The sequence below is a fragment of the Nocardiopsis ganjiahuensis DSM 45031 genome (assembly GCF_000341085.1).
GTDB classification, from domain to species: Bacteria; Actinomycetota; Actinomycetes; order Streptosporangiales; family Streptosporangiaceae; genus Nocardiopsis; species Nocardiopsis ganjiahuensis.
On sequence record NZ_ANBA01000020.1, the window covers coordinates 56,410 to 114,080 of the forward strand.

Consider the following 57,671-nt stretch of genomic DNA (forward strand, 5'->3'; position numbering starts at 1 on the left):
TCCACCACGGTCGCGGCTGCCACGAGCCCGCCCGCGGTGACCGCCGCGACCCGGGTGAAGGGGGCGAGCAGGAAGGGGAGCACGTCCACCAGGGCCACCCGCCAGGGCGCGTTGCCCCTGCGGCGCGAGTCTGCCACGTGCGGCAGGCGGACGGTGTCGGCCACGGCGCCCGCCAGCAGTCCGCCGCCGAAGAGCGCTGTGGGCAGGGCCAGGGAGAGTACCGGCAGGACCAGCAGCTCAGGGGTCTGCCAGGGTGCGGAGCCGGGCGGCAGCAGGGAGACCGGCGGGACCAGGCCCAGGCCTCCGGAGAGCACGGCCGCCAGACCGCTGGCCACGACCACCGTGGGCAGGGCCGCGCCCCCGGTGAGGACGGAGGTCGGGCCCCCTCGCCCGCCGCGTGCGTTGCCCGCCCACCAGGCCAGGGCCAGGGCCAGGGGCAGGGAGACGAGGAGCGCGCCCGCGACCAGGCCGAGGGTCGCGGGGAGCCGTTGGGCGAGCGCGTCGGCCACGGGGCGCCCGTTGACCATGGAGGTGCCCGGGTCCCCGATGAGCAGGGCCCGGAGCCAGTCGGCGTAGCGCTGCCACGCGGGGGCGTCCAGCCCCAGGTCCTCGCGCAGCAGGCGCAGCTGCTCCTCGTCCGCCCCGGGGGACGCCCGGAGTTCGGCCGCGTCCCCCGGCAGGAGTTCGGTGGCGGTGAAGACCACCACCGACACCAGGGCCAGCAGCAGCACGCTCCTGGCCAGGGCACTCAGCAGTGACGGCCCCGCGGCCGCCCCCCGCCTGCGGGGGAGGACGGCCGCGGGGGCGGTCGCGGGAACGGACATCAGCCGGCGACCTCGACCCGTTCGACGAACAGGCGGTTGAAGCCGGGCCCGGTGGGCAGGCCGGTCACGCCCGAGGCGGTGAGGTCGAGGCCGTCGCCCACTCCCCAGACCACGTACCCGCCTTCCTCGGCGACGTGCTGCTGGACGTCGCCGAGCATCGAGTGGCGCCGCGCCTCGTCCTCGGTGGCCAGGGCCTCGGCGAGCTCCTCCTCCCACTCCGGGTCGTCCCACCCGGTCTCGTTGATGGGCCCGTCGGCGACCAGGGCCATCTGGGCGAAGTCGACGAACCCGTTGCCTCCCAGGCTGTTGAGGTAGAACGGTTCGACGTTCCACACCTCGCTCCAGTAGGTGTCGGGCGGTCCGACCTCGACCTCGACCTCGATGCCCGCCTCCGCGAGCTGTTCGGCCGCCAGGGTCGCGGTCTCCTCCATGCCGGGGTAGGCGTTGGTGGCGTGCAGGGTGAGGGACACCCCGTCACCGTGGCCCGACGACTCCAGCAGCTCCCGCGCCCGGTCCAGGTCGCGCTCGACCGGCTCGGCCTGCGGGGCGAAGGGTTCCTGCGGGTTGAGCAGGTCCGACCCCGGTTCCCCGTAGCCGAGGAAGACCGTGTCGACGAGCTGTTCGCGGTCCAGGGCGAGCTTGACGGCCTCACGCACGTCGGGGTCGTCGAAGGGCTCGGTGTCCGTGTTCATGACCAGCGGGTAGTTCACGCCCCCGGGCCGGGAGACCACCTGGACCTCCTCGCTCCCGTCGTGCTGCTGGGCGGCGGTGGGCGCCACGCTCCCCGCGACGTCCGCCTGTCCCGAGGCCACCGCGTCGGCGCGCGCGCCCGGGTCGGGCATGGCGCTGATCTGGAGTGTCCGGTAGTCGGAGGCCTCTCCCCACCAGTCGTCGTTGCGGGTCAGCACGGCGGTGGTGTCGTCGTGCTCCTCCAGGACGAAGGGCCCCGAGCCCACCACGGGTTCGGTGATGTCGTCACTGCCCTCGGGTACCACGAAGGTCAGCGAGGCCAGGGCGACGCCGACCTCGGCGTAGGGCTGCCGGGTGGCGAGTTCGAGGGTGTGCTCGTCCACCACGGAGGAGGATTCCAGGTCGAACACGGACAGGCGCCCGTTGTTCTCGGCGCCCTTGCCCTGGATCCGGTTCAGTGAGAACAGGACGTCGTCCGCGGTGACGGCCTCACCGTCGGAGAAGGCCGCGTCCTCCCGCAGGGTGACGGTCCACAGGTCGAGGTCCGCTGTCGCCGGTTCCCACGACTCGGCGAGGCGCGGCTGGACGGCGCCGTTCTCGTCGGTCACGGTCAGCACGTCGTAGAGCATGGCGAACCGCAGGTAGTCGGACTCGTTGCCGACACGGCCGTGCGGGTCGTGCGTGGTGGCCGCGGGGGCTCCCACGGCGGCGTAGCGCAACGTGGTGTCCTCGGCGGACGCCGCCTGCCCACCTTCCTCCCCGCCACAGGCGGTGGCCACCAGCAGCGCCGCGCAGGCGCTCACCGGTAGGAGTAGTCGTCTCATCGTCTGGCCTTTCTCAGGGGTCGGGGCCGTGCGGCGCACGGCCCCGGAACAGGTCTCCCGGCCGGGGTCAGGAGGGGTCGTGTGCGGTGACGGCGCCGGAGGGGCACCAGTCGGCCGCGGTGAGGGCGCGCTCACGGGCCTCGGGCGGCACGTGGGCGCGGAGCAGGACGACGAGTCCGTCGTCGTCCTGGTCGAAGAGGTCGGGGGCGGCGCGGACGCACTGTCCGGCCCCGGCGCAGGTGTCGGGGTCCGTCTCCAGGCGCAGCGCGGTGACGGGGCGGCTCACCACGAGACCGGGACCTCGTCCAGCCCGAAGATCGCCGAGGAGGAGCGGGCGGGCAGATCGGCCAGGGCCAGTTCGGACCGGAGCGTGGGGACCCGGTCGAACAGGGTGCGCAGGGCGATCTCGATCTCCAGCCGGCCCAGGTTCTGGCCCACGCACTGGTGGGTGCCGTAACCGAAGGCGACGTGGTTGCGCTGTGTGCGCCGCACGTCCAGGCGCCCGGGTTCGGGGAAGGCCCCGGGGTCGTGGTTGGCCGCTCCGAGCAGGGCGATGTAACCGTCGCCCGCGGGGATGGTGCCGGAGCTCAGTGGGATGTCCTCGGTGGCCACGCGCAGGGTGATCACGTCGGCCACGGAGAGGTAGCGCAGCAGTTCGTCCACCGCTCCCGGCCACAGCTGCGGGTCCTCGCGCAGGAGCTCCAGCTGCTCGGGGTGTTCGAGCAGGGCCAGGGCCGCCAGCGGGATCATGTTGCGGGAGGTCTCGTGCCCGGCGTTGAGGGTGATGCCGATCTGGGACAGCAGGGAGTGGCGGGTGATCTCGCCGCGTGCCAGGGGGCCGGTGGCCAGGCGGCTGATCAGGTCGTCCCGGGGGTCCTTCGCCTTGTCGTCGATGAGCCGGTCGATCAGGCCGAACAATTCGCCCAGGGCGGCGCCCACCTCCTCCTCGGTGCTGTCCCGGCTGCCGGAGATCGAGGTGATGCGCCGGAAGAACTCCAGGTCCTCCAGGGGGACGCCGAGCAGCCGGCAGATGACGGTGGTGGACACCCGGTTGGCGTAGTCGGCGACCAGGTCGGCCGGGGCCGGGCGGCTGAGGAGGTACTCGACCTGTTCGGCGCACACGGCCTCGATCGCCGGGCGCATGGCCCGCACCCGGCGCACGGTGAACTCCCCGACGAGCATGCGGCGGACGAGGGTGTGGTCGGGCGGGTCCATCCGGATGAAGGGGCGCAGTTCGGCGGCGACGACCTGCTCCCCGTCCCCGAGCGCGGGAAAGGCGGGGTTTCGGGCGTCGGAGCTGGCGGCCGGGTGGGACAGCGCGGCGCGCACGTCCTCGTGCCGGGTCACCAGCCACGGTCGTTTGCCGCTGGGGATCCGCGCGCGGGTCAGGTCCGCGCGCTCCCGCATCCCGGCGTAGTCGTCCGGAGGGGTGAAGGGGCAGGTCCGGGCCAGGGGGAAGGAGGTGTCGTCGCCGTCGGCAGCGGTGGGGCCGGGATCGGTGGCGGGATCGGTGGCGGGGTCAGGTGCGGGCCGGGTCATTCTCGTGGCCTTCCGTAGTGGTGGGGGTGGGAGGGGTCGTGGCGTCCGAGGCGGTCAGGCGCCAGCCGCGGGCGCGTTCGCGGGTGCGGACGAAGTCGGCGTACCGTCCGCCTCGGGCGAGGAGTTCGCCCGGGGCACCGGACTCCACGACCCGGCCCGCGTCCAGGAAGACGACCTGGTCGGCCGCGGCCACGGTGGCGGGCCGGTGGGCGATCACCAGCACGGTGCGCTCCCGGGCGAGTTCGAGGGCCGTACGCGTCACCAGCGCCTCGTTCTCGGTGTCCAGGGCGGAGGAGGCCTCGTCCAGGACGACGACGGGCGCGTCCTTGAGCAGTGCCCGTGCGATGGAGACGCGCTGTTTCTGACCGCCGGACAGCGCGGTCCCGCCCTCCCCGACCCTGGTGTCCCAGCCCTCGGGCAGGTCGTCCAGGACCGCGTCGAGCCCGGACAGCGCCGCCACCCGGTCGAGCTGTTCGCCGGTGGCGTCGGGCGCGGCCAGGCGCAGGTTCTCGGCGACGGTGGCGTCGAAGAGGTACACGTCCTGGAAGACCAGGGCCACGTGCCGGGACAGTTCCTCGCTGCCGATGTCACGGACGTCGGCACCGCCGAGGCGGACCTGGCCGCGATCGGCGTCGTGGAAGCGGGCCAGCAGGCGGGCCACCGTGGTCTTGCCGGATCCGGAGGGGCCGACCAGGGCGGTCAGCGTTCCGGGTTCGGCGCGCAGGGTGGCCCCGTCCAGGGCCGGGGCGTCGTCCCCGCGGGCGTAGGCGAAGGTGACGCCGTCGAACTCCACGGCCGCTCCCCGCGGCAGGACCGGTGACTCCGGTTCGGGCAGGGGCCTCGCGTCCAGGACGGCGTTGATCCGGTCGAGCTGGTTGGTGGCCATGCGCAGGGCCGCGCCCTGGTCGGCCGCCGTGGCCAGGGGATGGGTGAACCGGGCCGCCAGCACCAGGAGGGCCACGGCCAGGGCAGGGTCGAGTCCTCCGTCCAGGACGAGCAGGACCGCGCACACCATGAGCAGCGCGAACATCAGCCGAACCGCGAAGGAGTAGGCCAGCATCACGGGGACGATGCGCAGCAGCAGGCGGCGCGCCGCCCCGTGTTCGGCGTCGAGGGCCTTCTCCAGGCTCCGGCCGCCCTGTTCGGTGCGGCCGAAGGCCCGCAGCACCGGCTGGGACCTGGCGTACTCCAGGACCCGGGAGGCGGCCTCGTCCGAGACCAGGTCCCGGGCGGCGTCGTTGCGGCCCACCGCGTCGTTGGACAGGGTGAAGACCATCCACACCACGGGCAGGCACGCCGCGGCGGCCAGCGCGATCCGCCAGTCGTGGAGGAACAGCGCGGCCACCGCCACGACGGGGGTGACCACCGCGTCGGCCAGCGGCGGGTAGATGTGCACGGGCACGTTGGTGGTGCGGGACACCCCGTCGGTGACGACCCTGTTGAGTTCACCGACGCGGTTCCCGGTGAACCAGCCCAGGGGCAGCCGGACCAGGTGTTCCCCGATGCGGCGGTGCAGTCCCCGGGAGATCGCCCCGCCGACGCGGAAGTTGACGAAGAGGCTGAGGGTGCGCAGCAGGGCGTAGAACAGGGTGACCAGGGCCAGCGCCGCCACCCAGCCCAGGGCCGCCCGGGGACCCTCCCGCAGGAGTTCGGTCAGCACGGGGACCAGCAGGGCGAAGACCACCCCTTGCAGGGCCGAGACCGCGGTGGTCAGGGCCAGGCTCGCCTTCACGGGACCGGCCTGCTCCGGCCCCAGGGCGCTGAGGAAAGCACGGATCACTGGTCTGCTCCCGATTCGTCTCGTCGGTGTCCCTGGGCTCGCCAGAGTTCGGCGTAGCGGCCACCCCGGCTCAGGAGCTCGTCGTGGGTCCCGCTCTCCACCACCCGGCCCGAGTCCATGACCGCGATCCGGTCGGCACCGGTGACGGTGGTCAGGCGGTGGGCCACCACGAGGACCGTGCGGCCGCGGGCGAGCTCGCTGAGCGCGTCCTGGACGGCTGCTTCCGAGACCGGGTCCACCGCCGCGGTGGCCTCGTCCAGGACCAGGACCGGGGTGTCGGCGAGCAGGGCGCGAGCGATGCTGACGCGCTGGGCCTCACCGCCGGACAGGTCGGCGTCCTCCCCGACCACGGAGTCGTAGCCGCGGGGCAGTGCCTCGATCCGGTCGGCGATCTGTGCCGCGCGCGCGGCGGCCGCGATCTCCTCTCGGGTGGCTCCGGGGCGTCCCAGGGCGATGTTGTCGGCGACCGTCTCCCTGAGCAGGCGGACGTCCTGGAGAACGAAGCCGACGGTGCGGTAGAGGTCGGCGATCTCGCGGACGTCGGCCCCGCCGACGGTGATCGATCCGGCGTCGGCGTCGTGGAAGCGTGCGAGCAGGGCCGCCAGGGTGCTCTTGCCCGCCCCGGAGGGGCCGACGAGGGCGGTCACGGTGCCCGGTTCCAGGACCAGGTCCACCTCGGCCAGGGCCCGGCCCCGTTCCGCTGCCGTCCTGTCACCGGTGTGATCGGTGTAGGAGAAGGACACGCCGTCGAAGACCACGCGGGACTCCGGCGGGGGCGGTTCCTCCCCCTGGTGCAGGGTCGGGGTGTCGAGCAGAGCCGTCACCCGTCCGGCCGCGGCTCCGGCGGCCTGGGTCTGCTGCACCCGGGAACCGATCACGTTCATCGGTGCGCACAGGGCCGGGGCCAGCAGGGCGAAGGCCACGACCGAGGCCGGCTCGGTCCACCCGGCGAGCGAGAGCCCCACCCCCGCGACCACCGTGACGACGGTGACCGTCGGCGCTGACAGCAGCAGGAAGGAACCGACCGTCACCGGGGTGGTGCTGCGCGACCAGTTCACGAAGAAGTCCGCGAAGTCGTCGGCGGCGCGGGTGAAGCGTTCGTGTGCGCGCCGGTGGCCGCCGAAGTGCTTGACCACCTGGATGCCGTCCACGAACTCCACGGCGGAGGAGTTGATCCGGTTCATGGCCTCGGCGTACTGGGCCATCTTCGCCATGCTCCCGGCCATGGCCCGCGAGAACAGGAGGATCCCCGCCGCCACCAGCAGGACGGAGACCAGGGCCAGGCGCCAGTCCACGGCGAACAGGTAGACCAGGGCGACCAGCGGCACGGTCAGGACCGAGGCCAGGTCGGGCAGGGTGTGCGCCACCAGGGAGTGGACGTCCTCGATGTCGTCGTGCACGCCCTTCTTGACCCGGCCCGACCCGCGGCCGGTGAACCAGCCCAGGGGGACCCGGGACATGCGGTGGGCCAGGGCACGGCGGACCGACAGCTGCAGGTCGTTGTCGGCCAGGTGGCCGACCAGGGTGGAGGCCGTTCCCGCGGCCAGGGCGGCGACCGAGGCGCCCACGGCGACGCCGACGAGGAGCCACACCCGCGCGGTGTCGACCGCCTCTTCGGCCAGCAGCGTGCGGGCCAGTTCGACGAGGCAGATCAGCGGGACGAGCCCCAGCGCCGAGGCCGCTCCCTGGAGCACCACCGCGGTCCGGATCCGCCCCCTGATGGGGCGGAGCAGGGTCTTCAGCGGCGATGGCGGCTGCTCAGGGGGCTTCGGTCCGGCCCCGTCGGTCGTCGCGGTCCGTTCCCGGCTCATCTGACCAGCACCCCGATCTCCGGGGTGGCCTCGCGCCCGCTGCTGGGCAGGCGCCGGAAGGTCAGACCGGACTCCTCCGCCAACCGGTCGACCCCGAAGGTCTCCCAGTCGTACTCGTCGTCGACGGTGCGCACCAGCTCGCCGTCGCGGAAGACCCGCCACTGGGTGCGCCAGCGCATGGTCTCCGGGCCGACCGGTTCACCGGAGATCCACCACTCGTAGACCTGGTCGCCGAGGGGTTCACGGCACATGCGCACGAAGGGGATGGAGCGGGGCGTGTCCACGCCCATGAGCTCGACGAGCACGATTCCGCCGGGGGGCAGGCGGTCGGCCAGGCGGCGCCACAGTTCCCTGCGCTCCGTCCGCGGGATGTGACCGGCCACGCCGAAGACCACCGCCGCCGAGATGGAGTCGGGCAGCGGTATCTCCTGCGCCGGTTCGGGCAGGACGGTGACCCGTCGGCGCAGGTCGGGGTCGGAGAACACCCGGCTGGTGAGCACGGCCCGCATGTTCGGCGAGGGCTCGGCCGAGTGGATGCGCGCCGCGGGCAGGATCCCGGCGATGGCCGCGGTGACCAGGCCGGTGCCCGCGCCGATGTCGACCACGGGACCGTGGCCGGTGTCCAGGCCGGTCAGGACCGAGCGCAGCACGGGTGTGCTCGTGGCCATGTGGCGGTGGCCGACGAGGTCGAAGAACTCGGCGGCCGGTGAGTAGTAGTCGATGGCTGGAATCGTGTCCTCCAGGAGGGGGAAGGTGCGGGTTCGCGTACGCGGGGCCCGGGGCGGCTCGGTCCCCGTGCGCCGGGTCAGGGGGTGCCGGGTCAGGGGGTGCTGGGCCAGGTCCCGGGGCCGTGGGCCAGGGAGGGGTCGATCCGGTTGACCAGGGCCGAGACCACCTGCTCCCGTCGCGGGGCGAGGTAGAAGTGGTCTCCGGGGAAGACCCGCACGTCGACGCCTCCGGTCGTGGTCTCCGACCAGCGCCGGGCCAGGGCCGCGTCGACCTCGGGGTCGTCCCGGCCGAGGAAGACGCTGACCGGGCAGGTGAGGGGCGGTCCCGGGAACGGTCTGTACCGCTCGATGAGCCGGTAGTCGTTGCGCACGTAGGAGAGCACGGCCTCCCGCAGAGCGGGTTCGGCCAACACCTCGCGGTCGGTGCCGCCCAGGCGCAGGAGCTCCTCGACGAGGGCGTCGTCATCGGCCAGGTGGACCCGCCCGGGAGGTGCGTCGGCGGGCGCCCTGCGGCCCGAGGCGATCAGCCGCTCGGGCTCCGGGAGGCCCCGGTCGCGCAGTGCGCGTGCCAGTTCGTAGGCCACGGCGGACCCCATGCTGTGGCCGAAGAGGACGCAGGGGCGGTCCAGGAGCGGCGCGAGGTCCCCGGTCACGGCGTCGACCACCGCGGCCATGTCGTCGACCGGTTCCTCGCCGAAACGGTCCTCCCGGCCGGGGTACTGCACGCACACGAGGTCGACGGTGTGCGGCAGGACCGAGACCCAGGAGCGGTAGGCGTTGGCCCCGCCGCCCGCGTGGGGCAGGCACACCAGCCGGACACGGGCGGCGGGGCGGGGGCGGAATCGGCGCAGCCAGGATCGGGCAGTGCTCACGGGGTGTCCTCCAGGGTGGTGCGGCCCAGCTCGCCGGCTGCCAGCGGGCGGGGCGGGGCGGGGCGGACGATCTCCGGCCGCCCCAGCTGGGTGGTGGTCTCGTGCCACAGGCGGCACACGCCGAGGTCGAACTGGCCCCGTGCCAGCGGGTCGGTCCCGGCACGGACGTCCTCGGCGAACCCGGTCAGCGCCCGTTCCAGGGCGCGGGGCCACAGAAGGTCGAAGACCTCCCGGTAGGTGGGGGCCTCCGTACCCTCCAGGGGCGAGGTCGCCGGTTGGTCCAGGTGTCCGGTCCCCGGCCCGGTGGTTCTGAGCCGCCCGTGCTCGTCGCGGGGCGCGTACAGCCGGGGGTGCCACAGCACGGGGCCGTGGGTGTCGGCGAGGGTGAGGACGCCGTCCTCGGTGCCCAGGGCGAGGCGGTGCCAGAGCAGGGCGTGGTTGTCCCCGTCCGAGGGGTCCATCTGGTTCTGCACCCGCAGGGTGAGGGGGACGCCGGCCACGGTCCCCTGCAGGACCCGGTAGGGCTGGGCCCGTGCCGCCAGGGCCGTCACCTCGGGATCGGCCTGGAGCGGGCTTCCCAGGGCCCAGGGCCGGAGCCCGCCCAGGGCGCGGGCCAGGACGTCCAGGAGCGGGTGGAGCACCTGGATCGCGGAGGTGGCGTCGATGAACAGGAAGGGGCCGCGTCCGCGCAGGACGCCGGCGGCCTCCAGGAACCGGCGGACCGGCTCCACGTGGCGGTAGAAGGGGTTGAGGTGGTAGACCGCCCCGTTGCGCCGTGCCAGGCGCAGGGCACCGGCCAGCTCGTCGTGGTGGACCGGGTGTTCCTGGATGACGTGGACGCCGCGACGGAGGAGGGCGTGGGCGAGTTCGCCGCCCGCTCCCCCGGACACCGCCGATCCGACCACCACGCAGGCCGCGTCGATGTCGTCGGGGAGCTGATCGGGGTCGGTGTACAGGGGCACCCCCAGGTCCTCGGCGTAGCGGCGGGAGTACTCCCCTCCCCGGGTGAGCAGACCGCTCAGCTGGAAGGTGTCCCCCATCCCCAGCAGGGCCCGGACGTAGAAGCGCCCGAAACCGGTCCCGCAGACGACGACGCGCAGGGGCGGCCCGCTCACAGGGCCCCCTCTTCGAGGTCGGCGGCCGCGGCGCCCTGCCACAGGTGCAGCGCCGCGGTCCCGTCCCCTTCGAAGAGGGCCTCGACCGTGGCGCCGGGATCGAGCACGTCAGCCGCGTGGTGGACCCCCGTCGGTGTTTCACCCAGGGCCGCCGCGGCGGTCGCGGCGGCCCCGACGCGGCCCGTCATGCGGTAGCTGTCGGTGAAGCGGGCGAGGAGGGTGTGCGGCGCACCGGAACCGTCGACCAGCGAGTACACCATCTGGTAGTAGGGCGTGTTCCCGACCAGGTCCAGGTCGGCCGCGCGGCGCAGCCGCTCCGCCGTCTCCGGGCCGCTGTCGGCCCGGCCCACCGCCGAGGTGAGCACGGCCCTGGTCCGCGCGCCGGGGTGGACGTTGTACCAGTCCAGTCGGCGGAGTCCCATCGAGGCGGCCAGGCGCCGGGCCTCACCGGTCAGGAAGGGTTGGACGAAGACGGTCCCCGGGAAGTGCGGGGCCCGGGCCCCCTCCTGGGCACGCAGGGCGCCCTCGACGACCGCCCCTTCCCTCCAGGCCGCCAGCGGGTGCCCGAACGCCGCCGCCGGAATGCTCCCCCCGGGGAGGGAGAGCAGCAGGTCGTCGGCGGCGGCCCCGGTGCACCGCTCCAGGCCGCCGGCGTGGACGGCCGCCTCCCGGAGCCCGCGGCCCCGCGCGAACCAGCGGGGCAGCAGAGCGGACAGGCCCGGCAGGACCCCGGCCGAGAGCAGCACGCGGCGCCCCTCGGCCAGGGGCGATCCGGCCAGGCGGTCGTGGACGGGGCTGTCGCCGGTCACGTCCACGTAGTCCGCGCCGGCGGCCAGGGCGGCCACCGCCACCCGGTCCAGGATCCGGTAGGAGGGGCCCGCACAGTTGAGGACCACGTCGCAGCGGTGGCAGAACGCTTCGAGGGACTCGGCCGAGTCCACGTCCACGGAAACCGCCTCGACCGGGCCGCCGAGTTCGTCGGCGAGGGCGCGCAGGGGGCCGGCGCGGCGGGCTCCCAGCACCAGCCTTCCGCGGCTCAGGGAGCGCAGGGCGTGCGCGGCGTGACGGCCCACCGCACCGGAGGCGCCCACCACTCCGATCACGGCGTCTTCCAGGGCTCTCACCGGGCCACGTCCCCTCCGGTGACGGCCTCCAGGTGCTTGAGCACACCGGGGGCGTAGGGGGCTCCCAGGAGGCTGAAGTGGTCACCGGGGACCTCGACGACGTCCAGGTCGCCCAGCACGAGGCGCTCCCAGTAGGCGATGACGCTCTCCTTGTTCCCCGGGAAGGGGTAGGCGCCGCCGTGGCGCAGGAAGGTGACGTCGCCCGCGTAGGGCTCGGGCTCGTACCGGGAGATGGCGAAGACGCTCTGGCGGAAGATGTGGAACATCTCGGTGAGCGCTTCGGGCGTGTAGGTCCCGGCGGAGGGCGGTACCGCGGCGCACATCCGCTCGATGCGCACCTCGCGCGGTACCTGCGCCAGGGCCTGGAAGCAGGCCGCGACGTCGGCGTACTCCCCGGTCAGGCGCGCGATGGCGCCGTCGGGCAGCAGCCCGGGCGTGTCCGCCAGGAGCAGGTCGGAGGCGGCCGAGACCCGGTTCTCGTCGGCCGGGAAACCGACCGCGACCGGGTCGATGCCCATCATGACGGCGAAGGCGTACTCGGAGATGAGTTCGTCGTCCAGGCGGAACGGCGGCCGGTGGGTGCTGATCGCGGTCAGGGAGGCGACCTCGGCCCCGGCCTCGGTCAGGGTCCGGGCGACCTCCGTGGCGATGAGCCCGCCCAGGCAGTAGCCGACGACGTGGAAGCGGTCGCCGCCCCGGTCGAGCAGGGCGCGGGCGTAGTCGGCGGCCCATCCCTTGATGACGGTGGCGGGGTCAGCGGACAGGAAGGCGGGGATGTCGGGCAGCTCCAGCCCGACCAGGGTCGACTCCCCGTGCGAGCGGCGCCGGATCTCGGTGATCAGGGAGCGGTAGGGGATCAGTGTCCCGGTTCCGGCGTGGACCAGGGCGGTGACCACGCCCCCGCCGGGGCCGTTGAGGGGGACGTAGGGGTCGGCCCGGCCCGGTTCGGCGGCCGCGACCTGACCCGACAGGTCCCGCAGGTAGGAGGCCAGGCCGGCGACGGTGGGCGTGCGGAGCATGTGGCGCAGGACCACCTCCCACTCGATGTCGCCGACGTCGGGCACGGCCTCTCCGAGGCGGCCCACCATGCGCGCCACCAGCAGGGAGTCGCCGCCCAGGTCGAAGAAGTCGTCGTCGCGTCCCACCGCGGTGCGTTCGAGCAGGTCGGCCCAGAGGGCGCACAGTGCGCGTTCGAGGTCGTCCCGGGGTTCGGCGGTGACGGCCGCGGTGTCGGTACCGCTCTCCTCGTCGGGCAGCGAGCGCACCAGCGCGGCGCGGTCGACCTTGCCGTTGGCGGTCAGCGGCAGGGAGTCCGGCAGTCCCCACTGGCCGGGCACCATGTACTCCGGCAGGCGTTCGGCGGTGTGCCGGGCGAGTTCGTCCGCGGTGACGGGGACGCGGTCGGTCTTGAGCCTGGTCAGGTACAGGCTCTGCCCGGTCCCGGTGAGGCGGTCCCCGGCGGTGGGCAGGACCAGGGGCTCGGTGGCCCCCGCGGACTCCAGGGCCGTCGCCCACTGGTCGCGGGTGAGGAAGGTCTGGTCCCGCTCGGTCCGGGCGTCCCGGTGCCCGCCGTCCAGGCCTTCCAGGAACTCCATGGAGACCAGGAGGGCGGGGTCCCGTTCGAGGGTGGTCTCGATGAACAGCAGGTGCCCCGCGGGGGCGAGCACCTCGCGGATCCGGGCCAGGGCGGCGTCGGCGTCGACGGCGTTGTGCAGGACGTTGGCGGCGACGACCGCGTCGAAGGAGTTGGGGGCGTGCCCCTGGTCGGCGAGGGGACGGTTCAGGTCGAACAGCCCGAAGCGCACCCAGGGGAAGTCGGCGAAGCGCTCCCTGGCCTCGTTGACGAAGAACGGGGACACGTCGGTGAACAGGTACTCCACGTCGTGTCCGGCGAGCGCCCGGACGACCTCCTCCGTGGTTCCGCCGACACCGGCGCCGATCTCCAGGACCCGCAGGGGCCGGTCGGAGGTCCTCGTGGACGCGGCCTCGGCCAGGGCGGCGGCGGTCGCGGAGTTGAGGTGGCGGATGGCCAGGTTGTCCCGGTAGGCGCCGGCGGCCGTGTCCGTACCGCTGCCGGGGAAGAGCAGGCTGCGCACGTCCAGGTCACCGCGGAGGAGCTCGGGCAGGCGGTCGGAGCAGGTGCGCATGTACTCCAGGACCTCGGTCCCGTAGTCGACGGAGCGCTCCAGTTCGTTCAGGCGGGTCCAGGCCCGGCTCTGCTCCTGCGCGGAGACCGGGGTGAGGCCGTCGAACCGGTCGCCGTCGCGGCGCAGCCGTCCGGCCTCGCAGAGGGCGTCCAGCCACCGCCGCACCAGGCGGTGGTGGCGCCGGTCGGCGTCGAGTGCCGCGACGACCTCGTCGGCGGTGTGGCCTCCCCCGTGGAAGAGGCCGGCTTCGGTGAGAGTGCGCGTGAGGGCTCCCAGCGCCGTGGACCGCATCGCCTCCAGGAAGGACTCCAGCGCGTCCCGGTCCAGTTCCGCGGTGGCGGACTCGACCGCGCGCGCCGCGCTCCCGGCCATCCCCTCGTCGGTGGAGCCGTACTGCGCCAGGCTGTGGCGGGCCGGCTCGGCGAAGGCCACCAGCCTCCTCTCCTCCCTGCCGCCCACGGCGAGGACGGCGGCCGCGTCGACGGCCGGGTGGGACAGCAGGGCCGATTCGATCTCGGCGAGTTCGACGCGGTGTCCGCGGATCTTGACCTGGTCGTCCTCGCGGCCCAGGAACTCGATGTCGCCGTCGGGGTGGTAACGGCCGAGGTCACCGGTGCGGTACAGGCGCTCTCCCGTGTGCGGGTGGCGGACGAACCGTTCGGCGGTGCGGGCCTCGTCGCCCAGGTACCCCATCGCCACGCCCGCGCCCCCGATGTGCAGTTCCCCGGGGACCCAGTCGGGGCGGGCGCGCATGTGCCCGTCCAGGACGTGGAAGGTCTGGTTGGCGAGGGGGCGCCCGTAGGGGACGCTGGGCCAGGCGGGGTCGGGCTCCCCGATGGGGTGGTGGATGGACCAGATGGACCCCTCGGTCGCCCCGCCGAGGCTGAACAGGGAGAGGTCCGGCAGGTGGGAGCGCACCCGCTCGGGGAGGGTGAGCGGGATCCAGTCACCGGAGAGCATCGCCAGCCGCAGCGAGGCGGGTGCCGCCGAGGGTGCGGCGGTGAGGTAGTCGGCGAGCATCCCCATCTGGGCGGGAACGGAGTTCCACAGGGTCACCCCGTGTTCGGTGACCAGCTCCGCCCAGTGGGAGGGGTCTCCGCGCCTCTCGGGGGCGGGCAGGACCACCGCGCCGCCTTCGGCCAGGGGCCCGAACAGGTCGTAGACGGACAGGTCGAAGCCGAGCGCGGCCAGTCCCAGGACCCGGTCCCGGTCGGTGACCCCGAACCTGAGGTTGACGTCCTCGATGGTGTTCAGGGCGGATCTGTGGCTGATCATCACCCCCTTGGGGGTGCCGGTGGAGCCGGAGGTGTAGATGACGTAGGCCAGGTCGTCGGGGCTCACCGGCCGGGGCGGGACCCGGGGCGGGACGGCCTCGGCGGGGACGGTGTCCACCTCGACGGTCCGGACGTGTTCGTCCTGGTTGCCGGCCTGTCCCAGCCAGGACTGGGTGAGCACGTACCCCACCGCGGCGTCCCGCAGGACGGCCTCGCGCCGGGCGGCGGGCTGGGTGGTGTCCACCGGAACGTAGGCCGCGCCCAGCACCAGGGCCGCGTAGGCGGCGACGACCTGTTCGACGCCCTTGTCCATCACGATGGCGACCCGGTCCCCCGGCGCGCAGCCCTCGGAGCGCAGCGCACCGGCCACGCCCCACACGCGCGACCACAGGTCGCCGTGGGAGACCGTGCCGTCGGCGGAGATGACGGCGGGGGCCTCGGGGGCCCGCAGCGCCGCGGCGAGGGGGCGTTCGTACAGCAGTGCGTCGGGCAGGGGCGCCTCGGTGGCGTTGGCCCGGGCGCGGGTGCGCGCCTGGTGTTCGGGGAGCGCCACCGGGGCCTCCTCGTCCCAGGTCCCGCCGCTCAGGGCCAGCCGGGTCAGCAGCTCGGTGTAGGCGCCGAAGGCGTCGGGGGCCAGGCCCGGGGGCAGCACGCCCTCGCGTACGTCCCACCGCACCGCCAGGGAGTCACCCGCGCGGGAGACCTGGCAGTCCAGCCACACCTGGGGGGTCTGGGACAGCCCGTGCACCTCGCGGTCGGCCCAGGACCCGGCGGAGGCCTCCGCCTCGGTGCCGATCGCTCCGGTGAAGACCACCGGCATGAGCACGGCGTTCTCCCCGCGGCGGCGGGAGAGTTCGGCCAGCACCTCGTTGCCCGTGTACAGGACGTGTTCGAGGTCCTCCGCCATGCGGGCCTGCCGCGTGCGCGCCCTCTCGGCGAAGGTCCCGCCGTCCTCGGCGCGCACGGCCAGCAGCGTCAGGGAGGTGAAGTCGCCGACCAGACGGTCGGTGTCCGGGTGGAGCGGCAGACGCTGGGAGACGGGGAGGTTGAGGGTGAAGTCGGGCTTGCGGGACCACAGGGACAGGACCTCGGCGTAGGCGGCGAGGGCCACCGAGGAGGGGCTCAGCCCGTGCTCGGCGGCGCGTTCGCGCAGGGCGTCCCAGATCCGCGGGGGCAGGGTGGCCGACAGGCGGGTGAACCGGCCCGAGGTGTCGGTCGCGTTCTCCGCCCGGGGCAGTTCGGGGGCCGGGGGGAGGTCGTCGATCCGTCCCGCCCAGTAGGCGCGGTCCCGCAGGTAACTGGCTCCCCCGTGCAGGGACCGGCGGGCGACGACGTAGTCGCGGAAGGTCGCCTCCAGGGCGGGCAGGAGGTGCTCGGGGTCCTCGTACAGGGCCGCGAGCTCCTCCAGCAGGAGCCGGACGCTGGCGTAGTCGACGGCGAGCAGGTCGGCGGACAGGTGCAGCCGTGCGCCGCGGTTCCCACGGGTCAGGTGGAGGCGGACCAGCGGCCAGGACGAGGGGTCGGGCACCAGGTCGCGCATGCGTTCACGGGCGCGGGCCGCGTGCAGGCCGACGTCGGCGTCACCGATCTCGGTGACGGTCAGCGACTCCCCCGGCGCCTCGGGCAGGACCTTCTGGTGCCCCTCGGAGAGAACCACCGCCCGGAGCATGTCGTGCCGGTCGAGCAGGGCGGCCCAGGCCTGTCGCAGACGGTCGGGGTCGAGGTCGTCGAAGTCCATTTCCACATACGCGTGGCAGGCCACGCCGCCGTAGTCGTAGGCGGAGCCGCGGCCGATCAGGTAGGCGGTCTGCACGTCGGTCAGGGGGAAGGGCTCGTGGCGGGCGCCCGGGTCGGGGACCAGGCCCGGTTCGGACTCGGCCTCCAGGAGGGCGAGGACCTCGTCCCGGTGGTCCCGCAGCAGCGCGCGGTGTGCGTCGGTGAGGGCGTTCCGGGGCGCGCGGAAGTGGATGCGCCCCTCTGCCGACCAGAGCTGGACACCGCGGGAACGCAGCTCCTCGAGCAGTTCGGGCAGGGTGGCGGAGGTGGTGTGCACGGTGGGTTCTCCCGATGGGGTGCTGGGGCGTGCGTGGGTGGGGGTCGGAGCGGCAGCCCGGTGGGGACCGGAGAGGGCGTCAGATCACCCCGGTCCGGACGTCGTCGCCGGTGTGCGCGCGGACCTGGTCGGCCAGGGACGCGAGAGTGGGGTCGGCGAGGAACGAGCGGACCGACAGTCGGTCGTCCACCCGTTGGCGCAGGAGGGTCATCATGCGGACGGCCAGCAGGCTGGTCCCTCCCAGGACGAAGAAGTTGGCGTGCCGGTCGTCGACCGCCGCCTCGAGCAGGTCGCCCCACAGCTCCGCGAGCATCTTCTCGGCGGCGTCCGCGAGGGGCTCCCGGCCCTGTCCGTCCCGGTCGGCGGCCAGGGTTCCCAGCGCCGCGGTGTCGACTTTGCCGTTGGGGGTGAGGGGGAGCTCGTCCAGCACCGTCACGTGTCCGGGGACGGCGTGGCCGGGCAGGTGCCGGGCCAGGTGCCGGACGAGTTCGGCGGGGGTGGGGGCGTCCGTGCCGGAGGCGACGAAGGCCGCTGTCGTGCGGGCGCCCCGCTCACCGGGAGCCACCACGGCGGCACGGCTCACGTCCGGGTGCGCCTCCAGCGCGGCCTCGATCTCACCGAGTTCGAGCCGGTGCCCGCCGATCTTGACCTGGCGGTCGGTGCGGCCGAGGAACTCCAGGACCGTCCCGGGCCGGTAGCGTCCCCGGTCCCCGGTCCGGTACCAGCGTTCCCCCTCGTGGTCGACGAAGCGGTCCGCGGTGCGTTCGGGGTCCCCCCGGTAGCCGAGGGCCACCCCGGCGCCCCCGATCCACAGCTCACCCGGCACCCAGTCGGGGCAGTCCCGCCCGTGGGGGTCCACCACGCGGTAGCGCTGGTTGCGCAGCGGGTAGCCGTAGGGCACCGAGGTCCAGCCGAGGGGCACGTGCCCGCCGTCGAACGCGTTGGACCAGATCGCCGCCTCGGTGGCACCGCCCAGGGCCACCAGGTGTGTGCCGACAGCGGCCCGGTTCAGGGCGGAGGCCAGGTCGGTTCCGACCCAGTCACCGGAAACCAGGGCCAGCCGCAGGTCCGGAGGGAACCCGTCCTTCCGGGAGGCCAGGACCAGCATGTCCAGGAGTGCGGGGACGGTGTTCCACACGGTCACCCCGTGGTCGGCGCACAGGGAGCGCCAGCGCTCCGCGTCACGTCGTTCCTCCTCGTCCGGCAGGACGAGCGCGCCGCCCGCGCCCAGGAGCCCGAAGACGTCGTAGACCGACAGGTCGAAGTCCAGCGCGGACAGGGCCAGGACCCGGTCGCGGGGGCCGACGCGGTAGCGCTGGTTGATGTCCTCGACGGTGTTGAGGGCGGCGGTGTGGCTCACCTCGACGCCCTTGGGTTCACCGGTGGAGCCGGAGGTGAAGATCGTGTACGCCGCCTGTGCGGGGTCGGGGCGCACCGGGCTCTCGAGGGGCGCGGACTCCAGCAGGTCGGCCACGCTCGCCGACCGGGGGGCGCCGGTCCCGTCACCGATCGCGAGGACCGTGCCCGCCGCCCGGTGCACGCGTACGCGCCGTAGCTCGGGCTGGCCCGCCCCGACGGGCACGTACACCGCTCCGGCCGCCAGGACGCCCAGGACCGCGCAGACCTGTTCCGGCCCCTTGGGCAGGCAGACCGCGACCGCGTCGCCGGGACGCACGCCGCGCTCGACCAGGCCGGCGGCGATCCTCAGGGCCCGGTCGGCGGTCTGGCCGTGGGTGAGGGTCTCCTGGTCGGTGATGAGGGCGGGCGCGTCCGGGCGTCGGGGGGCGCCGCCGAAGAAGGCGTCCTGCAGCAGCCCTTCGGGCGGGTCTCCCCCGGGCCGGCCGGCGCTCGCCCTGGAGCGGCTCTGCCCCTGGGGCAGCAGGCGGGACACCGCACGTCCCCAGGCCTGTTCACCGTCACGGGCCAGGGTGCTCAGGAGTTCCAGGTAGGCGGCGAACATGGCGTCCAGCACGCCGGGGCGGAAGAGCTCCTCGACCGCGTCCCAGGAGACCTCCAGGCTCCCGCCGCTCTCCATGACCTGGTTGTCCAGGTGGACCTGCGGCGACTGCGACAGCCCCCAGACCCTGCGGGGGAACTCGGGGGACCGGTCCATGGACACGCCCGTGCCCACTCCCAGGGATCCGGTGAACACCACCGGGATCCCCGGTTGGGCGGTTCCGGTGCGCCGCGCGAGTTCGCGCAGGACCCATTCGGCCGAGGCCTCCCGGTGGTCCAGGTCCCGGCCCAGGAGGTGCTGGAGCGCGCGGGCCGCCTCGACCGGGTCCTCCCCGGGTTCGCGCCGGTAGGAGGCCAGCGAGAGGGAGGTGAAGTCCCCCAGGACCCGTTCGACGTGCGGATGCGCGTCCTGGCGGTTGAAGAGCGTGAGGGTCACGCTGAGGCCGGTCTGACCGCTCCAGGCGCTCAGCACCTCTCCGTAGCAGGCCAGGAGCAGGGCCGACGGGGTGATCCCCACCGTGCGCGCCAGCTCGGTGAGGGCGCTCCACTCCTGAGGCGCGAGGCGTCGCGAGCGCCGGGTGAAACGGGGCCGCTCGATCTCAGCGGGGTCCACGCGCAGAGGCAGGTCCGGCGCCGGAGGCAGCTCGGTGATCCGCTCCCGCCAGTAGTGGCGGGCACGCTCCTCCGCGCCGGGGTCGGTCCCGACCTGGGTGAGGTAGTCGCGGAACGTGACGTCCACGGGCTCCAGACGCGCGTCGGGTTCGCGGTAGAGCAGGTCCAGCTCGGTGTAGAGGGTCATGATGCTCAGCGCGTCCAGCACGAGGTAGTCCAGGCCCACTCCGAGCCGGACCCGTTCGACCCCCTCGCGGGTGTAGCGCAGGGCGCGGACGTCGAACAGGGGCCACCGGGTCGGGTCCAGGACCTGGTGGGCCATCGTGTCGCGGAAGGCCTCGAGCGCGGGCCCGGGGTCCCGCTGTTCGCGGGCGTCGGTCACAGGGATGCGCACGGGCGGGGCGCCGGGCAGGACCCGCTGGTTGCCGTCGCCGTCGAAGACGGCTCTGAGCATGTCGTGCCGAACCACGAGGCGGTCGAGCGCGTGTTCCACGCGCCGGAGGTCGACGTCCTCACCGTCGAACTCGGTGTAGTGGTAGGTGCCGACCCCGCCCAGGGTGAAGTCGGGGCTGCGGCCGGTCAGGTAGGCCCGCTGGACCCCGGTGGCGGGGAACGGGTCGTAACGGGTGTCGGCGTCGTGGCGGACGCGCTGGTCGACGGCGGTCTCGCCGCGTTCGGTCAGGGTGGCGGCGAAGTCCTGGAGGACCGGGTGGGCGAACAGTCGCGACACGCGTGCCCCGGGGTGGCCCGCGCGCCGGAGGGCGGCCACCGCGCGGGTGGCCAGGAGCGAGTCGCCGCCCAGGGTGAAGAAGGAGTCCGTGCGGGCCGGTTCCGGTGCTTCCAGCAGCTCGGACCAGACCCGGGCGACCAGCGCCTCGGTCTCTCCCCGCGGGGGCTCGTGCCGCCCGGTGCCCCCGGAGAGGTGGTCCCGCAGGTGCCGGGTGACGGCGGCGCGGTCGGGTTTGCCGTTCGGGCTCAGGGGGAGTTCGGGGAGCTCCAGCACCGGATCGGGGACCATGGCCTGGGGCAGCAGGGTGTGGGTGTGCTTGGCGGCGGCGTCGGCCGTACCGTTCCTGAGGGCCTCTCGCGGGACGACCACGGCGGCCAGCCGGGGCGCGGGGCTCTCGAGTACGACGGCCACCGCCGCGGACACGTCGGGGTGCGCGGTCAGGGCGGCCTCGACCTCGCCGGTCTCCACCCGCACACCGTTCACCTTCACCTGGTGGTCGTTCCGTCCCAGGAACTCCAGGGAACCGTCGGGGGTGTGGCGGGCCAGGTCCCCGGTGCGGTACCAGCGCTGACCGCGGCTGGTGACGAAGCGTTCGGCGGTCAGCTCGGGGGCGCCCCGGTACCCGCGTGCGAGTCCGGCGCCCGCGACCCACAGCTCTCCCGGGACCAGGTCGGGCCGGTCGCGTCCCAGGGCGTCCACCACACGGCAGGAGACGCCGGGCAGGGGGCGCCCCCAGGGCACGCAGGACCAGGAGGGGTCGGCCTCGTCCACCTCCAGCAGGGTGGAGTGGACGGCGGCCTCGGTCATGCCGCCCAGGGCGAGGAAACGGCACTCGGGCGCCTGGGCCCTGAGCCGCCCCGCGAGGGCGGGCGCGATCCGGTCGCCTCCCAGCAGCACGGCCCGCAGGGGCGGCATCGGCGCCGTACCGGATTCCACCGCTGACAGGAGCATGTCGAGGAAGGCGGGGACGCAGTTGAGCACGGTCACCGCGGTGTCCGAGGCGGTGCGGGCCCAGCGGTCCGCGTCACGGCGGTCGCCCGACTCGACCAGTACCGCCGCCCCGCCCACGGACAGGGGGGCGAACAGGTCGAACACGGACATGTCGAAGTCGTACTCGGCCAGGCAGAGCGTCCGGTCCGCTCCGCCCGCGCCCAGGGCGGTGGTGAGCACGTCGACGGTGTGGGCGGCGGAGCGGTGTTCGACCTCCACCCCCTTGGGGTCTCCGGTGGAACCGGAGGTGAACAGCACATAGGCCACGGAGTCCGGTGACGCGTTCCGCCCGGTGGCCGGGGCCAGGCCCCGGGTCTGTTCGACGGTGAGGACGCCCGCCTCGGAGCCGGGCCTCAGGTCCGGGGTGTCGGTGAGCACCAGTTCGGGTGCGCCGAGCGCCAGGATCCGCTCGCGCCGCGCCGCGGGTTGGGCCGGGCTCACCGGAAGGTAGGCGCAGCCGGCGGCGAGCACGCCCAGGATCGCGGCGACCTGGTCCGCGCCCCGCGGCAGGTGCACGGCGACGGTCGCTCCGGCCGGCACCCTGGCCTGGACGCCCGCGGCCACGCGCAGGGCGCGGTCGGCCAGGTCCCCGTAGGTGAGCGCCTCCCCGGCGGCCGGCACCAGGGCGATGTCCCCGGGGTGGGCGCGGGCGTGGGCGAAGAAGGAGGCGTGGAGCGGTCGCGGGGCGGGCTCGGGCAGATCGAGTGCGGTCGCGGCCCGGGCGCGCACCTGCGCGGCCGAGGGGACGGGCTCGAAGCGGCTCTCCCAGGCCCGCGGATCGTCCACCAGGCTTTCGACCAGGTTCCGGTAACAGTCGAAGGCCGCCTCCATGGTGCCGGGCTCGAAGGCCCGGGCGCGCAGGTCCCAGTTGAGCAGCAGGCCGTCGTCGAGCTCGGTGACCTGCGCGTCCAGCAGGACCTGGGGTCCCTGGGAGATGATCCAGGAGGGGCGGCCGAAGCACTCCTGGACGTTGTCGGTGAACAGGGGGCCCAGCCCGATGGCGCTGGTGTAGACCACGGGCGCGAGGACCGGGGTCCCGCCGTTGCGGCGGGTCAGGTCCCGGAGGACCTCCACTCCCCCGTAGGCGCCGTGGTCGACGGCGCGGTGCAGGTCGCCCTGGAGGGTGCGGGCGCGTTCGGCGAAGGGCACCGGGGTGGTGGTGTCCACGCCCAGCAGTACGGAGCTGCTGAAGTCGCCGACGAGCCGGTCGACCTGCGGGTGCAGCGGCGCGCGGTCGAAGAGCGGCAGGTTGAGGCTGAAACCCGGGTCGGCGTTCCAGGCGCCGAGCACCTCGGCGAAGGCCGTGGCCAGGGCGGCCGCGGGGGTGACCCCGAAGTCACGGGCCCGTCGCTCGAACGCTCGCGCGCGCTCCGGGGTGAGCCTGTGGTGCAGCCGGGTGGAACGGGTGACGGGGTCCGTGGGGCGGGCCGGTGCCTCGGCCTCCGGGCGGACGGGCAGGGCGGGCGGGGGCGGGATCTCCGCCAGGCGCGTCCGCCACCAGTCGCGGGCCCGCTCGCGTGGTCCGCTCCCGCGCTCCCGCCGGTCGGCGAGGTAGTCGGCGAAGCCGTACTCCAGGGGCGGGGCGTCCTCTCCGAGGTAGGCGCCGCGCAGGTCCTCCAGGAGCACGCGCAGGCTGAGCGCGTCCGCGACGATCATGTCCAGGTCCACGTGCAGGCGGGTGGCACCGCCGGGGAGCAGGCTCAGGGCGATGTCCAGGACCTCGCCGGCCGCGACGTCCATGCGCCGGTGGGTGGCCTCCTCCCTGATGGTCTCCAGGGCCTGTCCCACCTCGTCGGCGGTCGCCTCGCGCAGGTCCCGCACGGTGACCGCCGGCTGGGCTCCGGCGGGTTCGACGCGCTGGAGCCCGTCGTCGTCGAAGCGGGCCCTGAGCATGGGGTGGCGCTCCACCACGGCGCGCAGTGCCCGGGCCAGACGGTCGGGGTCGACCCCGGCGCCGTCGAACTCGGTGTAGAAGTGGGCCGCCACGGCACCGAGGGGCTGGTCGTCCTGTCGGCCGATCCAGTAGGCGTGCTGCATGGTCGCCAGGGGGAACGGCTCCCCTTCGGCCCGGTGCCGGACGGTCTCCGGTCCGGCGGCGAGGGGGACCGCGACCGCGTCGCGGAGCAGCGCGCTCCAGGCGGCGACCGTGGGCACGGCCGCCAGGTCCTCGAAGGTGACGTCGAAGCCCTTCTCCCTCCAGGCGCCTGAGAGCCGGATCATCCCGAGCGAGTCGAGTCCGTGCTCGAAGAGGTCGTCGGTGTCGGTGAAAGCCCTGGTCCCGAGTACCTCGGCCACCTGTTCGCGAACGGTCTCGATCATCGGTCCGGCTTCGTCTGTCACTGAGCCGCGCACCCCCTGTGGTCACATTGGACCCGACAAGCAATAATGAAAACCGTTTTCATTGCCGGTATGTCCATGTATAGCACCGGCGGGAGTACGGGGTCGACCCCGGATCCCGCAGAATCCGGAGGGATCGATGTCACAGGAATGGCCGCGGAGACCGGAGGATCTGGCCCGCCGCTACCGCGAGCAGGGCTTCTGGGAGGACGGGCTGCTGGACGGCCTGCTCAGGGAGCAGGCCGCCCGGCAGGCGGACCGTCCGGCACTGGTCTCGGGCGGCGACCGCCTGTCCTACGCGGAGCTGGACGCCCGCGTCGACCGGCTGGCCTCGGGGTTGGCGGGGCTCCCGATCCGCCGGGGCGAACGCGTCCTCGTGCAGCTGCCCAACCGCACCGAGTACGTGGTCACGGTCTTCGCCCTGTTCCGGATCGGGGCCGTGCCGATCCTGGCCCTGCCGGCGCTGGGTCCGGCGGACCTGGAATCGCTGGTGCGCACCGGCGGAGCCGCCGCCATGATCGTCGCCCCGGGGCGGGGGCCGGGTGCCTCATCAGCGGTCGCCGAGAGGATCGCCCGCACGGCCCCGTCCGTACGGCACCTGGTGGTGACCGGCGACCCCGGCGGCGGCGAAGCGCTGCCGTGGGACTCCCTCCTGTCCTCCTCAGCCGCACCGCCCACCGGGCCCGCCTCCCCGGAGCGCTCCCCCGACGACCTGGCGCTGCTCCTGCTGTCCGGGGGCACGACGGGCACCCCCAAGCTGATCCCGAGGACCCACGCCGACTACCGCTACAACGCACGGGCCTCGGCCGGGGCGAGCGGAGTGAACGGGGCCGCCGTCTACCTGGCCGTCCTGCCCGTCGCCCACAACTTCACGATGGTCTCCCCCGGCATCGTGGGCACCTTCGCGGTCGGGGGCACCGTGGTCCTCAGCCCGGACCCGAGCCCGACGACCGCGTTCGAACTGGTCGAACGGGAGGGGGTGACCATCAGCGCCCTCGTCCCGGCCCTGGTCGGCCCGTGGCTGGAGGAGGCCCGCAGGTCGGGGCGTGACCTGAGCTCGCTGAGGGTCCTCCAGGTGGGCGGGTCCCGACTGGACGAGGCCACCGCCCGGCGCGTGGGACCGGCACTGGGCTGTCGGCTGCAGCAGGTGTTCGGCATGGCGGAGGGGCTGAACAACTACACCGGCCTGGACGACCCCGAGGACCTGGTGTGCACCACCCAGGGCCGTCCGCTCTCCCCCGCCGACGAGGTCCTCGTGGTGGACGAACAGGGAGACCCGCTACCCGCGGGAGCGGTCGGGGAACTCCTCACCCGGGGCCCCTACACGCTCCGGGGCTACTACCGGGCACGGGAGCTGGACCCCCTGCGCTTCACCCCCGACGGCTTCTACCGCACCGGAGACCTCGTCACCCGCTCCGAGAACGGCGACCTCACGGTCGTGGGCCGGGTCAAGGACCAGATCAACCGGGCGGGTGAGAAGATCGCCGCCGTCGAGGTCGAGGAGATGCTCATGGCGCTGCCGGGGGTCCGGGGCGCCGCCGTGGTGGGCCTGCCCGACCCGGTGCTCGGTGAGCGCTCGGTGGCGCTCCTGGTCGTGCCGGGCCAGGAGTGCCCGACCAGGGACGAGGTGCGCGCGCAGATGTCGGAGCGCGGAGCCGCGGCCTTCAAGGTGCCCGACGAGGTACGCCGGGTGGGGCGGCTCCCGCTCACCGGCGTGGGCAAGGTGGACAAGAAGCGCCTACGCGAGGAGTTGATGCGGGAGGAGCTGACCCGCGGCTAGCCGGGCGGTGGCGGGCGGGGTGCCCCGCCCGCCACCGGTCAGGTCTCGAGCGCGGCCAGGGCCTCCTTGGTGGTCACCGTGCCGGCGCACCGGCGAGCGGCGTAGGAGAGGGCCATCTCGTGCTCGCGCGCGGAGAAGTCGGCGACCGCGTCTCCCACGACGAACACCTGGATGTCCCGCATGAAGGCGTCACAGGCGGTCATCAGGACACCGATGTGGGCGTACACACCGCACACGACCAGCTGGTCCCGCCCCAGAGCACGCAGCCGCTCCTCCAGGTCGGTGCGGACGAAGGCGCTGTAGCGCCACTTGGTCAGGACGACCTCGTCCGGGCCGGGGGCCAGCTCGTCGACGATCGCGCTGTGCGAGGGATCGTCCCTGAGCCCGTCCCCCCACAGGTCCCGCAGCAGACCCCGGTCCTGTTCGCTCTGGGATCCGGGTTGGGCGGTGAAGATCCGGGGCACCCCGTTCGACCGGCACCGGTCGAGCAGCGCGCCGGTGTTGGCCAGCAGCTCCGGGACCGGTTCGCTTCCCGGAGTGAAGGCGTCGAGGAAGTACCGCTGCATGTCGTGGACCAGCAGGGCACAGCGTGACGGGTCGATCTTCCAGTCCATCCGTGTGTCGGACGGGACTCCCGGCATGGGATAGGGGTCAATGGCGGGCAGCGCGGACACGGCTCTCCTTCGAGGCGCGGGGGCGGGAATCCAGGGGCAGGGGTGGTCGGTCACGGGAGCGGAAGAGGGGCCGGGGTCAGGCTCCGAGGCTGGCGCCGCCGTCCACCCGCAGGTCGTGCAGGGTGATGTGCCGGGCACGGGGAGAGAGGAGGAAGGCCACGGCGTCGGCGACGTCCTCGGGGTCGGCCACCCGCCCCAGGGGAACCCCCACCCGGAAGTCGGTGAGGTTCGGAGCGGGAGCGCCCCCGGAGGTGTCGTCGCCCCACAGCTGACGGCGCATGGGGGTGTCGGTGGAGCCGGGCGAGACCACGTTGCAGCGGATCCCGCTGGGCGCCGTCTCCAGCCCGAAGCACAGGGTGAACTGGGTGGCGGCGGCCTTGGACGCGGCGTAGGCGGCCATGGCCACCCGGGGGACCGAGGCCGCGTCGGATCCGACGGTGACGATGCTTCCGTGCCCTCGGGGGACCATCCGCGAGGAGACCGCCCGGCAGACGTTGAAGACCCCCAGGGCGTTGACCGCGAAGAGCTCGTGCCAGTGCTCGGGCGGGAACTCCGAGGTCAACCCGTGCCGGAGGACACCGGCGACGTTGGCCACGGCGGTGATCGGGCCGAGGTCCCGCTCCACGAGGGAGACCACTCGTTCCACGGCGTCCCCGTCGCTGACGTCCGCTCCGTGGTGGACGGCCCTGTGGCCGCCGCGTCCGAGTTCGGCCACCAGCTGTCGTGAGGGGGCCTCGCGGCGGTCGATCGCGGCGACGGCGTACCCCTCCGCGGCCATGCGCCGAACGACGGCGGCACCGATGCCGCCGGCGGCCCCGGTGACCAGGGCGACACCCTGATCGGATCTGTCGGGCTCTTCCGGTCGGTCGGGGTAAGGGGGCACAGTGCTCCTTTCACAGGGGTTCCGCGCCGCGCCGGGGTCTGCTCCGGACGGGGACACGGTGAGTCGTCACAGACAGCGCGGACAGACACCGGTCAGCTCGAAGGTGTGGTCGACCTCTTCGAAGGCGCTCGAGTTCCGGATCTTCTCCACGACCGCCGCGATCTCGGCGACCTGTGCGATCTCCTCCACCTCGCCGCAGATGCGGCAGAAGAGGTGGTGGTGGCGCACAGGGGTCCTGCACCGCCGGTACAGGCGTTCTCCCTCGGGTGACTGGATCGTGTCCAGCACGCCTTCCTGGGACATCCGGTGGACCGTGCGGTAGATGGTGGACAGGCTCGGCCGCCCGTGACCGGAGGAGCGGACGGAGTCCGACCGGTCCAGGTCCCGGAGGATCTCCCGACAGCTGCGGAACCGGGACCCGCGGCCCAGGACCCTGAGCACGGCCTCGTCGTACCTGGGTGTCTTGACCATGTCAGTCGACCGCCCGGCACGGGACCGTCGGAGGCAGGGGGCCGATCCGGCGTTGGTATCGCCCTACGTACACGAGGAGGACTCCTGGGGGGACACGACTCGAGCAGGTGAAAATGATTATCAATACCATAACACGCCCCAGCCCGGCCCGGCCGAACCACCCCTGCCCCCACCGGACGCCCCCGAGTCTGTGTAGAGTGTGGAAACGATTTTCATTTCCGATCTGGAACCGACGCCTTGGGGGGAGCATCCGATGCGCATCGCACTGGTTGCCGGCCTGCACGCGACCGCTCGACGCCGGGCCGTGAACGACCTGTTGGCCGCCGTCCCGCGTTCCATCGCCGTGCACCACGACATGCGGGACATCGGTGACGGCGCCGTGCACCGGGTGGTGAGCGACCGCTCGGGCCCCGCCGAGAACGAGCAGGTGGACCTCGACCACGCCTGCGCCTCCTGCACCCTGCGCGAGGACCTCATCCCCTTCCTCCTGCGCACCGCGGACGCCGACCGGCACGACCTGTGCGTGGTGGAGTCGTGGGACGGGGTGGACCCCCGGCTGATCGCCGAGAGCATCGCCGCGCAGGAGGAGCTCCGCCTCGCCACCGTCACCACCGCCGTGGACACCGCCCACCTGACCGCCGACCTGGGCTGCGACGAAGATCTGGCCGAGCGCGAACTGGACATCGCCCAGGACGACACCCGCACGGTCGCCGAAGTCCTCAACCGGCAGGTCGAGTACCCGAACGTGATCGTCCTGCACGGCGCGGGGCCCGACCGCCACGCGCGGTCCCTGCTCCGCCAGCTCAACCCCGATGCCGCGATCGTCCGCACGGGGGCGGACCTTCGGCGATTCCTCGACGGACGCTTCGACCCCGCATCAGCGCACGCCCGGACCAACCCGGCCTGGGCCCGGTACACGGACCACCCCGAGGAAGAGGGCGTGAGCACGGTGGCCTGGACCAGGACCCGGCCCCTGCACCCCGAGAGGTTCTCCGAGGCGCTGGAGGAGATCGTCGCCATGAGCCTGCGCGGCAGGGGCAGGTTCTGGCTGGCCAGCCAGCCCGACACCCTCCTGGTGTGGGACTCCCACCAGAACCTCCTCATGGTGGAGAACGGCGGCCCCTGGATGGCCGCGCTCCCCGAAGCGGCGCTGGAGCTGGTCTCACCGGCCCGGCGGTCCTCAGCCCTCCTGGACTGGGACGCGGCGGCGGGCGACCGCCGCCAGCACCTGTCCTTCACCGGGGTCGGCATGGACGCCGAAAGCCTGCTCTCCCTGCTCGATTCCTGCCTGGTCACCGAGACCGAAGAGGGCCGGACCTTCCACGACGACCCCTTCGCCGAGTTCTCGGAAAGGTGACCACGGCCCCGCTGCCGTATCCGTCCTCGAACGAACACGCTCGAGCACGCTCGACGACCCGAAAGGAAAGACCGTGTCCCGTATCTGCCAGGTGACCGGGAAGGCGCCCAGCTTCGGCAACGCGATCTCCCACTCCCACCGCCGCACCAAGCGCCGGTTCGACCCCAACATCCAGAACAAGCGCTACTGGCTGCCCAGTGAACAGCGTTTCGTGAAACTCAGGGTCAGCACCAAGGGGATGAAGGTGATCGACGCCCGGGGCATCGAACGCGTGGTCGCCGACATCCGCAACCGAGGGGAGAAGGTCTGATGGCCAAGAAGAGCAAGATCGCCCGCAACGAACAGCGCAAGGTCGTCGTCGCCCGCTACGCCGAGCGGCGCTCCGAACTCAAACGGCTGATCAAGAGCCCGCACACCGGTGAGGACGAGCGCGCGGCCGCCGTCGCCGAACTGCGCCGACAGCCCCGCGACGCCAGCGCCACCCGGGTCCGCAACCGCGACGCGGTCGACGGCCGCCCGCGCGCGCACCTGAGGAAGTTCGGACTGTCCCGGATCCGCTTCCGCGAGATGGCACACCGGGGAGAGCTGCCCGGGATCACCAAGTCCAGCTGGTAGCCCTCGGCCACCAGCGGGGCCGACCGTTCGCGATCCGGTCGGCCCGCGGGCTCCCGGGGTGGTCACCTCTCCCCCGGGAGCCCGCGTCCACGGGTGCGGTCAGGGGGCGGAGTGCTCGTCCCAGTGGCCGTCGTGACTGCGGTGGAGATGTCCGTCGTGGACGTAGTCCACATGGTCACCGTGGGGCACGGCCACGTGCCCGCACCCCTCACCGTGCTCGTGCGAGTGGTCCTCGTGCACGGCGTGCCCCTCCGCGGAGCACTCGTCCCAGTGGTCGCCGTGCTCGTGGTGGAGGTGCCCGTCATGGACGTAGTCCACGTGGTTCTGATGGGGCACGGCCACGTGCCCGCACCCCTCACCGTGCTCGTGCGTGTGGCCCTCGTGTGCCAGATGTGCGGTCGCCATGCTCTCCCCCGAGTGCACTTCCTTTTCCCTGACCCCGAAAACAGCAACAACGTATCCACCCACCGCTTCCCCTTCAAGGAGCGGAGGAGACGGAAAGAAGAATTTACCTCGGCGTATATCGCGGAATTCGACTGACACCCGAAAAGCCCGCCACCTGCGCCGATGTCGCTCCAGAAAACGATTCCCGTTTTCGGCGTCCACACTGGCCGAACCCGGCCCGGAAACCTGCCTCGGAAATTCCCCCGCCCCTTCCCGAACTCTGCCAAGGAGACGCACGTTGTCCGAATACCACGACCCCTACGACCGTTCCGGCCAGTTCCTCGACATCATGATCGCCGGTTGGTGGGAACACCACGCGACGACGGTCGCCGACGCTCTGCGGGAACTGCCCGCCGACGCGGGGCCGGTGGTCGACGCGGGGGCCGGCGGCGGTCTGGGAACACGGCTCATCGCCCGCACGCTTCCGGCGGCACACGTCCTGGCGATCGAGCCGTCGCTCCCGTTGCGGTCGGTCCTGCTGTCCCGCGTGGCCGAGGACCCGGACCTGCGTCCCCGGGTGACCGTGGACGGCGACGACCTGCTCTCGGCCCGCCTCCCGGACCGGATCGGCGGACTGGTGGCGGCCAACCTCATCGGCCACTTCAGCCCGTACGAACGGGACCGGCTCTGGGAGGACCTGGCGACCCGCCTGGCTCCGGGGGCGTTCGTCCTGCTCAACCTGCCCGAACCGGTCGAGCCGGAACACGTCGGGCGCACCAGGATGTCCGAACTCCGCATCGGGGAGCGGTCCTACACCGGCTGGGCGGGCGCGGAACCGGCCGGCACGGAACAGGTCTCCTGGCACATGACCTACGAGGTGCACGAAGGCGACCGGCTGATCAGCCGCGACGAGGTCAGCTACGCCTGGTGGACGGTCTCCGAGAAAGCACTGCGCGCCGAGGCCGCACCGCACGGCCTGCTCGTGGTCCCGCACGGTCCGGCCGCCGCGGGGCTGTTCAAGGTCCTTCGAGAAGAGAAGTAGAGATGTCCTCCACCACCGTCACACCGCCCGGCGCACCCGCACTGCCGGTGACCGTGCTCTCCGGTTTCCTGGGAGCGGGCAAGACCACCCTGCTCAACCACCTGCTGCACCGCCTGGACGGCCTGCGGGTGGCGGTCATCGTCAACGACATGAGCGAGATCAACATCGACGCCGACCTGGTCAGGGGCGAGGGCCACCTGTCCAGGACCGACGAGCGCCTCGTCGAGATGACCAACGGCTGCATCTGCTGCACCCTGCGCGACGACCTGCTGGAAGAGGTCGCCGAGCTCGCCCGCCGAGGCCGCTTCGACCACCTGATCATCGAGTCCAGTGGCATCTCCGAACCCATGCCCGTCGCGGCGACCTTCGCCGTCCCGGACGCGGACGGAACCCCCCTGCTCCGGGGCGCGCGACTGGACACCATGGCCTCGGTGGTCGACGCCGCCGGGTTCCTGAGCGAGCTCGACACCGGCGACGACCTGGTCGAACGGGGCCTGGACGCCTACGAGGACGACGAACGAACGGTCAGCGACCTGCTGGTGGACCAGGTGGAGTTCGCCGACCTGATCCTGGTCAACAAGATCGACCTGGTCACGCCGGAGCAGGCCGACCGGGTGGAGGCGGCCGTGCGCCGCCTCAACCCCCTGGCCCGCGTGCTGAGGATCGAACACGGCCGGGTGGACCCCGCCGAACTCGTCGGAGCCGACCGCTTCGACCTGGAACGGGCCTCGCGCGCACCCGGGTGGGTGGCCGAGCTCAACGGCGACCACGTACCCGAGACCGAGGAGTACGGGATCTCCAGCCTGGTGTTCCGGGCGGAGCGCCCCTTCCACCCCGGGCGGCTCTGGGAGTTGGTCTCGTCGGGGTTCGAACGGGGAGGCTTCGGCACGGTCCTGCGCACCAAGGGCTTCTTCTGGTTGGCCACCCGGCCGAGGACGACCGGGCTGTGGTCCCAGGCCGGACCCGTGGCGCGGTTCGAACCCGCCGGGGTCTGGGATCCCGCGGACGGCCCCGCGGTCGGGTACTCACCCGAGGACCTCGAGGACAGCGAACCCGTGGAGCCCCGGCAGGAACTGGTGTTCATCGGCACGGAACTGCGTCACCAGGCCCTGCAGGCCGCGCTCGACTCCTGCCTGCTGGACGACGACGAGTTCCACACCCCCTGGGAAGGGCTGGCCGACCCCTTCCCCGAGTGGGACGTGCGGGGTGTGCACGCCCACCACCAGCACGCCTGACTCCCGCCCGGTCCGGGGCGGGAACAGGACCCGGAAGGGCCCCGCGGACACGCGAGTGGCCGACCCCTCGGAGGGGTCGGCCACTCGACCGCTTCCCGGTGCCTAGCGCTTCATGCCCTGGGCGATGGCCTCGATGATCTTGGGGCGCAGCTCGGCGGCGCTGATGATGGCGTCCACCGAACCGACCTCGACCGCGCGCTGGATGCTGTGCACGCCGTCGAACTCGGTGGCGACCTCGCTCAGCTTCTCGGCGCGGACCGAGGACTGCACCTCGGACAGTTCCGCGTTGAGCTCGGCCCTCTCGTCGGTGCTGGCCTCCGAGACGCGGGTCTGCAGCTCGGTGACGCGCGGATCCGTGGCCGTGCGCTTGTTCACCTCACCGGCGAACACCACGGCGGCGGCGGGCGCGCCGCCGAGGACGGAGGCGAAGGATCCCTCGAGGGCGAGGACGGTCATGTTCGGGTTGAGCGCCTTGGAGAACACCACGAACGCTCCCCCGTGGTAGCGGGAGATCACGCAGAAGACGATCGGGCCCTCGAAGTTGACGATCGCCCTGCCGATCTCCGCGCCGTACTCCAGCTGGAGCTTGCGCATGGACTCGGGCGAGCCGTCGAAGCCGGAGAGGTTCGCGAGCACGACCAGGGGACGGTTGCCGGAGGCCGCGTTGATCGCGCGGGCCGTCTTCTTGGACGAACGCGGGAACAGGGTGCCCGCGGTGTAGGTGTCCGGGCCGTCGGTGGGCGGGAAGCCGCGGCGGGCCACGGAGCGGGACTCGATGCCGATCAGGCAGACCGGCCAACCGCCGATGTGCACGTCCTGCACAGCGGAGGTGTCGGCGTCGGCCATGCCGGCCCAGCGCTCGAGGACGGCGTGGTCCTGGTCGGAGAGCGCCCTCATGACCGTGCGGATGTCGAACGGCTTCTTGCGGTCCGGGTTGTGCTCGGCGGAGAAGATCTCGCCGACCGTGGTGAAGTCGCTTCCCTCGGCGCTGTGCGGGAAGTCGGAGACGTCACGGTGGTCGGGGTCGCTGGTGACGGCCTTGCGCGGTGCCTCTTCGCCGGGCAGCACGTAGGTGTGGTCGTAGTGCGCCATCAGCACGTCGCGGGCGGCGGGCAGGTTCGGCGCCCAGTACTGCGCCTGGCCGTTCGGGCCCATCACCCGGTCGTAGCCGCCGATACCGAAGTTGTCCTCGGCCGACACGCCGCCGGAGAAGTCCAGCGACTGCTTTCCGGTGAGCACCATCGCCGAGTCCGGCGTCATCACCAGGATGCCCTTGGTGTGCATGAGCATGGTGGCTTCGGCGTTCCAGTACGGCTGGGCGCCGACGGTGATCCCGGCGACCACGATGTTGATCTCGCCGCCGTCCTGGGTGAACTCCACGATCCGCTTGAGCGCGGCCGCGACCCAGTCCATGTTCTCGGTTCCGGAGGCCATGGAGATGCGCGCACCGGCGGAGAGCGCGAACCACTCCAGCGGCACCCGCATGCTCTCGGCCAGGTTGATCGCCGCGATGACCCGCGAGCACTCGGGTTCGGAGAGCGCCCCCAGGGCCTTGGTCGGGTCACCGAGCAGCACCACGCGGGTGACGCCCTCGGGGTGGCGTTCGGTGGGAGTGGTGACCACACCGGCCACGATGGCGGCGGAGTTCCGCCCGCGGGGCCGGTCCACCGGCACGAGCACGTTGTCCTCGTCGAGGTCGTGCTCGACGAAGCTGCCGTCCGGGCCGGCGAGCATGCCGGTCAGCTCGTAGGGGTAGGTGGTGCCGCGGCGGGCCGCGCGCAGCACCTTCTGACGGTAGTCGTCCAGCGGCAGCAGCGGCTCGGTCGAGGGCTCCTCGACGTGCACGCGCGCACCGTTGCCCGGGTCCAGGGTGATCCGGACGGCGAGTTCGGTGAGTTCGCCCTCCTCGGTGCGCTGGCGGGCCACGAACGTGACCTCCTCCAGCCCGGCGCCGTCGGTGGTCGGCAGGATGCGCTCCACCAGGGCGTTGAGTTCGTCGATGCTCAGCCCGTTCGGCGGCCAGACGTACATCAGGATGCGGTTGGTGTCGAAGCGCTTGTTGTGCGGACGCTGCGCCTGGATGTTGCGGATGGCGTCCAGGCAGGCGGCGAGCGTGCCCTCCACGGCGGGCAGCGCGATCAGGCGGCCGTCGTTGTCGCGCAGCGGCGTCAGGTCGCGGACCTGACCCATCGCGACCAGGCGCTCGTCGGACGGGTTGCTGCGCGCCGTGGCCTTGACGAGGTAGACCTCCTCGTCCGCGGACGGCAGACGGGTGAGGTCGAACTCCCGGAGCCGCTGCAGCTGCAGGCGCTGTGCGATCTGCGGGTGCAGGCCCCGGATCAGCCGGTCCTCGACCAGGCCCGAGCCCTCGGCCTCCGGACGGAAGGTGAAGTGGTGGTGCATGACGGCACCGCTGGTCCCGGCCACGGTGGCGGTGACCCGGCGCACGCCCTTGGGCAGCGGGTGCTCGGCCAGGATCTCGCCGAGCCGCACCGCCATGGCGTCGGCGTCCGGCTGGCCCTCCCAGGTGACGTACAGGTCGGCGACCAGGCCGTGCTCGGGGGCGTCGACGGCGAGTTCGGCGACCGCGCCGATGGCGTCGGGCAGGGCGGCGATGTCCACGGCGGTGGCGACCACGCGGGTCACCCCCACGGGCGCGGTGTGCTCGGTGGTGACCAGCTGGCATCCGGCGCTCTGGCGGGCGGTGACCTCGGACAGGCCGCGGTTGCCGTAGTAGCGGCGGGTCAGCACCTCCAGCAGCGGGGCGTGGTCGCGGCCGGGGCGGCTGATCCGCTGCCCGATGAGCCTCACCAGAGGCTCGGAGCTGGCGACCATGGTCTGGATGCGCTCGGCACGGTCCGGGGCGTCCGGGTTGTGGTCCAGGTAGCGCAGCTCGTCGCGGACCGCGGCGTAGACCTTGGCGCGGTTGCGGCGCAGCAGCGGCTGGATGAACCAGCGGAACACCACGCCGCGGGCGAGGTCGGACACGGCGGGGAAGCGCACCTGGGTGGCTTCGATCAGGTGCTCCAGGATGAGCCCGGCGCGCTCGCTGTGCGCCTCCTGCGGCGGTGCGTCGGCCAGCCAGCGGCGCAGCAGCTCCGACACGATCGTCACGTAGCCGCCCATGCGCTGCTGGGCGAGGAAGATCCGGAAGACCGCGTCCTCCAGCTCCGGGGTGCGGTCCAGGTCGGTGACGCCGTAGTGGGCGAGGACCCGGGTGAGCTTGCTCTGGAAGCCCTCGGTGACCCCCGCGCGCTCGACGTCGAGGCTCTGCAGGTAGCTGTGGAAGTACTCGCGCGGGCTGTGCACCCGGCTGTCCTGTTCGGCGTCGACGGCGCCGCCCGGCTTGTTGCGGCTCAGCTCGGACAGGTCGGCGAACACGGTGAGCAGGTCGAGCTCGCCTTCGAGCGGCTGTGCCCCGGGGCCGGTGCGGGCGGCGAGGTAGTCCGCGAGCACGCGCTCGCGCTCCTCGGGTTCCGAGTCGAAACCGAGCAGCAGGCCGCGCAGGTACCGAAGGCCCTGGTCGGCGCGGTCGGCGGCGGAGGCCGCCGGGGCCGGTGCGGGCAGCTCGATCTCGACCGCCTCGGCCTGCGCGCCGGTCTCCTCGGCGTCGTCGTCGCCCAGCGGCTCCAGACGCATCAGCGGGGCGCCGGTCTCGACCTGACCGCCCACGGCGACCGGGCACTCGCGCACCCGGGCGCGGAACGGTGCGCGCAGCACCGTCTCCATCTTCATGCTCTCGAGCACCAGGATCGGGGCGCCCGACTCGACCTCGTCGCCGACGGACAGCGGTGTGGCGACCACCAGCGCGGGCGCGGGGGAACGGACGACACCGCCCTCGTCGCGGCTGACCCGGTGGGTGACGCCGTCGATCTCGACCAGGTGGACGGGGCCGTGCGTCGCCGACACGAACCGGAACCGGCTGCCGTTGACGACGATGTGGCCGCTGTGGGCGTCGAAGCGCTCCACCTCGACGTCGGCCGGGTGCACGTCGCCGCCGCCGGAGACACCGACGCGGAACCGGCTGTGGCCGACCCGGGCCACACCGACCCGGTAGCCCACACCGCGGAGCTTGAGGTCCAGGGGGCGGCCGGAGTCGTGCTGCACCTGCGGGCGGCCGCCGTGCGCGGTGGACAGCAGCTGCTGGCGGCTGGCCTCCTCCTCGTCCCGGTAGGCCTCGATGGCCGCGGCGGCCAGGGCGACGGCGGAGTGGCGGTGGCTGACCAGGCGGCCCTCGGCGCGCACACGGTCGATCCACCCGGTGTCGGCGCTGCCGTCGATCACCTCGGGCTGGTCGAGCAGGTCGAGCACGAAGCTCTTGTTGGTCGCACCGCCCTCGATGATGACGGTGGTCTCGGCCATCGCGCGGCGCAGGCGGCCCAGCGCCTGTTCGCGGTCGCGGCCGTAGGCGATGATCTTCGCGATCATCGAGTCGAAGTCGGCGGGGATGCTGTCGCCCTCGCGCACACCGGTGTCGACCCGGATGCCGGGGCCGGTGGGCATGTTCAGTCGCGCGATGCGGCCCGGGGCGGGGGCGAAGTCGCGGTCGGGGTCCTCGGCGTTGAGCCGGGCCTCCACGGCGTGCCCGGACTCCGCGGGCTGGGGGCCCTCCAGCTTCCCGCCGCCGGCCACGTGCAGCTGCAGGCGGACCAGGTCGGTGCCGGTGGTGAGTTCGGTGATGGGGTGCTCGACCTGGAGCCGGGTGTTGACCTCCAGGAACGCGAAGAGCCGCTCGCCCGGGTGGTAGAGGAACTCGACGGTGCAGGCGCCGCGGTAGCCGACGGCCACGGCGAGCCGCTCGGCGGAGGCCTTGAGCTCGGCGGCCTGCGCGGGCTCCAGGACCGGGGAGGCGGATTCCTCGATGATCTTCTGGTTGCGCCGCTGCACCGAGCAGTCGCGCACGCCCAGCGCCCACGCGGTGCCCTGGCCGTCGGCGATGACCTGCACCTCGACGTGGCGGGCGCCGGTGACCAGGCGCTCCAGGAAGACCACACCGGAGCCGAACGCGCGCAGCGCCTCCTGGCTGGTGCGTTCGTAGGCGTCGGTCAGGTCCTCGGAGGAGGCGACCATGCGGATACCGCGGCCGCCGCCGCCCGCGGTCGCCTTGAGCATCAGCGGGTAGCCGATCTCGTCCCCGGCGCGCAGGGCGTCCTCGAGGGTGGAGACCTCACCGCGGCTCCAGGGGGCGACGGGGACGCCGACCTCCTCGGCGATCAGCTTCGCGCCGATCTTGTCGCCGAGCTTGCGCATGGCCTCGGGGCTCGGTCCGACGAAGGTGACGCCGATCTTCTCGCACAGCTCGGCGAAGGCCGGGTCCTCGGCGACGAAGCCCCAGCCGACCCAGGCGGCGTCGGCCCCGGTCTCCAGCAGGGCGCGCTCGAGGACGGCGAGGTCGAGGTAGGGACGGGCCGAGGCCGGTCCCAGGTCGTAGGCGACGTCGGCCTCGCGGACGAAGGTCGAGTTCCGGTCGGCGTCGGTGTAGAGGGCGACCGTCTCGATCCGGGCCCCGGTTTCCGCCGAGAGATCCCGTACGGCGTGGATGAGCCGCATGGCGGCCTCTCCACGGTTGACGATGGCGACACGACTGAACACCGGTAAGCCCCTCCCAAGTACCAACACACAGAAGGCGACGTCCGGGTCTCGGAGCGCCGCCTGGCCTACGTCTAGCTTGGTGGATTACCTCCAGGTACACCAATGTCCCGAATTGCTCACGCCGGGGCCGCAGCTTTGTGGGATCTCCACAAAAAGTCCTCCGCCAGGTGCCCCTGCCGGTCCCCGAACGCGAGGTTTGCCACAATCCGGCGCATCCGGGGACTCCCGGGACGAACCCCAGGGGCGGCGGGGAGACCGGTTCAGGGGATGACCGAATCCCCGGACGAAGAGCGGGGAGCCGGGCCGCGGGTGCTCCGGTGCGGAGTTCCGGCGCCTCCCCGGGAAGCCCCCGCCACGCGGCCCGGGCCCCCGGATCCGCTCCCTCAAAGTAGTTGAACGATAGTTCTACTTGAACTATGGTTCAAATACTTACGCACAGGAGGAACGGATGCCGGAGATGTCGGAGATCGCCACCCGACCAGCGGGAGCGCGCCAGTGGGCGGGCCTGGGATTGTTGGCGCTGCCCACGGTGCTGCTCGGCCTGGACGTCACCGTGCTGTACCTGGCCCTGCCGAGCATGGCCGCCGCGCTCGACCCGTCAGCCGCACAGACGCTGTGGATCATGGACGCCTACGGGTTCCTCGTCGCGGGCTTCCTCATCACCATGGGCACCCTGGGGGACCGCATCGGCAGACGCCGCCTGCTCCTGACGGGGATGACGGCGTTCGCGGCCGTGTCGGTGTTCGCCGCGTTCGCTCCGAGCGCCGGGCTGCTCATCGCCGCCCGTGCCCTGCTCGGGATCGCCGGTGCCACGCTGATGCCCTCGACCCTGTCCTTGATCTCGAACATGTTCACCGACACGCGCCAACGCGCGGTGGCGATCGGGGTGTGGGCCACGATGTTCTCCCTGGGTATGGCGGCCGGTCCCGTGGTCGGCGGGGCACTGGTCGACGCGTTCTGGTGGGGTGCGGCGTTCCTCGTCGCGGTACCCGTCGCGATCGTCGTCCTGGTGGGCGCGAGGTACATTCTGCCCGAGTACTCCGACCCGCGGGCCGGACGGGTGGACCTGGCCAGCGTCGCCCTCTCCCTGGCCGCGATCCTTCCGGCCGTCTACGCCCTCAAGCACGCGGCCTCCCACGCCGTGGAGGCCTCCACGGCGGTCCTCCTCGGAGCCGCCGCGATCGCGGGTGCGGTGTTCGTGCGCCGTCAACGACGTCTGGCCTCCCCGTTGCTGGACGTCACGTTGTTCGCCGACCGAGCGTTCTCCTCGGCACTGGCCGTGCTGCTGATCGGGCTGATCGGGGTCGGCGGGACCATGTACCTGGTCACCCAGTACCTCCAGTTCGTGGAGGGCCTCACCCCGTTCGTGGCCGGGCTGTGGATGGGCCCGCCTGCGCTGGCGATGTTCGCGGGTGCCATCGGCGCGCCCTTCGTCGCCCGACGCGTACGCCCCGGCCTGGTCATGGGGAACACACTGGGCCTGTCGGTGGTCGGCTACGCGCTGCTGGCGGTGGCCGGGACCGGCGACGCCGTGCTCGTGGTGACCGGCTTCGCGTTCGTCTACCTCGGCCTCGGCGCGATCGCCGCCCTGGGCACCGACATCGTGGTCGGTGCCGCGCCGGCGTCGAAGTCCGGTTCGGCCGCCGCGATGACCGAAACCGTCCAGGAACTCGGCCTCGCCGTCGGCGTCGCCCTGCTCGGCAGCCTCACCACCGCCGTCTACGCCGCCCGTACGACCGCTCCGACCGACGCCTCACCCGAGGTCGCCGACAGCCTCACCGGAAGCCTCTCCGGAGCGCTCTCGGTCGCCGACCGGGTTCCTGCCGAGGTGGTGCGAGCGGCGCGCGAAGCGTTCACCGCCGGAGTGAACACCGCCTCGGTCGCGGCCGGTGCCGCCGTCGCCGTGGCGTCCGTGTTGTGCCTGGTGGCCTTGCGGCACCTCCGCCCGCTCGACGAGGAGGAGGATGTCGGCGCGGACTCCCGGTGACCGGCTCGACTACCCTTGAACCCTCAAGGGGGCGAGCATGAGCGAAGGCCGGGGAAGCGCCATCGACGGTCGGCGGGCCAGGGGGAACAAGCGTCGAGCAGAGATCATCGACGCGACCCTCGCCGTCGTCACACGCGACGGTGCGGCAGGGGTCACCCACCGCACCGTCGCGAAACAGGCCGGCATCACCACCAGCCTGAGCGCGTACTACTTCGCCACCCTCGACGACCTCCTGGTCGCGGCACTGTCCAGCGTGGCCGACGTCTACACCGCGCGCCTGCGCGAGATCATCGACGGCCCCGGTGACCGGCTGCGCGGCCTGGCCGAGCTGATCACCGCTTCCGGCGGCCCCGAGCGTGAACGCGCCCTGGCCGAACGCGAACTGTCCACGCTGGCCGCCCGCAGACCCGCCCTGGCGCCGGTCGCCCGGCGCTGGCGCGAGAACGTCGCCGAACTCGCCGCCACGCTCACCGACGACCCGCGGGCCGTCGCCGCCCTCGTCGCCGTCTCCGACGGCCTGTGCACCGCCGTCCTCATCGACAACGCCCCCGCCGACGTCGACTACGTCCACGGCGTCCTGTCCCAGGCGATCGGGGACCCGGCACACCGTCGGTCCCCCGCCGGTCAGCAGTAGGCCGAAACGACCTGCCCGCCGCCATCGGCTCACCCAGCCAGCGGACGGGACGGGCTCAGCGCAGGTCCCGGCGGAGGGCTTCGAGGACGGGGATCGCCGAGATCTTCTCCTCGTCCAACACCTGCCAGTCGATCCCCGACGGGCGCCGCCCGGGTGGGCACTCGACGATCTCGTCCGGTGTGACGACCAGGTCCACACCGACGTCGTGTTCCGCCGCCGGGACGGGTTCGTCGATCAGCTGGAGGGTGTGCACGGTGGTGACGACGAGCGTCCGTTCGCCGATCAGCCCGGCCTGGGCGAGCAGCGCCATCTCGATGTCGCTGTACCCGGCCCCCTTGCCGATGCGGACCCCCTGACGGTTGACCGCGACGCTCCCGCACACCACGACGTCGACCGGCCGCATCCGGTCGAGAGGCGTGCGCGGTGCGTGCAGGGCGGCGCCCCGCCCCGTCGCGAGGACGGCCGGGGAGGCGGGCAGTGCGGCGGGGTCGATCTCGTGGAAGGGCTCGGGGGCGGCGATCCCGGGCACCGCCGTGTAGAGGAGCTTTCCGCTCTCCAGGGCGTGGCGGCGGACCTCGGCCTGGGCCCTGTCCGGGTTGGCCTTGACGACCGGGGCCTCCACCCAGCGGGGGTGCTCGGCCAGGCGCGCGGCGGCCCGGTCGGCCCCGTGGAAGTCAGGGATCTCGCCGTGCACGGGCCCTGACCGCCCGACGCGGTTCCCGTCGAGCAGATCCCAGATCCTCTGCCGGAGCCGGTCCTTGGCGTGCGCTGTTCCAGTGTTCATGAGCGCTCTCGTGGGTCGAGGGGTCGGCGTTCGGGAGTTCCGCCGCTACCGCCCGAATTTACCGAGGCGGCCTCGGAACAACCCGGCTCCAGGACCTTGCCCTGGTGGGCGACGGAGGGCGGGCCGCGTACCGGACCGGCCACATCCAGCACGCCCGGCCGGCATGTCCTCCGGCGCAGGTACACGGACCGGCCGCCGCGCCTGATGCGTTCGGGCGGGGCGGCCGGTATCCGGTCGGCTTCGGCACTGTCAGCCGGGTCGGTTACAGGTCGACCTCGGTGCCGCCGATGGTCACCACGAGGCGGCCGTCGGAGTCGAAGCTCCAGTCCAGGTCACCGGAGTACTGGGAGCAGCGGGAACCGTTGGAGCCGTCCCAGAACTGGTTCGAGCCGTCGGCGTCGCCCTTGTACCGGTCGGTCGAGCCGCTGTCGCACGAGGTGTTGCCGCGGAACACCGAGTCGCCGCCGTCGAACTGGAAGTTGCGCTCCTCGTTGCCGACGCTCAGGTTGTTCGAGACCGCCATGGTGCCGGGGTTCGAGTTGTAGGTGAACCCGTGCTTGCCGTTCTCGAAGGCGATGTTGTGGTGGACGTCGTGGTCCACCTCGATGCCCGAACCGCCGAGCTTGAACCCGTTGCGGTCGCCGTCGGAGTGCTGGGAGCCGTCCGAGAGCGAGCCGTTGCCCAACGCGAGCGAGTGTTCGATGGTCACCTCGCCGATCGGGCCCGTGTCCGACTTGGTGTACAGGTCGTAGCCGTCGTCGATGTTGTTGTACGCCACGGTGTAGCGGAACACGTTGCCATCGCCGACGGTCAGCTTGGGGGCGAACCCGTCGGCGTCCTCGCCGTCGGAGTCGGCGTTGTCGTGCGAGACCGAGCTGACGATCAGGTTGTTCGAGGGCCACTCCGCCCTGGGGGCGCCGGCGGCGTACCTTGACAGCTGCAGGCCGGTGTCCCGGTTGTGGCGGGTGGTCACCCGCTCGATGACGTTGTCGCTACCGCCCAGCAGGATGCCGTTGTCACCGGCGTGCTCGACGATGATGCCGTTGACGTGCCACCAGTCGCCACCGATGGCCAGCCCCCGGTTGGCCGAGTCCTCGCTCTGGGCGGAGAAGTTCAGCACGGGGGTCTCACCGGGGTAGGCGAACAGCTCGTTGCGGTCGCCCGACAGGCCGTCGTTGCCCGGCTCGATGTGCACCGTCTCGGTGAAGTCGTAGGTTCCGTCACGCATGTAGATCGCCCCGCCGGGCTCGATCCGGTCGATCGCCGCGGTCAGCGTCGTCGGGTCGTCCTCGGTACCGGAGGCGCTGTCGCTGCCGCCCGGGGCCACGAAGAGCTCGTCGCCCGAAGGCTGCGGGGTGTCGCCACCACCGTTCGGCGGGGTGTCACCCCCGTCATCCGGAGGGATGTCGCCTCCGCCGTCCGGCGCCGAACCGGCGTAGGTCTCGAACTCGGCGACGCGCGGCGTGCCGTTCGAGCCGGTGATCTCGAAGTTGATCTTCCGCAGCGACGTCTCGTCGAAGGTGATGACGCCGGCTCCGCTGCCGGTGGTCAGGACGTCGCCGCTGTCGTGGTTGACGACCCGCCAGGAGCCGATGTTGCCTTCGGCCCCGGCCGCCTCGCGGATGTTGATCGCGGACACCGTGGTGTCGGAGCCCCATTTGACCGAGACGCGGCCGGTCGAACCGGTCGGCGACCAGTAGCTGCCCGTGTCGCCGTCGACGACGTTCCCGTAGCTGGTACCGCTGGCCTTGCTGGAGCCGTCGGCGCCGGCCCCGATGCTGAGGTTGGTGCCCTCGGGGGGATCGGTCGGGTCAGGGTCGGTGGGGTCCGGGTCAGTGGGGTCCGGGTCGGTGGGGTCCGGGTCGGTCGGCTCCTCCGCCTCGCAGTTGCCGTCCGAGGTCCGGTTGCCCTTGCCCGCGCCCGCGGTCTGCTCCAGGACCTCCAGCACGCAGCCGGCGTCGTCGAGGTCGTAGGAGTACGGGATGTTCACCGAGGTGTTGGACTGCGGGTCGGGGCCGGCGGGGTAGTTCTTGTCGCCCTCGCTGGACCAGGTCACGTTGTCGAAGATGTTGCCGCTGACCTCCCAGGAGCCCTTCTCGTTGGTGTAGAAGGTGCCCAGGACGTCCTTCGAGTCCTTGAAGTAGTTGTTCTCCACCTTCGCGCTGGCCCCGGCCCGGGAGTTGATGCCGGACTTGTGCAGCTCCGAGTAGTGGTTGTTGAACATGTGACCGGTACCGCCGCGCAGCAGGGGCGCACGCGAGTCGATGTTCTCGTACAGGTTGTGGTGGTAGGTGACGTAGCCGTTCGAGAGGTCGCTCTCGCTGGAGCCCACCAGGCCGCCACGGCCGGAGTCGCGCAGGACGCTGTAGGAGAGGGTGACGTACTGGGTGTTGTTCTTCATGTCGAAGAGGGCGTCGTAGCCCTCCGACTCCCCGCCCGACGCCTCCAGGGTGACGTGGTCGACCCAGACGTTGCGGACGTCCTTCTCCATCCCGATGGCGTCGCCGCCGTTGGAGGTGGGCGAACCGGACTTCTTGACGTTCTGGACGGTCACGTTCTGGATGATGATGTTCTGGGATTCCCGGATGTGGATGCCCAGCTGGTCGAACACGGCTCCGCCACCGGTACCGACGATCGTGACGTTGCTGATCTTCTTGAGCTCGATCACGTCGTCGGCGGTGTCACAGCTGTCGCCCGACACCTTGGAGGTGTTGCCGTGGTTGATGGTGCCTTCCACCTCGATGATGATCGGGGTGTCGGTACTGGCCCGTCCGCACAGCGCCTCGTGGATCTCGGTTCCGGTCGTGGCCCGGACCGTCTGGCCGCCGGCCCCGCCGGTGGTTCCGCCGTTCTCACTCGCGTAACCCGTGGCTTCGCCGGTCTGCGCCGATGCCGAGGACATCGGGGTCAGACCGACGGCCATCAAGGCCGCGATGGCCAGCGCCGACAGGGGTCTGCGCATGCTTGATCGTCTCACTGCTCACCCTTCGTAATCGAACATGAGCACTACTGCTCTTAACCTGAGCGTAGAGAAAGCGCTTTCCGTGTCAAGAGGGGTTAATACAAACGTTTGCAGGAGGGTCGAACGCCCCAATAGGCCCTTAGGCGGTGTGACCTCGGTCTTCAACGGAATCGGGCACCGAAATCGGGACTGGGTACCCCAAACCCTGCAACCGATTGGACACCTCGCCGACACATCGGCAGGCCGGACACGGGTACCCGGACCACGGCGAGCAGGCGCTCGAAACCGTGCCCGGAGGAAAGGTTCGCGCCGTCACCACCCCGCCGGCACCACCCGCGGGGACCGGACTGGCGGGCGTCCGCGTCGCCTCGGTCCGGCGTTCATGGCCGAGTCCCCGGGAGAAGTCCGTGAGGCTGACGGGTGTCCGGTTCACCCTCGGCACCGGACAGCGGGAAGACCCTTGTTCAGCGGCGGTCACTCGCGGGGCTGATCCGCGATCCGCGCCAGGATCGCCGTGAACTGACCGCGCTGCGCCGGTGTCAGCGGAGCGAGCAACGACTCCTGGATCCCGTCCAGCACGGCGTCGAGACTGCGCAGCCGATCGGCCCCGGAGGGCGTCATCGAAACGATCTTGCGTCGACGGTTCGCGGAATCCACCTCCCGCTCGACGAGTCCGAGCGACTCGAGCTCGAGCAGCGCGGCCGTAACGTCACTGCGATCGATACCCGTGTCGCGCCCGAGCTCCGCCTGACTCGCCGGCCCCCACTGCTCGAGCGCGGCCAGCAGTCGGTAGTGGTAGCCGCGCAGCCCTCCGCCGTGCTCGGCGAAGCCCTCTCTCAGGAGCGCCGCGGACCGCGCGGCCGCACGGCCGAGCAGCCAGCTCGGGCGGCCCTTGAGCCGGTCAGGGGTGCGGCCGGGTTCACCGTAGTCGCTCACACCGGCCATCCTACGCACTTCATGTTGGCACGGCCAACGGTGTATGTTGGGCTTGCCAATATTGGCATAGCCAACATAAGGAGCTCCTGATGGCCACAGGCACGAGACCACAAACCCTCATCGTCGGACGCAGCGCCCTCCCTCTGACCGGGGCCGTGGAGATCCTTCGGGCCCGGGGCTACGGCGCGAACGCCACGAACCAGTTCGACCGGGTCCTCGACGACTACGACGCAACCGACCTCGACCTCGTCATCTTCGGCGGCCAGGTACCGCCCGCGCTGAGGACGCACCTGGAGACGGCGATCAGCGAGCGCAATCCGCGGACGCGGTTCCTCAGCGGACTGGGCGGTCTGGCCCCGCTGCTGGCCGCACAGGTCGAGGAGTACACCCACGGCACGCCATCGGAAGCCTCCTACGACCACGAGACTCGGACACTGCACCTGACGCTTTCCGACACGACCCGTGTCGTCGTCACCGGGCTCTGGGCCGAGGCCGTGCCGCCCGAGCCGATCCCCCACACCTTCATGATCAGCGACGGCGAACTGCCGGTCGGCGCCCATGCCATCGCACTCCCCGAGGAGGTACCGGACCGGGGAGCGTTCGTCAGCGTCCGCATCGGCGAACGCACATCCGTCCTACGGATCGGCCCCGCTCCGCGACCGAGCGGTTCAGCCACGCCCCAGGCGCTGCCGGCCCCCGAGCCGGTGACGACGCGCTACCCGTGGACGCGGTGAGTCCGTACGGGGGTGGTGACGAGTACACACCGGGGACCTCCCCGGAAAACAGGAACGGACCGCGGCGATGAGGACGAAGTCCCCCTGGCAGGGTCCGTTCCGGAGTGAGGTGGGCCCTGGGCAAGCCAACTACAACCCGTGGGGCGAAGCCCCACATCGGGGGTCCGGAGGTCGCCCCCCAGAGGAAACGACGAAACGACCTGGCGAGGAGGACGAAGTCCCCCGAGCAGAGTCGTTCCGGAGTGGGGTGGGCGCGAAGGGACTCGAACCCCTGGCCTATTGCTTGTAAGGCAATTGCTCTAACCAACTGAGCTACGCGCCCTCTGTGCGTCGCGAGTGATCATACCGCTTCGCGGCGGTGTTCGCGCCTGCTTATCCGGCCAGGAGGCGGGCCTGGTGGAGGTACTCGGCAACGTCCCGGGGCTGCCCGGCGGGGGTCCGGACGGTCCAGCGGACGGTGCCCTCACCGTCGATGAGGAAGGTGCCGCGCCGGGCGACGCCCCGCTGGGCGTCGAAGACCCCGTAGGCCCGGGCGGTCGCGCCGTGGGGCCAGAAGTCGGACAGCAGCGCGAAGGGAAAGCTCTCCTGGTCGGACCAGGTGCGCAGGGCGAAGGTGGAGTCGACGGACACCGCGAGAACGGTGACACCCAGTTCCCTGAGCTCGGCGTGGTGCTTCCGCAGGTCGGCGAGTTCGCCGGCGCACACGCCGGAGAACGCCAGCGGGTAGAAGACCACGAGCACGGGAGCGCCCCGGAGGGAGCTCAGGACGGTGTCCTGGCCGTACTGGTCCCGGAGGTCGATCTCGGGCGCACTGGTGCCCACGGCGGCGGTGTCGGTCATGCTCGCGTTCGTGTTCGTCGGCCGCGCAGGCCGGAGACGGCGCCCGCCGGTCGGCGGGCGCCCTTCAGCGCCGCGCGCCCGTTCTGCTCCGGGGCGCGCGGCACCGGACGTCTCACCCGGTGCGGGTGCTGCCCGTCACCGCTTCGGGACGACCAGACGGGTGCCCGACCAGTCGGCGCCGATGCTGACCGCGCTGGTCTGGGAAAGGCCCGAGGTGTTGGCCGCCTCGGCGACGTCGTTGGGGGACACGTGCAGCTCACGTCCAGCCTTCGGGGTCAGGACCAGGATGGTCCCTCCGTCGGCAATGGTGGTCACCGTGTCCATCAGAGCGTCGGTGAGGTCGCCTTCCTCGTCGGACCGCCACCACAGCAGTGCCGCGTCGACGTCGCCATCGTACTCCTCGTCGACCAGTGCCTCGCCCGTGAACTCGGCGATGGATGCGCGCAGTCCCTCGTCGACGTCGTCGTCGAACCCGAATTCCTGCACCACCTGACCCGGCTTGAATCCGAGTCGGTCAGCCAAGCCGCGTTCGCTTTGTGCCTGGCCCGCGGTCGCGCTCACGAAAGTTCTCCTCCACAGATGGTTTTTCTCAATCTTGCCTGCACGAAGCAGTTGTCACAACGATGCCGGGCTTTTTCGTCGCCCGTCACGTGGGTCCGCAACCATCGCTGATGGCCTAGTTCACACGGTAGTGGCATCTCCCGTCAACGCGCGGCCGAACCGGCGCCCGCCGAATCCGGTCATGTGGACCCCAGAAAGGACAACCGCACCTGCCGGTCCGGGTTGTCCACGTTCAGGTCCACAATCGCGATGGACTGCCACGTCCCCAGTTCGAGTCTGCCCGACAGAACGGGCACCGTGGTCTGTGGAGCGACGAACGCCGGCATGACGTGCGAACGCCCGTGCCCCTGGGAGCCGTGTTTGTGGCGCCACCGGTCGTCGGCCGGTAGCAGGTCGTCGAGGGTGGCGAGGAGGTCGTCGTCGGACCCCGCTCCCAGCTCGATGATGGCCACACCCGCGGTCGCGTGCGGGACGAAGACGTTGAGCAGTCCGTCACCACCGCTTCGGGCGACGAAGTCGCCGCACTGCTGGGTGATGTCGGTGATGCTCTCCGATCCGCCGGTGTGCAGCTCAAGGATCTGTGTCCGCATAGCGACACCTTCGCGCAGCCGGGCTCCCGGTGCAACCATCACCCGTCGGTCCGCGGATGGCGGAGGCCGTCCCCGAGCGGCCATACTCGTCGTCGACGTGTGTGAAACTGGACGAAAGAAGGGAAAAGGGTGACTGTCTCGTTACTTTTGGGACCCGTGCTCCGGCACGTGGGACCCACCACAGCAACAGTGTGGGTGGAGACGGACGGCCCCTGTGACGTCCGGATCCGTGTCGACGGCGGGCCGGTCTCGGCCGCCCGGACCTTCTCGGTCCACGGCCACCACTACGCCGTGTGCGAAATCGACGATCTCGCCCCCGGTTCGGTCCTCCCCTACGAGATCTTCCTCGGCGAGGACCGCGTCTGGCCCGAACCCGACAGCCCGATGCCGCCGAGTGTCCTGCGCACGCTGTCCCCCCAGGCGCCCACCCGCCTGTTGTACGGCTCCTGTCACACCCCCACCGGCGACACACCCGAGGGCCTGGTCCGCTACGGCCCCGACATGCTCCGCGCCACCGCGCGCCGCCTGGCCCGGGAGGGCCTGGCCTCAACCGACGGCGCCGCCGAGGACAACCTGGTGCTGCTGCTGATCGGCGACCAGGTCTACGCCGACGAGATCCAGGAACCCATGCGCGCCTTCCTCGAGCAGGCGCGGCACGGCGATGCCGAAGACGACGCGCCCGAGGACGAGGTCGTGCGCTACGACGAGTACGCCGAGCTCTACCGCCAGGCCTGGTCCGACCCCCAGGTGCGGTGGCTGCTGTCGACCGTCCCGACCCTGATGGTCTTCGACGACCACGACATCCGCGACGACTGGAACACCTCGGCCGCCTGGCGGCGCTCCATGGACGAGCACCCGTGGTGGCGCACCCGGGTGACCAGCGGGATCGGCGCCTACTGGGTGTACCAGCACGTGGGAAACCTCTCCCCCGAGGCGCGCGCCGAGGACCCCCTGTGGGAGGCCGTCCTCGACCACCGGGAACGCGGAACCGACGCCGGGGACGCCTTGGACGCCTTCGCCCGGCGTGCGCACGGCGAACCCTCCTCCTACCGGTGGAGCCACCGCCACGACATCGGCGACGTACGCGTCCTGGTGGCCGACACCCGCTGCGGACGGGCACTCGGCGAGGGCGACCCCTCCGACGGCTCCCGGTCCATCCTGGGGCCCGAGGGGCACGACTGGCTCGACCGGAACCTCACCGGCGGCCCCGAGCACCTCGTGGTGGCCTCCACCGTCCCGATCCTGCTGCCGCCCTCCGTGCACCACCTGGAGGCGTGGAACGAGGCCGTGTGCGGCGGCGCCTGGGGGTCGGCGGCGCGCGGACCGGCGGAGAAGCTCCGCCAGGCCCTGGACCTGGAGCACTGGGGCGCCTTCCAGTACTCCTTCCACCGTCTCGCCGACGCCGTGATCGACGTCGCCCGCGGCGAACGCGGACCGGCCCCCGCCACCGTCCTCCTGCTCGGCGGGGACGTCCACTTCTCCTACCTGGCGCGCGCCCGGGCCCGCACGGGCGGGACGTCCTCCCGGGTGACCCAGCTGGTCTCCTCCGCGCTGTGCAACCAGCTCCCGCCGACCTTCCGCCGCGCCGCGGCCCTGTCCACGAGCTGGCCCTTCCAGGTGGCCGGGAAGATCATGACCCGGCTGGCCGGGGTGCGCCGCAGCCCGCTGTCCTGGCGCCTGGCCGAGCGCCCCTACTTCGGCAACACGATCGGCGAGGTGGCCTTCGACGGCCGCGAGGCCGAGGCGCGCTGGTACCACTGCCCACAAGGCGGTGACGACGCCCTGCCCGAGGTCCGCCGCCGCGTCCGCGTCTGAGGTCCGTGTTCGGAATCCTCCCGTGCGCGCACCCGGCCCCCGCCGGCGGCCCGGTAGGAGTCCTCCCCGGCGTGGTGGTTCCGCCGCCGGAGCGGTGCCCGCCCCGAACCGGCCGGGGAACCGGTGGTCCCGGCCCGGACACGGCTGTGGCGGCGTTCCGGATCGGAACGCCGCCACAGGCGGTTCTAGGGCTTGTTGGAGTGGGGTCGGCGGGTGGACGAAGGGCCGCGGCGCCTGCGGCGCACGCTCAACCCGAGGGCACCGCCCTCCTCCAGGATCTGCCGGGCGGCCCGGTCGACCGTGCCGCGGGACCCGGAGGCCGGGGAGGGGATGTCCTCGGTCCCGGCCGGTTCGGGCTTGGGAATGAGCGCGGTGGGCTCGTTGTCCTGGTCCCCGGTCTCCTCCGGAAGCGCCTGGAGCTTACGGGTGCGCTGCAGCTGCGGGTCCCCGGTGCCGGGCTGGTCCGCGGCGGGGACGGCCGGCTCGGTCGGGTTGAGCTTCTCCTCCCGCACGGCCTCCTTCCACGCCTGCTCCTGCTGCTGGTCCTGCTCCTTCTGCTGGGCCAGACGACGGGCCCGGTCGGCACGCCAGGCACGGTAGGAACGGGCCAGCGGAGTGGCGATCGGCCAGGTGACCTTGGCCGGTCGGGACAGCGCGTGCCACAGGTAGGCCGTGGTGCCCCAGGCCTCCATCGCCCGGCGCGCCTTGGTGATGGTGAAGAAGGTGGGCATGGCCAGCAGCAGCTGGGGCCAGGCCAGGGCCAGCGCGGCGAACAGCGGGTACATCCCGCCGCCCGCGATCGCGGCGGCCGCACCGATGGCCATCGGCACCAGGGCCAGCGCCACCCGCAGCTGGGTGAACTGGCGGAAACGGTGCAGGGCGCGCCGGGCGGACACCGGCGGCGCCAGGCCCTCCGGCAGCGGGGTGGGCTGCACGATCATCGCGAGCAGCAGTGTCCCCACACCCACACTCGCGGCCAGCAGGATCGTCCAACCGGCGGCGGAGAACGCGCCACCCACCAACAGGTACACCAGTCCGAGAACCGGGAGCGGCGCGGGGAGCCAGAACAGCACCCGTCTGCGCAGCTCGCCCTCCTGCGTGGGCTGAAGTACGAAATCGATCACCGGACGTAGTATCCGGAACCTCTTCCTCGGTCGCTCGACCACAGCGTTGGACCCCCCAAGAACGTCGTGACGAGGCGGTGCGGGGAGCGACGCCCGAGGGTTTTCGTCGCCTCTCGGCTCCACCTGCAACCCGCCCGTATCAAAGCTATCCCTTTTCGCGTAGTCCCCGGGCGCACACGGTCAGTCACAGACATACCCGACGCTGGTGAAACTTCCATAAGCGGGATGACATGGCAGGCAACGATCAGATTACGACGTGTCGAAGGTCTCCGTCACAGTTTTGGCAGATACCGGCCACGACTCACCCGTCCCGGGTTTCGGACAGCCTTCCGAGAGCCACCGCCACGCGGAGCACGAACGAGCCCCGGCCGTCCGAGGGGATGTGCCCGGTGAGTTCGGAGATGCGGCTGAGCCGGTAGCGCACCGTGTTCGGATGCACGAAGAGCATGCGCGCGGTCGCCTCCAGCGAGGAGGCGTGTTCGAGGTAGACCGACAGCGTGTCCAGGAGCGGGGAACCCGCGCCCTGGAGGGGGAGGTAGACCTCCCTCACGAGCTGTCGGCGGGCCTCGGTGTCGCCTTCCAGCGCACGCTCGGGAAGAAGGTCGTCGGCGATCACGGGCCTGGGCGCGTCGGGCCAGGCCACCGCGGCCCGGAGTCCGCTCACCGCCGCACGCACCGAGATCCCCGCCGTGTGCAGGTCGGGCACCGCCGGACCCACCACCACGGGGCCGTCCCCGAAGAGTCCGGCCAGGGGTTCCGCGGCCGCGGCCGGCAGTTCGTCCACCGGGTAGCGGTCACCGACCCCGACCACCACGACCACGCGACGCCCCTGCATGCCCGCCAGCACGTCGTAGCCCAGACGGCGGGCGGCCGAGCGCAGGTCGTCCAGGACCTTGCCGCCGTCCTCCTCGCCGATGTCCCCGGCCACCGCGATCACCGGGGTGTGCGACCAGCCGAGCGCCGACCCCCAGGTCTGCAGCCCGTCCACCTGGTCGCCGTGCAGCAGGGCGTCGACGATCAGCGCCTCCAGCCGCGCGTCCCAGGCGCCCCGGGCCTCGGCCGCGCGGGCGTAGACCTTGGCGGAGCTGAAGGCCACCTCACGGGTGTAGCGGAGCATGGCCTCCCGCAGCTGCTGTTCGCCGCCCGGGGCGGCCAGGTCGTCCACCTGGCTCTCCACCACCTCGATGACCACGCGGATCATGTCGACGGTCTGCTGCAGCGAGACCGACCTGGTGAGTTCGCGCGGGGCGGTGCCGAAGACCTCCACCGTGATCGCCGGGCGACCGCGCTCGGGGTTGCGGAACCAGTCCACGAAGGCGGCGACCCCGGACTGGGCCACGAGGCCGATCCAGGAGCGGTCCTGGGCCGACATCCGGCGGAACCAGCCGAGCCGCTCCTCCATGCGGCTGACGGCCGCGGTGCCCAGGACGCCCATGGAGCGTTCCAGGCGCCGGACGGTCTCGGCCCGGACCTGGTCCTGCGCCGAGTCCGTCCGGCCCTTCGGGGTGTCGGTCTGGTTCTGTGGGGCGTCGGCCCCGGTCGGCGAGCTCGCGCCGTCCTCGGCCGGTTGGGGTTCGGTGTTCACTCGTCTAGGTTCGCATCCCCTCCGCTCCCGGCCCGGAGTTCACCCCCGTGTCGGCCGTCACCCCGCAGGTGGAACAGGGTCCGTGAACGACGCACGGAGAGTGCCGCGTAACGTCGGAAAGTGATCTCCTCCACCCGTTTCGGGTTTGTGGACACACTGCGGACAGCATTTTGTGGAGTACCTACAAACGCTGTCCTGTGAACTTCGTGTCTCTCCCTATCCAACTGGTGATCTCCTACAGGGCAAGGTTGATGTCGTGCTTGTAATCGTTGCTCCCGGCCAAGGCGCCCAGGTTCCCGGTTTCCTCTCCCCGTGGCTCGAACTCCCCGGCATGGCCGAGACGTTCGCCTCGTGGTCCGAGGTGACCGGTCTCGACCTCGTGCGCTACGGCACCACCGCGGACGCGGACGAGATCCGTGACACCGCTGTCGCCCAGCCCCTGCTGGTCGGCGCCGGCCTCGCCGCGGCCACCGCCGTGCTCGGTCCGCTGACCGCCCCCGAGGCGGCGCTGCCCGCGAACCCCTCGTTCGTGGACGCCACCGCCGGACACAGCGTCGGCGAGTTCACCGCCGCGGCGATCGCCGGTGTGCTCTCCCCCAAGGACGCGCTGGCGCTGGTCGCCGAACGCGGCCGCGGGATGGCCGACGCCGCCGCCCGTACCGAGACCGGCATGACCGCGGTCCTGGGCGGCAAGCGCGAGGACGTCCTGGCCGCCATCGAGGCCGCCGGGCTGACCCCGGCCAACGACAACGGGTCCGGGCAGATCGTGGCCGCGGGCACCATCGCCCAGCTGGCCGCCTTCGCCGAGAACCCGCCCGAGCGGGCCCGGCTGCGCCCCCTGTCCGTGGCGGGTGCCTTCCACACCGAGCACATGGCCCCGGCCGTGGAGCGGGTGCGTGCGGCCGCCCGGGGGCTGAGCCCCGCCGACCCCAGCGTGCGCCTGCTGTCCAACGCGGACGGCGCCGTGGTCGGCAGCGGCACCGAGTACCTGGAGCGCCTGGTCGCGCAGATCTCCTCCCCGGTCCGCTGGGACGCGTGCACGCAGACGCTCGCCGACCTCGGGGTGACCGCCCTCATCGAGCTGACCCCCGCGGGGACCCTCACCGGCCTCGCCAAGCGTGCGTTGCGCGGCGTCGAGCTCCTCGCGGTGAAGACCCCCGACGACCTCGAGCGCGCAGGCGCCCTCATCAAGGAGCACGCGGGAACCGCCCCCTCCGCGAGCACCCAGCAGGAAGGTTGACCATGTTCAAGGTCCCGAGCGCGCCCGGCGGCGCCGCGATCCTCTCCTTCGGCGAGTACCAGCCGTCGCAGGTGGTGACCAACGCCGACCTCGAGGCCCGCGTCGACACCACCGACGAGTGGATCCAGAGCCGCGTGGGCATCAGGGAGCGGCGCATCGCGGGCCCCGAGGACACCGTCGCGAGCATGGCCGTGGCCGCCGGGGGCAAGGCCCTGGCCGCCAGCGGGCTCTCCCCCGAGGACATCGACCTGGTGATCGTGGCCACCTGCACGGTGCAGGACCAGATCCCCAACACCGCGGCCACCGTCGCCACCAGGCTCGGCATCGTCGCCCCGGGCGCCTTCGACCTCAACGCCGCCTGCGCCGGCTTCGTCTACGCCCTCGGGCTGGCCTCGGACTCCGTCCGGGTCGGCAGCGCGCGCAACGTCCTGGTGATCGGTTCGGAGAAGCTCAGCGACTGGGTGGACTGGGAGGACCGGTCCACCTGTGTGATCTTCGCCGACGGTGCCGGCGCCGCCGTGGTCTCGGCCTCCGAGGACCACGGCATCGGACCGGTCGTCTGGGGCTCCTCGGGTGACCGGGCCGACAAGATCTACCTCCGGGAGGGCAAGTACCTCTACCAGGAGGGCCAGGCCGTCTTCCGGTGGACCACCACCGAGCTGTACAAGGTGGCCCTGGAAGCCCTGGAGCGGGCCGGCGTGGAGCCCTCGGAGCTCACCGCCTTCGTGCCCCACCAGGCCAACCTGCGGATCGTCGAATCCATCGCGCGCAAGCTGGGGGCACCCCAGGCACTCGTTGCCCGCGATATCGTCACCGCGGGCAACACCTCCTCCGCGTCGGTCCCTCTCGCGCTGTCGCGCATGATCGAACGCGGGGAACTGCCGTCGGGGAGCACCGTGCTCACCCTGGGATTCGGTGCGGGCTTGGTCTATGCCGCACAGGTGATCCGCATCCCCTGATCCGGATCCCGGAAGGCCCGGGCACTCCCGTTGCACAAGCGGGAACGTTTCCCGACATCACATTCGTCAAGCAAGGAGAAACAAGACATGGCTCTCAGCGAGCAGGAGATCCTGGCCGGCCTCGGCGAGATCGTCGAAGAGATCGTCGGCACCGAGCCGTCCGACGTCACGCCCGAGAAGAGCTTCGTGGACGACCTGGACATCGACTCGCTGTCCATGGTGGAGATCGCCGTCGCCGCGCAGGACAAGTTCGGCGTGGAGATCCCCGACGACCAGCTCAAGGACCTCAAGACGGTCCAGGACGTCATCAACTTCATCCAGAAGTAGCGTGCCCGGGCCGCCGGGTACACAACCACCCGGCGGCCCGTTCGTCCGCACCACGGACGGCCCAGACCCACCATCCGCCACGCCTCCCGGCACACACCGCCGGGAACGACCCACGAGAAGGGCGATCGGATCATGTCCAAGACCGATGTCGTCGTCACCGGCCTCGGCGCCACCACCCCCCTCGGGGGTGACGTCGCGACCACATGGTCCGCGCTCCTCGACGGCCGCTCCGGGATCAGCATGCTGCCGGAGGACTGGCACGAGAAGCTCCCGGTGCACTTCGCCGGGCAGATCGCGCAGGAGCCCTCGGAGAAGCTTCCGCGTCCCAGGCTGCGCCGCCTCGACCGGACCCAGCAGTTCGCCCTCATCGCCGCACAGGAGGCGTGGGCGGACGCGGGCGCCCCCGAGATGGACCCCCTCCGCCTCGGAGTGGTGGTCTCCAGCGGGATCGGTGGCATCCTCACCATCCTGGAGCAGTACGACAACTTCCGTGAGAAGGGCTGGAAGCGGGTCTCCCCGTTCACCGTGCCCATGCTCATGCCCAACAGCCCGGCCGCGGCCGTCGCCCTGGAGTTCACCGCCCGCGCCGGGGCCCACGCCCCGGTCAGCGCCTGCGCCTCCAGCGCGGAGGCCATCGCCAACGCCGTGGACATGATCCGCGCCGGGCGGGCCGACGTGGTGATCGCGGGCGGGACCGAGGCCGCGATCCACCCGCTCAACATCGCCTCCTTCGCGTCCATGCGTGCCCTGTCCACGCGCAACGACGACCCGCAGACCGCGTCCCGTCCCTGGGACAAGGACCGCGACGGCTTCGTCATGGGCGAGGGCGCCGGCATCCTCGTCCTGGAGTCGGCCGAGCACGCCGCCAAGCGCGGTGCGCGCGTGTACGCCCGCGCCGCCGGTGTCGGCTACACGAACGACGCCTTCGACATCGTCCAGCCCGACCCCGAAGGCGCCGGTCAGGCCCGCGCCATCACCCAGGCGCTGACCGACGCCGACCTCAAGCCCAGTGACATCGTGCACGTCAACGCGCACGCCACGTCCACCCCGGCCGGTGACGTCGGGGAGACCCGGGCGATCCGCTCGGCTCTGGGCGACTCCGCCGCGGACCGGGTCGCGGTGACCTCCACCAAGTCCATGACCGGCCACCTCCTGGGCGGCGCGGGCGCGGTGGAGTCGATCGCGACCATCCTGGCCCTGCACGACGGCATGATCCCGCCGACCATCAACACCTCCGAGCTCGACCCCGAGGTGGCCGTGGACATCGTCCTCGACAAGCCCCGGGAGATGCCCGGCGGTGACATCGCCGCCATCAACGAGTCCTTCGGCTTCGGCGGCCACAACATCGCCCTGGCCTTCCGCCGCGCCTGACCCGGCCCGGACCTGAGCGGTCCGAGCGCGTCTCCGTTCCACCCAGTGGGCGTCACCGTACGGTGACGCCCACTGTCGTGTCGGTGACCCCTGCCGCCGGTGCGTGAACGTCCGGGGACCCCCGTCTCAAGAACGGCTGAACAGCCGCGCACAGGGCTTCAGGTCGACTGGCCCCACGGGTCACCATGGTGGGCGTGTCCACCCTTCACCCCCCACACCACCGACCGGCACCCGGCTCCGCCGAGGTCGAACCGCGAACGACGCGGGGCCCGTCGTTCCGTCCCGTCGTGGACCTGGACTCCGGTGCCGTCGTGGCGGTGGAGGTCGTCACCCGGGTCCCGGAAGGGCTGGGCCGACCGGACGGGAGCGGCCGCGGGGCCGTGCTCACCGCCGAGTGGCTCGCCTCCCTGGTCCGCAACGGGATCGGCTCCGAGTACCTGCTGCCGCTGATACTGCCCCTGCCCTCGGCCGTCCTCGTCGACGGGGGAAACCTTCCCGCGCTGGTCGAGAGCGCGCTGCGCCGGGCCGGCCGACGGCCGCGCGACGTCACTCTGATGCTCACCCCCGACCTGGTGGACCTGCCCCGGACGGCGGTGCTCGCGGGGGTCGCGGGCCTGCGGGCCCTGGGCTTCCGGTGCGGTTTCGGCACCGCGATGGCCCGGCCGGACCTGGTCGTGGAGGCGACCCCCTTCCTGGCCCGGTTGGACCCCGCCCTGGTGTCGGGGATCGACGGCGACCAGCGCCACGGCGGGATCGTGGAGGGGCTGGCCCGGATCGGGCGGAGCAGCGGTGTGTACGCGCTGGCGGCGGGGGTGTCCCGCTCCGAGGAGATCGTTCGGCTGCGCCAGTGCGGGGTGCGGCTGGGCAGCGGGGCGTTCTTCGCCGAACCGGACTGGCGGCCCGGGGAGAAGGTGACGCCGGTACCCGAACCGGCGGCCACCGCCCTGGACGACACCGACGCGGGTCCGCGGGTCACCGAGTTCATGGTCCCGCCGCTGGACTTCGACTCCGAGTCCACGGGAGAACACGTCCTGGAGGCCTTCACGGCTGACACCGCGCTCAACAGCGTGGTGCTCATCGACCACCGGGACCGGCCGACAGGAGTGATCGACCGGACCCGGTTCCTGCTGTCGGTGACCGGACGCTACGGGCACGCGCTGCACGCCAAGCGCCCCGCCCTGCGCCTGGCGGAGTCACCCCGGACGGTCCCGGCGTGGCTGTCGGCGATCTCGGCGCTGCGGGTGGCGGGGCAGGACCGCGAACGCGTCTACGACGACCTGATCGTGACCAACCCGTACGGCCAGTGCATGGGTGTGGTGCACGTCAGTGACCTCATCCAGTCGCTGTCACGGCATTGACCCCCGGCGGAGCGCCTCCCCCGCCCCGCATCCGCTCGTGGAAGCGGAGAGGACCCCGCACCGGGTTCGGTGCGGGGTCCTCATGTGTTCGCGGTCGGTCTCCGTCCGGTCAGCGCAGGGGTTCGGGGCCCTTGGTGCCCGAAGGACTGCTGGTCGGAGGGGTGTCGTCCGCGGAGTAGTCGTTGAAGTGCGTGTCCACTCCGGCTTCCCGCAGCTCCTGCCGGAGCATCTCGCGGGTCTCCTCGTCGTGGAGGTAGTCCAGCTCGGGACGCCTGGGCAGTCGGCCGTCACCGGAGGATCGGCCCATCGCCCGGCGGCGCAGCCACGGCACGAGGTGCTGGCGCGCCCAGCGGCGGCCCTCGCGGCGGCGCAGGATCACGGGCAGCTGCTGCGGCGGGGTCGACCAGGGGTCGGCCCAGGTCTCG

The 57,671-nt window shown here is 72.2% G+C and carries 41 protein-coding genes and 1 tRNA gene (2 of these 42 only partly in view); 15 read left to right on the forward strand and 27 right to left on the reverse strand.

What is annotated here, in order from left to right; all coding sequences use genetic code 11:
* From D458_RS0126140 to D458_RS0126195, 12 genes are all read right to left on the reverse strand, one after another.
* Nucleotides 1–824: the 5' portion of an ABC transporter permease gene (locus D458_RS0126140; protein WP_017589670.1), read on the reverse strand. Its footprint begins 175 nt before the window's first position; 824 of the gene's 999 nt are visible here — the first part of the coding sequence; it begins with the start codon at nucleotides 822–824; its stop codon lies off the left edge, out of view.
* Nucleotides 824–2,338 carry an ABC transporter substrate-binding protein gene (locus tag D458_RS0126145; protein ID WP_026119692.1) on the reverse strand — a complete coding sequence of 505 codons (1,515 nt, stop codon included), beginning with the start codon at nucleotides 2,336–2,338 and terminating at the stop codon, nucleotides 824–826. The genes D458_RS0126140 and D458_RS0126145 overlap by 1 nt, the downstream gene beginning before the upstream one ends.
* Before the next feature lie 67 nt (nucleotides 2,339–2,405).
* A complete protein-coding gene (locus tag D458_RS0126150) occupies nucleotides 2,406–2,624 on the reverse strand; it encodes a ferredoxin (protein ID WP_239648070.1) in 219 nt (72 codons plus the stop codon).
* Complete coding sequence (locus D458_RS0126155) at nucleotides 2,621–3,877, reverse strand: cytochrome P450 (RefSeq protein WP_017589673.1); 1,257 nt, start codon at nucleotides 3,875–3,877, stop codon at nucleotides 2,621–2,623. Before D458_RS0126155 ends, D458_RS0126150 begins: the two co-directional genes overlap by 4 nt.
* Complete coding sequence (locus D458_RS0126160; protein ID WP_017589674.1) at nucleotides 3,858–5,657, reverse strand: ABC transporter ATP-binding protein; 1,800 nt, start codon at nucleotides 5,655–5,657, stop codon at nucleotides 3,858–3,860. Before D458_RS0126160 ends, D458_RS0126155 begins: the two co-directional genes overlap by 20 nt.
* Complete coding sequence (locus D458_RS0126165; RefSeq protein ID WP_017589675.1) at nucleotides 5,654–7,468, reverse strand: ABC transporter ATP-binding protein; 1,815 nt, start codon at nucleotides 7,466–7,468, stop codon at nucleotides 5,654–5,656. The genes D458_RS0126160 and D458_RS0126165 overlap by 4 nt, the downstream gene beginning before the upstream one ends.
* Entirely contained in the window at nucleotides 7,465–8,136 is a 672-nt protein-coding gene (locus D458_RS0126170; RefSeq protein WP_040702800.1) for a class I SAM-dependent methyltransferase, read from the reverse strand. Before D458_RS0126170 ends, D458_RS0126165 begins: the two co-directional genes overlap by 4 nt.
* Before the next feature lie 152 nt (nucleotides 8,137–8,288).
* On the reverse strand, nucleotides 8,289–9,068 hold the full coding sequence (locus D458_RS0126175) for a thioesterase II family protein (protein WP_017589676.1): 780 nt from the start codon (nucleotides 9,066–9,068) through the stop codon (nucleotides 8,289–8,291).
* On the reverse strand, nucleotides 9,065–10,183 hold the full coding sequence (locus D458_RS34320) for a Gfo/Idh/MocA family oxidoreductase (protein ID WP_040702801.1): 1,119 nt from the start codon (nucleotides 10,181–10,183) through the stop codon (nucleotides 9,065–9,067). Before D458_RS34320 ends, D458_RS0126175 begins: the two co-directional genes overlap by 4 nt.
* Entirely contained in the window at nucleotides 10,180–11,307 is a 1,128-nt protein-coding gene (locus D458_RS0126185; protein WP_017589677.1) for a saccharopine dehydrogenase NADP-binding domain-containing protein, read from the reverse strand. The genes D458_RS34320 and D458_RS0126185 overlap by 4 nt, the downstream gene beginning before the upstream one ends.
* Complete coding sequence (locus D458_RS0126190) at nucleotides 11,304–16,781, reverse strand: non-ribosomal peptide synthetase (RefSeq protein WP_017589678.1); 5,478 nt, start codon at nucleotides 16,779–16,781, stop codon at nucleotides 11,304–11,306. Before D458_RS0126190 ends, D458_RS0126185 begins: the two co-directional genes overlap by 4 nt.
* A 79-nt stretch (nucleotides 16,782–16,860) precedes the next feature.
* Nucleotides 16,861–23,388 carry a non-ribosomal peptide synthetase gene (locus D458_RS0126195; RefSeq protein WP_017589679.1) on the reverse strand — a complete coding sequence of 2,176 codons (6,528 nt, stop codon included), beginning with the start codon at nucleotides 23,386–23,388 and terminating at the stop codon, nucleotides 16,861–16,863.
* Nucleotides 23,389–23,545: 157 nt separating this feature from the next.
* On the opposite strand from D458_RS0126195, the gene D458_RS0126200 reads away from it, so the two are divergent.
* Nucleotides 23,546–25,186, forward strand: coding sequence for a (2,3-dihydroxybenzoyl)adenylate synthase (locus D458_RS0126200; protein WP_017589680.1), 1,641 nt, complete (start codon nucleotides 23,546–23,548; stop codon nucleotides 25,184–25,186).
* A 38-nt stretch (nucleotides 25,187–25,224) separates the two neighbouring features.
* Here the strand turns inward: D458_RS0126200 and D458_RS0126205 are convergent, their stop codons facing one another.
* The 3 genes from D458_RS0126205 to D458_RS0126215 form a co-directional block, all read right to left on the reverse strand.
* Nucleotides 25,225–25,827 carry an isochorismatase family protein gene (locus tag D458_RS0126205; RefSeq protein WP_040702817.1) on the reverse strand — a complete coding sequence of 201 codons (603 nt, stop codon included), beginning with the start codon at nucleotides 25,825–25,827 and terminating at the stop codon, nucleotides 25,225–25,227.
* A 109-nt stretch (nucleotides 25,828–25,936) separates the two neighbouring features.
* Nucleotides 25,937–26,743, reverse strand: coding sequence for a 2,3-dihydro-2,3-dihydroxybenzoate dehydrogenase (locus D458_RS0126210; RefSeq protein ID WP_017589682.1), 807 nt, complete (start codon nucleotides 26,741–26,743; stop codon nucleotides 25,937–25,939).
* Between the two features lie 66 nt (nucleotides 26,744–26,809).
* Complete coding sequence (locus tag D458_RS0126215; protein WP_017589683.1) at nucleotides 26,810–27,214, reverse strand: Fur family transcriptional regulator; 405 nt, start codon at nucleotides 27,212–27,214, stop codon at nucleotides 26,810–26,812.
* A 253-nt stretch (nucleotides 27,215–27,467) separates the two neighbouring features.
* On the opposite strand from D458_RS0126215, the gene D458_RS0126220 reads away from it, so the two are divergent.
* From D458_RS0126220 to rpsN, 3 genes are all read left to right on the forward strand, one after another.
* The gene (locus D458_RS0126220; RefSeq protein WP_017589684.1) at nucleotides 27,468–28,571 is read left to right on the forward strand and encodes a CobW family GTP-binding protein; all 1,104 of its coding nucleotides are present in this window, start codon (nucleotides 27,468–27,470) and stop codon (nucleotides 28,569–28,571) included.
* 73 nt (nucleotides 28,572–28,644) lie between these two features.
* Entirely contained in the window at nucleotides 28,645–28,881 is a 237-nt protein-coding gene (rpmB, locus tag D458_RS0126225) for a 50S ribosomal protein L28 (protein ID WP_017589685.1), read from the forward strand.
* Entirely contained in the window at nucleotides 28,881–29,186 is a 306-nt protein-coding gene (rpsN, locus tag D458_RS0126230; protein WP_017589686.1) for a 30S ribosomal protein S14, read from the forward strand. The genes rpmB and rpsN overlap by 1 nt, the downstream gene beginning before the upstream one ends.
* 99 nt (nucleotides 29,187–29,285) lie before the next feature.
* On the opposite strand, the gene D458_RS0126235 is transcribed toward rpsN, so the two are convergent.
* A complete protein-coding gene (locus tag D458_RS0126235; RefSeq protein WP_017589687.1) occupies nucleotides 29,286–29,591 on the reverse strand; it encodes a hypothetical protein in 306 nt (101 codons plus the stop codon).
* A gap of 277 nt (nucleotides 29,592–29,868) precedes the next feature.
* Here D458_RS0126235 and D458_RS0126240 point away from each other — a divergent pair, with 277 nt between their 5' ends.
* Nucleotides 29,869–30,612 (forward strand): class I SAM-dependent methyltransferase, encoded by a 744-nt coding sequence (locus D458_RS0126240; RefSeq protein ID WP_017589688.1) that lies wholly within the window; start codon nucleotides 29,869–29,871, stop codon nucleotides 30,610–30,612.
* A 2-nt stretch (nucleotides 30,613–30,614) separates the two neighbouring features.
* A complete protein-coding gene (locus D458_RS0126245) occupies nucleotides 30,615–31,847 on the forward strand; it encodes a GTP-binding protein (protein ID WP_017589689.1) in 1,233 nt (410 codons plus the stop codon).
* Between the two features lie 102 nt (nucleotides 31,848–31,949).
* Here D458_RS0126245 and D458_RS0126250 read toward each other — a convergent pair whose 3' ends face one another.
* Nucleotides 31,950–37,439 (reverse strand): ATP-binding protein, encoded by a 5,490-nt coding sequence (locus D458_RS0126250; RefSeq protein ID WP_017589690.1) that lies wholly within the window; start codon nucleotides 37,437–37,439, stop codon nucleotides 31,950–31,952.
* Nucleotides 37,440–37,887: 448 nt separating this feature from the next.
* On the opposite strand from D458_RS0126250, the gene D458_RS0126255 reads away from it, so the two are divergent.
* Nucleotides 37,888–39,426 carry an MFS transporter gene (locus D458_RS0126255; protein ID WP_017589691.1) on the forward strand — a complete coding sequence of 513 codons (1,539 nt, stop codon included), beginning with the start codon at nucleotides 37,888–37,890 and terminating at the stop codon, nucleotides 39,424–39,426.
* 37 nt (nucleotides 39,427–39,463) lie between these two features.
* The gene (locus D458_RS0126260; RefSeq protein ID WP_017589692.1) at nucleotides 39,464–40,060 is read left to right on the forward strand and encodes a TetR/AcrR family transcriptional regulator; all 597 of its coding nucleotides are present in this window, start codon (nucleotides 39,464–39,466) and stop codon (nucleotides 40,058–40,060) included.
* A gap of 55 nt (nucleotides 40,061–40,115) precedes the next feature.
* Here D458_RS0126260 and D458_RS0126265 read toward each other — a convergent pair whose 3' ends face one another.
* The 3 genes from D458_RS0126265 to D458_RS0126275 all read right to left on the reverse strand — a co-directional run bounded on the left by D458_RS0126265 (nucleotide 40,116) and on the right by D458_RS0126275 (nucleotide 44,751).
* Nucleotides 40,116–40,844 (reverse strand): 5-formyltetrahydrofolate cyclo-ligase, encoded by a 729-nt coding sequence (locus D458_RS0126265; protein ID WP_017589693.1) that lies wholly within the window; start codon nucleotides 40,842–40,844, stop codon nucleotides 40,116–40,118.
* A 262-nt stretch (nucleotides 40,845–41,106) separates the two neighbouring features.
* Complete coding sequence (locus tag D458_RS0126270) at nucleotides 41,107–43,806, reverse strand: pectate lyase family protein (RefSeq protein ID WP_017589694.1); 2,700 nt, start codon at nucleotides 43,804–43,806, stop codon at nucleotides 41,107–41,109.
* A gap of 474 nt (nucleotides 43,807–44,280) precedes the next feature.
* A complete protein-coding gene (locus tag D458_RS0126275) occupies nucleotides 44,281–44,751 on the reverse strand; it encodes a MarR family winged helix-turn-helix transcriptional regulator (RefSeq protein ID WP_017589695.1) in 471 nt (156 codons plus the stop codon).
* An 80-nt stretch (nucleotides 44,752–44,831) separates the two neighbouring features.
* On the opposite strand from D458_RS0126275, the gene D458_RS34325 reads away from it, so the two are divergent.
* Nucleotides 44,832–45,476: a hypothetical protein gene (locus D458_RS34325; protein WP_017589696.1), complete on the forward strand. Its 645-nt coding sequence runs from the start codon at nucleotides 44,832–44,834 to the stop codon at nucleotides 45,474–45,476.
* Nucleotides 45,477–45,724: 248 nt separating this feature from the next.
* Here D458_RS34325 and D458_RS0126285 read toward each other — a convergent pair.
* The 4 genes from D458_RS0126285 to D458_RS0126300 all read right to left on the reverse strand — a co-directional run bounded on the left by D458_RS0126285 (nucleotide 45,725) and on the right by D458_RS0126300 (nucleotide 47,467).
* Nucleotides 45,725–45,798 (reverse strand) — tRNA-Val (locus D458_RS0126285).
* Between the two features lie 50 nt (nucleotides 45,799–45,848).
* Nucleotides 45,849–46,316 carry a peroxiredoxin gene (locus tag D458_RS0126290; RefSeq protein ID WP_017589697.1) on the reverse strand — a complete coding sequence of 156 codons (468 nt, stop codon included), beginning with the start codon at nucleotides 46,314–46,316 and terminating at the stop codon, nucleotides 45,849–45,851.
* 135 nt (nucleotides 46,317–46,451) lie between these two features.
* Nucleotides 46,452–46,877: a DUF3052 domain-containing protein gene (locus D458_RS0126295; protein WP_017589698.1), complete on the reverse strand. Its 426-nt coding sequence runs from the start codon at nucleotides 46,875–46,877 to the stop codon at nucleotides 46,452–46,454.
* Between the two features lie 179 nt (nucleotides 46,878–47,056).
* Complete coding sequence (locus tag D458_RS0126300) at nucleotides 47,057–47,467, reverse strand: secondary thiamine-phosphate synthase enzyme YjbQ (protein WP_017589699.1); 411 nt, start codon at nucleotides 47,465–47,467, stop codon at nucleotides 47,057–47,059.
* 129 nt (nucleotides 47,468–47,596) lie between these two features.
* Between D458_RS0126300 and D458_RS0126305 the strand changes: the two genes are divergently transcribed.
* Complete coding sequence (locus tag D458_RS0126305) at nucleotides 47,597–49,282, forward strand: alkaline phosphatase D family protein (RefSeq protein WP_026119698.1); 1,686 nt, start codon at nucleotides 47,597–47,599, stop codon at nucleotides 49,280–49,282.
* Nucleotides 49,283–49,467: 185 nt separating this feature from the next.
* Here the strand turns inward: D458_RS0126305 and D458_RS0126310 are convergent, their stop codons facing one another.
* Together D458_RS0126310 and D458_RS0126315 are read right to left on the reverse strand one after the other, a co-directional pair.
* Nucleotides 49,468–50,406, reverse strand: a complete 939-nt coding sequence (locus D458_RS0126310; protein WP_017589701.1) for a hypothetical protein — start codon at nucleotides 50,404–50,406, stop codon at nucleotides 49,468–49,470.
* Between the two features lie 301 nt (nucleotides 50,407–50,707).
* Nucleotides 50,708–51,991: a PucR family transcriptional regulator gene (locus D458_RS0126315; protein ID WP_017589702.1), complete on the reverse strand. Its 1,284-nt coding sequence runs from the start codon at nucleotides 51,989–51,991 to the stop codon at nucleotides 50,708–50,710.
* A 331-nt stretch (nucleotides 51,992–52,322) separates the two neighbouring features.
* Here D458_RS0126315 and D458_RS0126320 point away from each other — a divergent pair, with 331 nt between their 5' ends.
* From D458_RS0126320 to D458_RS0126340, 5 genes are all read left to right on the forward strand, one after another.
* On the forward strand, nucleotides 52,323–53,231 hold the full coding sequence (locus D458_RS0126320; protein WP_017589703.1) for an ACP S-malonyltransferase: 909 nt from the start codon (nucleotides 52,323–52,325) through the stop codon (nucleotides 53,229–53,231).
* A 2-nt stretch (nucleotides 53,232–53,233) separates the two neighbouring features.
* Nucleotides 53,234–54,190, forward strand: coding sequence for a beta-ketoacyl-ACP synthase III (locus D458_RS0126325; protein ID WP_017589704.1), 957 nt, complete (start codon nucleotides 53,234–53,236; stop codon nucleotides 54,188–54,190).
* Between the two features lie 87 nt (nucleotides 54,191–54,277).
* Nucleotides 54,278–54,517: an acyl carrier protein gene (locus tag D458_RS0126330; RefSeq protein ID WP_017589705.1), complete on the forward strand. Its 240-nt coding sequence runs from the start codon at nucleotides 54,278–54,280 to the stop codon at nucleotides 54,515–54,517.
* 132 nt (nucleotides 54,518–54,649) lie between these two features.
* Nucleotides 54,650–55,888, forward strand: coding sequence for a beta-ketoacyl-ACP synthase II (gene fabF / locus D458_RS0126335; RefSeq protein ID WP_017589706.1), 1,239 nt, complete (start codon nucleotides 54,650–54,652; stop codon nucleotides 55,886–55,888).
* A 194-nt stretch (nucleotides 55,889–56,082) separates the two neighbouring features.
* Nucleotides 56,083–57,246 carry an EAL domain-containing protein gene (locus D458_RS0126340; protein ID WP_026119699.1) on the forward strand — a complete coding sequence of 388 codons (1,164 nt, stop codon included), beginning with the start codon at nucleotides 56,083–56,085 and terminating at the stop codon, nucleotides 57,244–57,246.
* A 109-nt stretch (nucleotides 57,247–57,355) separates the two neighbouring features.
* On the opposite strand, the gene D458_RS0126345 is transcribed toward D458_RS0126340, so the two are convergent.
* Nucleotides 57,356–57,671 carry the final stretch of an SGNH/GDSL hydrolase family protein gene (locus D458_RS0126345; RefSeq protein WP_193374660.1) on the reverse strand. Its footprint extends 626 nt past the window's final position, so only the last 316 of its 942 coding nucleotides appear in the window; the start codon falls outside the window, past its right edge; its stop codon occupies nucleotides 57,356–57,358.

What these genes read in the sequence shown, in the direction of transcription:
- D458_RS0126165 (WP_017589675.1), bottom strand. Translation starts at nt 7,468, where the DNA reads ATGAGCCGGGAACGGACCGCGACGACCGACGGGGCCGGACCGAAGCCC.
- D458_RS0126155 (WP_017589673.1), bottom strand. Translation starts at nt 3,877, where the DNA reads ATGACCCGGCCCGCACCTGACCCCGCCACCGATCCCGCCACCGATCCC.
- D458_RS0126215 (WP_017589683.1), bottom strand. Translation starts at nt 27,214, where the DNA reads ATGGTCAAGACACCCAGGTACGACGAGGCCGTGCTCAGGGTCCTGGGC.
- D458_RS0126290 (WP_017589697.1), bottom strand. Translation starts at nt 46,316, where the DNA reads ATGACCGACACCGCCGCCGTGGGCACCAGTGCGCCCGAGATCGACCTC.
- D458_RS34325 (WP_017589696.1), top strand. Translation starts at nt 44,832, where the DNA reads ATGGCCACAGGCACGAGACCACAAACCCTCATCGTCGGACGCAGCGCC.
- D458_RS0126275 (WP_017589695.1), bottom strand. Translation starts at nt 44,751, where the DNA reads ATGGCCGGTGTGAGCGACTACGGTGAACCCGGCCGCACCCCTGACCGG.
- D458_RS0126325 (WP_017589704.1), top strand. Translation starts at nt 53,234, where the DNA reads ATGTTCAAGGTCCCGAGCGCGCCCGGCGGCGCCGCGATCCTCTCCTTC.
- D458_RS0126265 (WP_017589693.1), bottom strand. Translation starts at nt 40,844, where the DNA reads ATGAACACTGGAACAGCGCACGCCAAGGACCGGCTCCGGCAGAGGATC.
- D458_RS0126205 (WP_040702817.1), bottom strand. Translation starts at nt 25,827, where the DNA reads ATGCCGGGAGTCCCGTCCGACACACGGATGGACTGGAAGATCGACCCG.
- D458_RS0126195 (WP_017589679.1), bottom strand. Translation starts at nt 23,388, where the DNA reads ATGATCGAGACCGTTCGCGAACAGGTGGCCGAGGTACTCGGGACCAGG.
- D458_RS0126330 (WP_017589705.1), top strand. Translation starts at nt 54,278, where the DNA reads ATGGCTCTCAGCGAGCAGGAGATCCTGGCCGGCCTCGGCGAGATCGTC.
- D458_RS0126320 (WP_017589703.1), top strand. Translation starts at nt 52,323, where the DNA reads ATGGCCGAGACGTTCGCCTCGTGGTCCGAGGTGACCGGTCTCGACCTC.
- rpsN (WP_017589686.1), top strand. Translation starts at nt 28,881, where the DNA reads ATGGCCAAGAAGAGCAAGATCGCCCGCAACGAACAGCGCAAGGTCGTC.
- D458_RS0126200 (WP_017589680.1), top strand. Translation starts at nt 23,546, where the DNA reads ATGTCACAGGAATGGCCGCGGAGACCGGAGGATCTGGCCCGCCGCTAC.
- D458_RS0126270 (WP_017589694.1), bottom strand. Translation starts at nt 43,806, where the DNA reads ATGCGCAGACCCCTGTCGGCGCTGGCCATCGCGGCCTTGATGGCCGTC.
- fabF (WP_017589706.1), top strand. Translation starts at nt 54,650, where the DNA reads ATGTCCAAGACCGATGTCGTCGTCACCGGCCTCGGCGCCACCACCCCC.
- D458_RS0126255 (WP_017589691.1), top strand. Translation starts at nt 37,888, where the DNA reads ATGCCGGAGATGTCGGAGATCGCCACCCGACCAGCGGGAGCGCGCCAG.
- D458_RS0126220 (WP_017589684.1), top strand. Translation starts at nt 27,468, where the DNA reads ATGCGCATCGCACTGGTTGCCGGCCTGCACGCGACCGCTCGACGCCGG.
- D458_RS0126235 (WP_017589687.1), bottom strand. Translation starts at nt 29,591, where the DNA reads ATGGCGACCGCACATCTGGCACACGAGGGCCACACGCACGAGCACGGT.
- D458_RS0126145 (WP_026119692.1), bottom strand. Translation starts at nt 2,338, where the DNA reads ATGAGACGACTACTCCTACCGGTGAGCGCCTGCGCGGCGCTGCTGGTG.
- D458_RS0126170 (WP_040702800.1), bottom strand. Translation starts at nt 8,136, where the DNA reads ATGGCCACGAGCACACCCGTGCTGCGCTCGGTCCTGACCGGCCTGGAC.
- D458_RS0126260 (WP_017589692.1), top strand. Translation starts at nt 39,464, where the DNA reads ATGAGCGAAGGCCGGGGAAGCGCCATCGACGGTCGGCGGGCCAGGGGG.
- D458_RS0126300 (WP_017589699.1), bottom strand. Translation starts at nt 47,467, where the DNA reads ATGCGGACACAGATCCTTGAGCTGCACACCGGCGGATCGGAGAGCATC.
- D458_RS0126245 (WP_017589689.1), top strand. Translation starts at nt 30,615, where the DNA reads ATGTCCTCCACCACCGTCACACCGCCCGGCGCACCCGCACTGCCGGTG.